Origin of the sequence: Mesorhizobium sp. WSM3862, assembly GCF_002294985.1 — a bacterium.
Classification (GTDB): Bacteria; Pseudomonadota; Alphaproteobacteria; order Rhizobiales; family Rhizobiaceae; genus Mesorhizobium.
Window position 1 is genome coordinate 1 of record NZ_NSGE01000010.1, and the last position, 57,671, is coordinate 57,671.

The 57,671-nt window shown below is 60.0% G+C and carries 49 protein-coding genes, 5 pseudogenes and 1 riboswitch (1 of these 55 running past the window's edge); of the genes and pseudogenes, 26 read left to right on the plus strand and 28 right to left on the minus strand.

Annotation, left to right across the window (positions count from 1 at the left end):
* Nucleotides 1–284: 284 nt before the first annotated feature.
* Both CK224_RS32040 and CK224_RS25100 read right to left on the minus strand, forming a co-directional pair.
* Nucleotides 285–865: pseudogene (locus tag CK224_RS32040) on the minus strand (ISKra4 family transposase); the annotation flags it as partial.
* 27 nt (nucleotides 866–892) lie between these two features.
* Complete coding sequence (locus CK224_RS25100) at nucleotides 893–1,612, minus strand: response regulator (RefSeq protein WP_095783612.1); 720 nt, start codon at nucleotides 1,610–1,612, stop codon at nucleotides 893–895.
* A gap of 1,094 nt (nucleotides 1,613–2,706) precedes the next feature.
* Here CK224_RS25100 and CK224_RS25105 point away from each other — a divergent pair.
* From CK224_RS25105 to virB11, 11 genes are all read left to right on the plus strand, one after another.
* Nucleotides 2,707–3,489, plus strand: a complete 783-nt coding sequence (locus CK224_RS25105) for a type IV secretion system lytic transglycosylase VirB1 (protein ID WP_095783613.1) — start codon at nucleotides 2,707–2,709, stop codon at nucleotides 3,487–3,489.
* 74 nt (nucleotides 3,490–3,563) lie between these two features.
* Complete coding sequence (gene virB2, locus CK224_RS25110) at nucleotides 3,564–3,869, plus strand: pilin major subunit VirB2 (protein ID WP_245330194.1); 306 nt, start codon at nucleotides 3,564–3,566, stop codon at nucleotides 3,867–3,869.
* The gene (locus tag CK224_RS25115) at nucleotides 3,869–4,195 is read left to right on the plus strand and encodes a type IV secretion system protein VirB3 (RefSeq protein WP_095783615.1); all 327 of its coding nucleotides are present in this window, start codon (nucleotides 3,869–3,871) and stop codon (nucleotides 4,193–4,195) included. The genes virB2 and CK224_RS25115 overlap by 1 nt, the downstream gene beginning before the upstream one ends.
* Nucleotides 4,195–6,564 carry a VirB4 family type IV secretion/conjugal transfer ATPase gene (locus tag CK224_RS25120; RefSeq protein WP_095783616.1) on the plus strand — a complete coding sequence of 790 codons (2,370 nt, stop codon included), beginning with the start codon at nucleotides 4,195–4,197 and terminating at the stop codon, nucleotides 6,562–6,564. The genes CK224_RS25115 and CK224_RS25120 overlap by 1 nt, the downstream gene beginning before the upstream one ends.
* Before the next feature lie 13 nt (nucleotides 6,565–6,577).
* Complete coding sequence (locus CK224_RS25125) at nucleotides 6,578–7,261, plus strand: type IV secretion system protein VirB5 (RefSeq protein ID WP_095783617.1); 684 nt, start codon at nucleotides 6,578–6,580, stop codon at nucleotides 7,259–7,261.
* Between the two features lie 58 nt (nucleotides 7,262–7,319).
* Entirely contained in the window at nucleotides 7,320–8,207 is an 888-nt protein-coding gene (locus CK224_RS25130; RefSeq protein WP_095783618.1) for a type IV secretion system protein, read from the plus strand.
* Between the two features lie 27 nt (nucleotides 8,208–8,234).
* Complete coding sequence (locus CK224_RS25135) at nucleotides 8,235–8,393, plus strand: type IV secretion system lipoprotein VirB7 (protein ID WP_095783619.1); 159 nt, start codon at nucleotides 8,235–8,237, stop codon at nucleotides 8,391–8,393.
* Nucleotides 8,390–9,103: a type IV secretion system protein VirB8 gene (locus CK224_RS25140; RefSeq protein WP_095783620.1), complete on the plus strand. Its 714-nt coding sequence runs from the start codon at nucleotides 8,390–8,392 to the stop codon at nucleotides 9,101–9,103. The genes CK224_RS25135 and CK224_RS25140 overlap by 4 nt, the downstream gene beginning before the upstream one ends.
* The gene (locus CK224_RS25145) at nucleotides 9,100–9,972 is read left to right on the plus strand and encodes a TrbG/VirB9 family P-type conjugative transfer protein (RefSeq protein WP_095783621.1); all 873 of its coding nucleotides are present in this window, start codon (nucleotides 9,100–9,102) and stop codon (nucleotides 9,970–9,972) included. Before CK224_RS25140 ends, CK224_RS25145 begins: the two co-directional genes overlap by 4 nt.
* On the plus strand, nucleotides 9,969–11,129 hold the full coding sequence (gene virB10 / locus CK224_RS25150) for a type IV secretion system protein VirB10 (protein ID WP_095783622.1): 1,161 nt from the start codon (nucleotides 9,969–9,971) through the stop codon (nucleotides 11,127–11,129). Before CK224_RS25145 ends, virB10 begins: the two co-directional genes overlap by 4 nt.
* Nucleotides 11,113–12,153 (plus strand): P-type DNA transfer ATPase VirB11, encoded by a 1,041-nt coding sequence (gene virB11, locus CK224_RS25155; protein ID WP_095783623.1) that lies wholly within the window; start codon nucleotides 11,113–11,115, stop codon nucleotides 12,151–12,153. Before virB10 ends, virB11 begins: the two co-directional genes overlap by 17 nt.
* Nucleotides 12,154–12,280: 127 nt before the next feature.
* Here the strand turns inward: virB11 and CK224_RS25160 are convergent, their stop codons facing one another.
* Both CK224_RS25160 and CK224_RS25165 read right to left on the minus strand, forming a co-directional pair.
* Nucleotides 12,281–14,797 (minus strand): two-component system VirA-like sensor kinase, encoded by a 2,517-nt coding sequence (locus tag CK224_RS25160; RefSeq protein WP_095783624.1) that lies wholly within the window; start codon nucleotides 14,795–14,797, stop codon nucleotides 12,281–12,283.
* 164 nt (nucleotides 14,798–14,961) lie between these two features.
* The gene (locus CK224_RS25165) at nucleotides 14,962–15,714 is read right to left on the minus strand and encodes a carbonic anhydrase (RefSeq protein WP_095783625.1); all 753 of its coding nucleotides are present in this window, start codon (nucleotides 15,712–15,714) and stop codon (nucleotides 14,962–14,964) included.
* Between the two features lie 1,647 nt (nucleotides 15,715–17,361).
* Here CK224_RS25165 and CK224_RS25180 point away from each other — a divergent pair.
* Both CK224_RS25180 and CK224_RS25185 read left to right on the plus strand, forming a co-directional pair.
* Nucleotides 17,362–17,684 (plus strand): annotated as a pseudogene (locus tag CK224_RS25180) (recombinase family protein); the annotation flags it as partial.
* Nucleotides 17,685–17,931: 247 nt separating this feature from the next.
* Nucleotides 17,932–19,812, plus strand: a complete 1,881-nt coding sequence (locus tag CK224_RS25185) for an acyltransferase family protein (protein ID WP_348628410.1) — start codon at nucleotides 17,932–17,934, stop codon at nucleotides 19,810–19,812.
* Here CK224_RS25185 and CK224_RS25190 read toward each other — a convergent pair.
* The 17 genes and pseudogenes from CK224_RS25190 to CK224_RS25275 form a co-directional block, all read right to left on the minus strand.
* A complete protein-coding gene (locus CK224_RS25190; RefSeq protein WP_348628411.1) occupies nucleotides 19,796–20,596 on the minus strand; it encodes a hydroxymethylpyrimidine/phosphomethylpyrimidine kinase in 801 nt (266 codons plus the stop codon). The genes CK224_RS25185 and CK224_RS25190 overlap by 17 nt on opposite strands.
* Nucleotides 20,566–21,171, minus strand: coding sequence for a thiamine phosphate synthase (locus CK224_RS25195; RefSeq protein ID WP_095783626.1), 606 nt, complete (start codon nucleotides 21,169–21,171; stop codon nucleotides 20,566–20,568). Before CK224_RS25195 ends, CK224_RS25190 begins: the two co-directional genes overlap by 31 nt.
* Entirely contained in the window at nucleotides 21,168–21,941 is a 774-nt protein-coding gene (locus CK224_RS25200) for a thiazole synthase (RefSeq protein ID WP_095783627.1), read from the minus strand. The genes CK224_RS25195 and CK224_RS25200 overlap by 4 nt, the downstream gene beginning before the upstream one ends.
* Nucleotides 21,942–21,943: 2 nt before the next feature.
* Nucleotides 21,944–22,141 carry a sulfur carrier protein ThiS gene (thiS, locus tag CK224_RS25205; protein WP_095783628.1) on the minus strand — a complete coding sequence of 66 codons (198 nt, stop codon included), beginning with the start codon at nucleotides 22,139–22,141 and terminating at the stop codon, nucleotides 21,944–21,946.
* Nucleotides 22,062–23,110, minus strand: a pseudogene (locus CK224_RS25210) (FAD-dependent oxidoreductase). Before CK224_RS25210 ends, thiS begins: the two are co-directional and overlap by 80 nt.
* On the minus strand, nucleotides 23,107–24,942 hold the full coding sequence (gene thiC / locus CK224_RS25215; protein WP_095783629.1) for a phosphomethylpyrimidine synthase ThiC: 1,836 nt from the start codon (nucleotides 24,940–24,942) through the stop codon (nucleotides 23,107–23,109). The pseudogene CK224_RS25210 and the gene thiC overlap by 4 nt, the downstream one beginning before the upstream one ends.
* Nucleotides 24,943–25,045: 103 nt before the next feature.
* A riboswitch (TPP riboswitch) is annotated at nucleotides 25,046–25,162 on the minus strand.
* A gap of 141 nt (nucleotides 25,163–25,303) precedes the next feature.
* Complete coding sequence (locus tag CK224_RS25220) at nucleotides 25,304–26,572, minus strand: FAD-binding oxidoreductase (protein WP_095783753.1); 1,269 nt, start codon at nucleotides 26,570–26,572, stop codon at nucleotides 25,304–25,306.
* A gap of 108 nt (nucleotides 26,573–26,680) precedes the next feature.
* Complete coding sequence (locus CK224_RS25225; protein ID WP_095783630.1) at nucleotides 26,681–27,841, minus strand: porin; 1,161 nt, start codon at nucleotides 27,839–27,841, stop codon at nucleotides 26,681–26,683.
* 910 nt (nucleotides 27,842–28,751) lie between these two features.
* A complete protein-coding gene (locus CK224_RS25230) occupies nucleotides 28,752–30,398 on the minus strand; it encodes an MFS transporter (protein WP_095783631.1) in 1,647 nt (548 codons plus the stop codon).
* Between the two features lie 349 nt (nucleotides 30,399–30,747).
* Complete coding sequence (locus CK224_RS25235; protein ID WP_095783632.1) at nucleotides 30,748–31,731, minus strand: beta-ketoacyl-ACP synthase III; 984 nt, start codon at nucleotides 31,729–31,731, stop codon at nucleotides 30,748–30,750.
* On the minus strand, nucleotides 31,728–32,993 hold the full coding sequence (locus tag CK224_RS25240) for an adenosylmethionine--8-amino-7-oxononanoate transaminase (protein ID WP_095783633.1): 1,266 nt from the start codon (nucleotides 32,991–32,993) through the stop codon (nucleotides 31,728–31,730). Before CK224_RS25240 ends, CK224_RS25235 begins: the two co-directional genes overlap by 4 nt.
* Nucleotides 32,993–33,628, minus strand: a complete 636-nt coding sequence (gene bioD / locus CK224_RS25245; protein ID WP_095783634.1) for a dethiobiotin synthase — start codon at nucleotides 33,626–33,628, stop codon at nucleotides 32,993–32,995. Before bioD ends, CK224_RS25240 begins: the two co-directional genes overlap by 1 nt.
* The gene (locus CK224_RS25250) at nucleotides 33,625–34,764 is read right to left on the minus strand and encodes an 8-amino-7-oxononanoate synthase (RefSeq protein WP_095783635.1); all 1,140 of its coding nucleotides are present in this window, start codon (nucleotides 34,762–34,764) and stop codon (nucleotides 33,625–33,627) included. Before CK224_RS25250 ends, bioD begins: the two co-directional genes overlap by 4 nt.
* Nucleotides 34,761–35,741: a biotin synthase BioB gene (gene bioB / locus CK224_RS25255; RefSeq protein WP_095783636.1), complete on the minus strand. Its 981-nt coding sequence runs from the start codon at nucleotides 35,739–35,741 to the stop codon at nucleotides 34,761–34,763. Before bioB ends, CK224_RS25250 begins: the two co-directional genes overlap by 4 nt.
* Before the next feature lie 205 nt (nucleotides 35,742–35,946).
* Nucleotides 35,947–36,825: a carboxylating nicotinate-nucleotide diphosphorylase gene (gene nadC / locus CK224_RS25260; protein ID WP_095783637.1), complete on the minus strand. Its 879-nt coding sequence runs from the start codon at nucleotides 36,823–36,825 to the stop codon at nucleotides 35,947–35,949.
* A 1-nt stretch (nucleotide 36,826) separates the two neighbouring features.
* The gene (locus CK224_RS25265) at nucleotides 36,827–38,368 is read right to left on the minus strand and encodes an L-aspartate oxidase (RefSeq protein ID WP_095783638.1); all 1,542 of its coding nucleotides are present in this window, start codon (nucleotides 38,366–38,368) and stop codon (nucleotides 36,827–36,829) included.
* A 168-nt stretch (nucleotides 38,369–38,536) separates the two neighbouring features.
* Nucleotides 38,537–39,505, minus strand: coding sequence for a hypothetical protein (locus CK224_RS25275; RefSeq protein WP_095783639.1), 969 nt, complete (start codon nucleotides 39,503–39,505; stop codon nucleotides 38,537–38,539).
* Nucleotides 39,506–39,684: 179 nt separating this feature from the next.
* On the opposite strand from CK224_RS25275, the pseudogene CK224_RS25280 reads away from it, so the two are divergent.
* The 13 genes and pseudogenes from CK224_RS25280 to CK224_RS25330 form a co-directional block, all read left to right on the plus strand.
* Nucleotides 39,685–40,075, plus strand: a pseudogene (locus tag CK224_RS25280) (3-methyl-2-oxobutanoate hydroxymethyltransferase); the annotation flags it as partial.
* Between the two features lie 158 nt (nucleotides 40,076–40,233).
* The gene (locus tag CK224_RS25285) at nucleotides 40,234–40,788 is read left to right on the plus strand and encodes an autoinducer binding domain-containing protein (RefSeq protein WP_245426195.1); all 555 of its coding nucleotides are present in this window, start codon (nucleotides 40,234–40,236) and stop codon (nucleotides 40,786–40,788) included.
* Nucleotides 40,754–40,924, plus strand: coding sequence for a LuxR C-terminal-related transcriptional regulator (locus tag CK224_RS32045; protein WP_245426196.1), 171 nt, complete (start codon nucleotides 40,754–40,756; stop codon nucleotides 40,922–40,924). The genes CK224_RS25285 and CK224_RS32045 overlap by 35 nt, the downstream gene beginning before the upstream one ends.
* A 118-nt stretch (nucleotides 40,925–41,042) precedes the next feature.
* Nucleotides 41,043–41,672 (plus strand): acyl-homoserine-lactone synthase, encoded by a 630-nt coding sequence (locus tag CK224_RS25290; RefSeq protein WP_095783640.1) that lies wholly within the window; start codon nucleotides 41,043–41,045, stop codon nucleotides 41,670–41,672.
* A gap of 457 nt (nucleotides 41,673–42,129) precedes the next feature.
* Entirely contained in the window at nucleotides 42,130–42,378 is a 249-nt protein-coding gene (locus tag CK224_RS25295; protein ID WP_095783641.1) for a helix-turn-helix transcriptional regulator, read from the plus strand.
* Nucleotides 42,379–42,908: 530 nt separating this feature from the next.
* Nucleotides 42,909–43,607, plus strand: a complete 699-nt coding sequence (gene queC, locus CK224_RS25300; RefSeq protein WP_095783642.1) for a 7-cyano-7-deazaguanine synthase QueC — start codon at nucleotides 42,909–42,911, stop codon at nucleotides 43,605–43,607.
* Nucleotides 43,607–43,963 (plus strand): 6-carboxytetrahydropterin synthase QueD, encoded by a 357-nt coding sequence (gene queD / locus CK224_RS25305; RefSeq protein WP_095783643.1) that lies wholly within the window; start codon nucleotides 43,607–43,609, stop codon nucleotides 43,961–43,963. Before queC ends, queD begins: the two co-directional genes overlap by 1 nt.
* Nucleotides 43,960–44,694 (plus strand): 7-carboxy-7-deazaguanine synthase QueE, encoded by a 735-nt coding sequence (gene queE / locus CK224_RS25310; protein ID WP_095783644.1) that lies wholly within the window; start codon nucleotides 43,960–43,962, stop codon nucleotides 44,692–44,694. The genes queD and queE overlap by 4 nt, the downstream gene beginning before the upstream one ends.
* A gap of 619 nt (nucleotides 44,695–45,313) precedes the next feature.
* Nucleotides 45,314–45,499, plus strand: coding sequence for a hypothetical protein (locus CK224_RS30930; protein ID WP_141245871.1), 186 nt, complete (start codon nucleotides 45,314–45,316; stop codon nucleotides 45,497–45,499).
* Nucleotides 45,500–46,118: 619 nt separating this feature from the next.
* Nucleotides 46,119–46,397 (plus strand): acyl carrier protein, encoded by a 279-nt coding sequence (locus CK224_RS25315; RefSeq protein ID WP_095783645.1) that lies wholly within the window; start codon nucleotides 46,119–46,121, stop codon nucleotides 46,395–46,397.
* On the plus strand, nucleotides 46,398–47,606 hold the full coding sequence (locus CK224_RS25320) for a beta-ketoacyl-[acyl-carrier-protein] synthase family protein (protein WP_095783646.1): 1,209 nt from the start codon (nucleotides 46,398–46,400) through the stop codon (nucleotides 47,604–47,606).
* A 317-nt stretch (nucleotides 47,607–47,923) separates the two neighbouring features.
* A complete protein-coding gene (gene fabG, locus CK224_RS25325) occupies nucleotides 47,924–48,661 on the plus strand; it encodes a 3-oxoacyl-[acyl-carrier-protein] reductase (protein WP_095783647.1) in 738 nt (245 codons plus the stop codon).
* A 478-nt stretch (nucleotides 48,662–49,139) separates the two neighbouring features.
* Nucleotides 49,140–49,730: a NodA family N-acyltransferase gene (locus tag CK224_RS25330; RefSeq protein ID WP_095783648.1), complete on the plus strand. Its 591-nt coding sequence runs from the start codon at nucleotides 49,140–49,142 to the stop codon at nucleotides 49,728–49,730.
* Nucleotides 49,731–50,090: 360 nt separating this feature from the next.
* On the opposite strand, the gene panD is transcribed toward CK224_RS25330, so the two are convergent.
* The 7 genes and pseudogenes from panD to CK224_RS25365 form a co-directional block, all read right to left on the minus strand.
* Complete coding sequence (gene panD / locus CK224_RS25335) at nucleotides 50,091–50,543, minus strand: aspartate 1-decarboxylase (protein WP_095783649.1); 453 nt, start codon at nucleotides 50,541–50,543, stop codon at nucleotides 50,091–50,093.
* Between the two features lie 44 nt (nucleotides 50,544–50,587).
* Nucleotides 50,588–50,828 (minus strand): annotated as a pseudogene (locus tag CK224_RS32050) (3-oxoacyl-[acyl-carrier-protein] synthase III C-terminal domain-containing protein); the annotation flags it as partial.
* Nucleotides 50,829–50,852: 24 nt separating this feature from the next.
* Nucleotides 50,853–52,394, minus strand: a complete 1,542-nt coding sequence (locus CK224_RS25345) for an L-aspartate oxidase (protein ID WP_095783650.1) — start codon at nucleotides 52,392–52,394, stop codon at nucleotides 50,853–50,855.
* Nucleotides 52,391–53,365: a quinolinate synthase NadA gene (nadA, locus tag CK224_RS25350; RefSeq protein WP_095783651.1), complete on the minus strand. Its 975-nt coding sequence runs from the start codon at nucleotides 53,363–53,365 to the stop codon at nucleotides 52,391–52,393. The genes CK224_RS25345 and nadA overlap by 4 nt, the downstream gene beginning before the upstream one ends.
* 63 nt (nucleotides 53,366–53,428) lie before the next feature.
* A complete protein-coding gene (locus CK224_RS25355; RefSeq protein ID WP_095783652.1) occupies nucleotides 53,429–54,385 on the minus strand; it encodes a hypothetical protein in 957 nt (318 codons plus the stop codon).
* Between the two features lie 387 nt (nucleotides 54,386–54,772).
* Nucleotides 54,773–56,587, minus strand: coding sequence for a nif-specific transcriptional activator NifA (gene nifA, locus CK224_RS25360; protein WP_245426197.1), 1,815 nt, complete (start codon nucleotides 56,585–56,587; stop codon nucleotides 54,773–54,775).
* Nucleotides 56,588–57,146: 559 nt separating this feature from the next.
* Nucleotides 57,147–57,671: the 3' portion of a LacI family DNA-binding transcriptional regulator gene (locus CK224_RS25365; protein ID WP_095783654.1), read on the minus strand. Its footprint extends 507 nt past the window's final position; the window shows 525 of its 1,032 coding nt (coding positions 508–1,032); its start codon lies beyond the right edge, outside the window; its stop codon occupies nucleotides 57,147–57,149.

Consider the following 57,671-nt stretch of genomic DNA (forward strand, 5'->3'; position numbering starts at 1 on the left):
CAAGGACGAGCTGACGAGTACACTTGACAGGAGCAACCGCGTGAACAGCGGGGGCGTCATCATCAACACTGAACATTACACAGCGCTGTTGAGACCGGCGAAGAGGCAGAGGACTGACAGTCCGCAAACCCTCGCCACGAGGCGGCAAGCGAGCGAAGCAAATACATCGTCCATCAGGCAAGACTCCGATCAAGCCCGAGCGGACCTGATGGCTTCCTCCAGAAGCAGAGAGCGCTCCGACGCGGGACGTTGAGCTCCATGGCTGGGCCAAGCAGAACAGCTCTTTTGACGACAGAGGCGCTGATGCGATCTCCAGACCGGTAGCTCTCGCCGTAATTGATCAGGCTGGCACTGTTGGAAGGCGATGTAGGCTTGGAACCCGCCGACGGCGGCCATGAACTTGCGCATGTTCGGCTAGCCTGTTTCGAGACCTTCCGCGTCGAACTGCAGGTCGGCGATTTCGTCACGGTCACGATAGACGTTACGATGTCAGAGATGCCATTTGATTCTGCGCAAGGTTTCAAGCAGGTCCTGTCCGGCCTGCTGGTCGTGGTTTTCGAGCCCTTGCACGCACTGGCGAAGGACCGTGATGCGCATGGCGATATGGAACCAGTCGAGGACATGCTCTCGCCGCCGGCGCTATCGTTTCCGCGAGCGAGGGCGGACTTATTTCCCCACCGTCGTTGATGAAGGTAAATCCTGATTGGCCTGGACGCCCTGCTTCTTGAGATGGTCGAGAATGCGCCGTTGCAGTTCGCGATCATCGCCGGTGTACGAACCGATGTAGCGCGGAGCGCCGTCTTCAGGCCGCGAGCGGCCTGCGATCAGCTCGATTTTTCTTCCGGTCGGCACGGTGGCGGATGTACTCGGGAAACTCCAGAATAGCGTGCGGTCAAGCGGCCGAGGTGCCTCCGTAGCTGACATCTACGTCAGCGTTGAAGAAGTACCCTGCACCACGGGATGTTTTGACTAGCCGAGGATTGGCCGCATCAACCTCCAGCTTTCGGCGCAGGCGCATGATCAGGACATCCACACTTCGATCATAGACCTCTTCTCCACGCACACGGCTCGCGAGCAAAAGCCGTTCTCTGGATAACACGTTGCGTGGGTTCTCCAGGAACGCGATCAAGAGATTGAACTCACATGCGGTAAGCTTGACCTCGCCACGCACCTCACAGATCAGTCGCCGCTGCTTGACGCTAAGCTTCCAGGCCCCAAAGCGAAATGAGCGCTGATCTCTGGTTCGCGGAATGCGCTCGCGTAACGCCACCCGAATGCGGGCCAAGAATTCGCGCATCCCGAAAGGCTTGGCAATGAAATCGGTTGCGCCAAGTTCCAGTGCAACCACTTTTTCCGCCTCCTCGAGCCGGTCGCCGCTGATCACTATGATCGGAACGTCCGACTTTGTCGCCAGATTGCGGACGATCGCAAGTCCATCCTCCCGGCCTAGATTAAGGTCAACAATCACGAGATCGACTGGCTCGTGTGAAAGAACATAGTCAAACTGCTTGGTATCGTGGACTACGGTTACCTTCAAGGCATGCATCGTGAGGTACTCGGCGATGAGGCGCCGCATTGCGGCATCATCATCGATGACAAGAACATGTTTCAACGGCTCACCTTCAATTTCGAATCGCCTTGTCTAAGCTGTTGCCGAGCAATTCTAGGGCACCGATATAGAACAGCTGCCCCTTGGTCCCACCCGCCGCTGCAGGCGGCCAGTAACGAGGGCTTGGGTCGTCCAGAATCGGTAGAAAGCTGGACCTTGTCGATCGCGAATTGGCGGCATGCATCTAGCCGTGAGACCAGACAGGTTCAAGCGCTAACATGACCTGCCGTGAGGTCTTTCGCTTTTCCGGATCATGATTCCCGTTTTGTCAGTTTTGACGCGGGCCTGCTCACACATTCGGATTCTTTCGGCATGGATGCCGAGTCGCCTCCAATGTGGTTGCCCTCGTGACGTTATCTGGCGCTTGCGGCCTGGATCATCTCGACATCGTCAGACTCGTGGGAGCCCGACGTGGTTGAGCAGCGCCGCGTTTGAGTCCCTGAAAGGTGTCGGCGAAAGGACAAACGTGATTCGCTACAGCGGTTTTGTGCCAAATAGCATGTCGCCTGCCAAGCCGGGTCCTTCCGAGATGGCGGGCGGCATCGCATCTTGTTTTGGCAGAGGACGGTTACCCTCCGACCTAACATTTCTCAGCTTACGCGAGACCTCCACATTGAGCCTGTCACGTCACGGGCAGCACCTCAAAAAACTCGACAGCGCCAGAATCGAATCTCGTGATTGTGCCCGGCGATAGCCGTCGGATTCCGTCAAGGGCCTGCGGTTTTCTCCCGATGGAACTGTATGATCAACTCATCCAGTGCGCGGCCGAACAGCTGAACCAGGTTCGCCGGCGTCATTCTCCGACCTTGGGCATGGACGGCCTTCATGTCCACCTCGGCTCCGATTTTTCCGCCGCGCCGAAATGCGTTCGCGGCTCCTTACAGAATCGGCTTTCTCCAATCCGTGATCTAGTGCGCATGCACATCAGACTCCTGCGCCAGCTCGGACCGCGTCTTTTCTCCCTGAAGAAATGTCTTTTGTTTCAATTGAAACCGAAAAGCTCAACTTGAACATCACACAGTAACAAACCTCCCCGATAAGCGCGTGCCGGACAGGGCCAGAACCCGTCCGGCGGCTTGAAAGGTGGGTGATAGGGAATGTTTATTGCAGTTTGGCCACTGGCTATTGTCCTGTTGACATCCATGTCACTCCCAGCCGAGCCCGCGCCACTTTCGCCCCGTGAGTTCCACCGCCTATCGCGCAAATGCGCTCCCTGGGTTGCGCCGTCTACCCTGGCCGCGATTGCCAAGATTGAAAGTGGCTTTGAGACGCTGGTGGCTCATGACAACACCACAGGCGAGCAGCTTCGCTGGATGGACCACCTGGAAGCCACGCGGGGCATCAAGGACCGGCTCGAAGCACAACATTCTGTCGATGTTGGATTGATGCAAATAAACAGCAAGAACTTTCCCATGCTCAGTCTCACGCCGGAAAAGGCTTTCGAGCCCTGCGCCTCCCTTTCGGCTGCCGCCCACTTGCTTGAAAGCCGGTATGCCGGCGGCACGACTGCTCCGGCGCAGCAACTGGCGCTTCGCCGTGCCATCTCGGCCTATAACACGGGCGACCTCACGCGTGGTTTCGCCAACGGTTATGTACGCAAGGTCGAGTCGGCCGCAAGGGACATCTCAAGTCACCTTGAGCGAACGATGGAGCCGACCCCTCGAGATGCACTACATGTTGAAGCACCCGGTCGAAAAGCTGTGCCGCCTCTGCTCCAACAGAGCCAACAGGCCAATAGAAAGCAGCCCAACCAAAATTCCTGGGATATCTGGGGCTCCTATCAGCCAGACCGCTCCGGGGCCGATCCATCCGGTCCGACCGGCAGCCAGGCTGCGGAAGAGCGGGAACCCTCGACCCCGAACAAACTCGTATTCGATTGAATCATGGAGATACAATGATGAAGCCACTCAAGATACTTCGTGCGCTTAAAACGCGTGTTCCTTCGCCTTTTTCCATGCTGCGCATGACGGCTGAATATGTACCGGCCGCTGCTGCAGGCGTGGCGTGGGCGGTCTTCTCCAGCGGGCCAGCCGCGGCCCAGGTGACCGGAGGGACGGATCCTGCCAAGATGGTCCAGAATATCTGCACCTTCATACTTGGTCCCTTCGGACAATCACTGGCCGTGCTCGGACTGGTGGCCATCGGTATCTCCTGGATGTTCGGTCGTGCCTCACTTGGCCTGGTTGCGGGTGTCGTTGGAGGGATCGTCATCATGTTTGGCGCCAGTTTCCTGGGCAAGGCGCTCATAGGCGGTGGCTGATGAGCGACCGATTGGAAGTGAGCACCCTCTATGTGGCGGCGACACGCCCCGCACTGTTTTTGGGGGTGCCGCTGACGCTGGCCGGATTGCTCATGATGTTGGCGGGGCTCGTCATCATTATCCTAAAGAACCCACTTTATGAAGTCGTGCTCGTGCCACTCTGGTTCGGAGCACGGCTGATTGTTGAGCGTGACTATAACGCCGCAAGCGTCGCGTTCCTCTATTTGCAGACGGCCGGCAGAAGCGTGGACGGGCCGGTCTGGGGCGGCGCGAGCGTAAGCGCCAATCCGATCAGGGTGCCGAAACGCGGAAGAGGAATGGTGTAATGTTTGGCGCCAGTGGCCGGACCGAGAGATCTGGCGAGATCTATCTTCCATATGTCGGTCATCTAAGCGACCAGGTTGTCCTTCTGGAAGACGGATCGATCATGGCCATGGCACACGTCAACGGGCTGCCGTTTGATTTGGAAGACGCTGAGATGCGCAACTCGCGCTGCCGCGCGTTCAACACTCTCTTGCGCAACATCGCCGATGACAATGTCACGCTATACGCTCATCTTGTGCGAAACAACGATGTGGCGGAGCCGGCATCGCGCCAGTTTCAAAGTGCATTCGCTGGCAGTCTGAGCGAGGCCTACGAGAGCCGTGTGCTGTCGGGCAAGCTCTTTCGCAACGATCACTTCCTCACTGTCGTCGTGTTCCCCCGCACCGCAATCGGCAAGATCGGCTGGCGCATTGCCAAATCCCCCAGGCGGAATGACAACGATCTGGCCACACAAATGCGAAGCCTGGAGGACCTCTGGCAGATCATTGCTGGGTCACTCGGCGGTTACGGTCTGCGCCGGTTGGGTATTCGTGAGAAAGGCGACGTGCTCTTCACGGAAATCGGTGAGGCGCTTCGGCTGATAATGACTTGCCGGTTTCTTCCGGTTCCGATGGTTACCGGCTCACTTGGCGCCTCGATCTACACTGACCAGGTCATCTGCGGAAAGCGGGCGCTTGAGATCCGAAGACCCCGCGGTAGCTCCGTGGGATCATTGTTTTCGTTCCGTGAGTATCCGGCGACGACGCGCCCAGGCATGCTAAACCCCTTGCTGTCCGCCAACTTCCCGCTTGTCCTCAGCCAGAGCTTTTCCTTCCTCACTCGGCCACAAGCTCATGCGAAGCTTAGCCTTAAGTCCAGCCAGATGACGAGCGCTGGCGACAAGGCTCTCACCCAGATCAATGAACTTGCCGAGGCAGAGGACGCACTGGCAAGCAACGAGTTCGTCATGGGTTCGCATCATCTGAGTCTGTGCGTCTATGCGGACAGCCTCCACAGCCTTGCAGATCGGGCAGCAAATGCCCGCGCAAGGCTGGCCGACGCGGGCGCCGTTATCGTCCAAGAGGGTATCGGCATGGAGGCCGCGTACTGGTCCCAACTTCCGGGGAACAACAAGTGGCGCACGCGCCCCGGCGCGATCACCTCGCACAATTTTGCCGGGCTTGTCTCTTTTGAGAACTTCCCAAGTGGTTCCATTTCCGGCCACTGGGGCAAAGCTGTTGCGCGCTTTCGCACGAACGGTGGAACTTCTTTCGACTACATCCCCCATGAGAATGACGTCGGCATGACAGCGATATTCGGGCCTGTCGGCAAAGGCAAGACGACGCTGATGACCTTTATCCTCGCGATGCTTGAGCAAAGCGTGGTCGATCGCGATGGTGCCATCGTCTTTTTCGATAAGGACCGGGGTGGTGAACTGCTGGTGCGAGCCACCGGAGGGACATATCTAGCGTTGCGCAGAGGCGCTCCGAGCGGCTTGGCCCCTCTGCGTGGACTGGACAATACCTCCGCCTCGTTGGACTTTCTGCGCGAATGGCTGGTGGCTTTAATCGAGAGCGACGGCCGTGGCCCGATCTCGCCGGAGGAAAGCCGTCGACTGGAACGTGGCATTGTTCGTCAACTTTCGTTCGAACCCGTCATGCGCTCAATTGCGGGCCTGCGCGAATTCCTGCTGCACGGCGCCTCCGAGGGCGCAGGAGCGCGGCTGCAGCGGTGGTGTAGAGGGAATGCGCTTGGATGGGCCTTTGACGGCGATGTCGACGAAGTAAGGCTGGATGCCTCCATTACGGGCTTCGACATGACACAGCTCCTGGAATTTGAGGAGGTCTGTGCGCCGGCCGCCGCATATCTTCTGCACCGCGTGGGCGCTGTTGTCGATGGCCGACGGTTCGTCATGAGCTGCGACGAATTTCGCTTCTATCTGCTCAACCCCCAATTCTCGGCTGTTATCGACAAGTTCTTGCTCACTGTTCGCAAGAACAACGGAATGTTGATACTCGCAACGCAGCAGCCTGAACACGTGCTTGAATCGCCCCTCGGAGCCAGTCTCGTTGCACAATGCATGACGAAGATTTTCTATCCATCACCGACGGCGGACCGGGCTGCGTATGTCGATGGCTTGAAGTGCACCACGCAAGAGTTCGAGGCAATCCGCCAGGGAATGGCAATTGGCAGCCGCAAGTTTTTGCTCAAGCGCGACAGCGGGAGTGTTGTTTGCGAATTCGATCTTGGCCAGATGCGCGAATATGTAGCCGTGCTCTCGGGGCGGGCCAACACCGTGCGCTTTGCCGACCAGCTTCGTGACCAGCACGGCGATGCCCCAAGTGCGTGGCTCGATAAGTTCATGGCTCGTTACCACGAAGTTCAAGACTGACGGAGGAATATTCATGAGATTTGCCAAGCTCGCAGTAACAACGCTTGCTGCTTCCTTTCTGCTGAGCACACAGGCCCGGTCACAATTTATTGTCAGCGACCCGGCAACAGAAATACAATCGGCCCTAACAGCGAGTTCCACTGCGGCGATCCTTGTAAAGTCAGTCGAGACGCTCGCTACCACGATCGAAATGGTGGAGATGCTGAAGTCGTCATTTGCTGTCACGGGACTGCTGGGCGCCCTGAACCAAGGAAATCACTACCCGTCGGGCAACAAGCTGGAGGGGCAGATGTTTGATGCTCGGGCGCCAGTTTCGACCATGGCGCGTAACATTTCGCAGGACCCAACTAGGATAGTCACCGGCACCGATGCGGAAGGGAAACTGTTAAACGGGCAAATCACTGGTGCGGCCAATGCCGCAGCTCTTGCAGCCGACACTCTGGACGTAATGGACAAGCGCCTTAAGAACAACAGCGACACGCTTGGTCAGCTTTCCCGCTCGCGAAATATTGTGCAGGCCACAGTGACCAACGGTCTGGTCCTCAAGCAGATTCACGATGCGATCATCCAAAATGTCCAGGCCACCAGTCTGCTGACGATGGCCACCGCACAAGGGAGCCTTCACGCCGCGGAGGAGGCCGCAACGCAGCGTCGCGAACGCCAGGACACCGCCAAGATGTTTAGCATCCTCCCGTGAACGACGCAGAGTTCATCGGGCTCAGTTGCGCTGATCAGGGACAAATCAGGCTCAGGCCATGAATTTCAAAATTCCCGCGCCATTCACGACGATACACACGATCTTTGATCAGGCCTTTACGTTAGGCCTGCAAAACGTCGTTGAAAACGTCCAAGCGGCGGTCAGTGCGCCTCTGGTTGCGTGTGTGACGCTTTGGATAATAATCCAAGGCTGTCTGGTCATGCGTGGTCAAGTCGACGCGCGCGGGGGTATCTCGCGCGTAATCATGGTATCGATCGTCGTTGCTCTTATCTTAGAGCAGGACAACTACCAGAAGTACATTGAATCGGTCTTTGACGACACGATTCCAAGGCTTGCTCATCAAATCAGTGGCAGCGACTTGCCTTTTACAAGTATCCCCCAGAAGCTCGACTTTATGTTTTCTGCAACTCAGTATGCAATTCAAGTCATTGCTTCCGAGATAGGCCCTATGAATGGACAGGACATACTTGCTTTCGAGGGAGCGCAATGGGTTTTCTACGGTGCGCTGTGGACAGCATTTGAGATCTATGATGCCGTCGGAATTCTGACGAAGGTGCTCTTGGCAATCGGCCCGCTGGTTCTTGTAGGCTACCTTTTTGATCATACTCGAGACATGGCTGCCAAATGGATCGGCCAACTGCTCTCGTATGGGCTGCTGCTTCTCCTCCTCAACATCGTTGCCACCATAGTTATTGCGGCCGAAGCGGTATCGCTGGGAATCATGCTCGTGGTGATCAAAGCCTCCGGTACAACAGCAGCCAAGATCATCGGGCTTTACGAACTCGACATGCTTTTCCTAGCTGGCGACGCTTTGATCGTCGCACTTCCGGCGATCGCCAGCAGCATCGCCGGCGGCTCTTTGGCCGGTGCGAACCGACCGCCTAACAGCCTCAGTCGCCACTTTGCCAAAACGGTGGGCGGTTAATCAATCGAAAAGCGCGGTGCTAAAAAAATGAAATATTGTCTAATCTTATCAATCCTAGCTTTGGCCGCCTGCAAGACGACCGATCGGCTTGCGACCTGCGCGGGTGCGCCATTCCAACTCAACGTGGGACAATGGGAAACCACGCCTAAGGATCTTCAGGTCGATTGCGCGGAAGAGCCCAAGTGAAGTTTCCTGAACATGCCCTTCTGGTGGACAGAGAAAGGCTAGCCGCCCACTACAAGGAGGTGGAAGCGTTTCAAACTTCACGAGCGAAGTCTGCGCGGCGCCTGTCAAAGGCCCTTATAGCCTTTGCGGCGGCGGCGGTCCTAGGAAACGTTGCCCAAGCATTTACCATCGCTGCCATGGTCCCGTTGGCCAAGCTCGTACCTGTGTTCCTCTGGGTACGGCCGGACGGGACCGTTGACAGCCAAGTGTCAATCTCAAAACTGCCCGCAACCCAAGACCGAGCCGTCATAAATGCTTCGCTATGGGAGTATGTACGCCTGCGCGAGGGCTACACGGCAGATACGGCCCAATACGCCTATGACCTCGTATCTAGTTTCAGCGCACCGGCCGTGCAACAGCAATATCAAGATTTCTTCAACTATCCGAATCCCACTTCGCCGCAAGTCACGGTCGGCAAGCGCGGCAAGCTCGAGGTTGGGCATATTTCCTCAAACGACATCAGTCCGGACGTTCAACAGATCCGTTACAAACGTACGCTTGTTGTCGATGGGCAGATGCCGATGGTGACCACCTGGACAGCTACCATCCGCTACGAGCGCTTGACGGGTCTGCCTGGCCAATCGAGGCTCACCAATCCGGGAGGTCTACTCGTCACGTCCTATCAAGCCTCGGAAGATACCGTATCCAACCTGGGCAATGTGCAGCCATGAAAAAAAGAGCGTTTCTCGCGGTGGCTTGTTCACTCTTCCTGACGATGGAGGCGTGCGCGGAAGACACACCACTTGCCGGCAAGCATGATGCGCGGATGCGCTACCTTGCCTACCGCGCTGACGAAGTGGTGCACCTGTCGACCGCAGTGGGGGCAACGCTGGTTGTCACATTCGCTGCCAACGAAACCGTCGCAGCCGTGGCCGTGTCCAATAGCAAAGACCTGGCTGCGCTCCCACGTGCCAACTACCTCTTTTTTAAGGCTAGCCGGATGCTCGCGCCGCAACCGGTCATCGTGCTGGCCGAGAGTGAGTCGGGTACACGGAGATACGTCTTCAGTATTTCAACGAGAGCGATGCCAAAACTGGACGATAAGCAACCTGACCTATACTACAGTGTGCAGTTCACCTATCCTGATGATGAGGCTGCTGATAAGAGAAAGGAAGCAGAAAGGCGCTCGATTCTTGGTCAGGCCCGCGCGAAAGTGCTGCAGCAACAGAGAGTTCAGGATTTGTTCAATCGGCCTGCGGCAACGGCCGAAAGCAATTTTCACTACGTCGCAAAGGGCGATCGATCGCTGGCGCCGCTGGAAGTTTTCGATAATGGCTTTACGACCGTATTTGGCTTCGCAAGCAATTCCCGCATACCCTCCCTCTACGTTATCAATCCCGACGGCAAGGAAGCCGCTGCCAATTACACGGTCAAAGGGGACTATGTTGAAGTATCCGCAGTCGCCCGGGAATGGCGTCTGAGAGATGGCAATACGGTCTTGTCCATTTTCAACAGGGCTTATGATCCTTTAGGAAGAGCGCCAGGGACCGGTACAGTGACACCCGACGTGTGGCGCGTTTTGAAAGGCTCGGGCCGATGAAGGAAACCGGCCCACAGGCGGCACATGATGTCCATGCATCGGGATCGATGGTCACCGAGCCGACCCGCCGGCATGTTTCGGGATCGCAGAAGTTGGCCGTCGCTGCTCTTGTTCTGATTTCATCTCTATCGCTCATCTGGCTCGGAGGTCGTTCCAGCACACAAGACGAGCCATCTCAGCCAAAACCGGCAATTGTCGCCAACGCCGAGCCATTCCGCCCCGTGCCAATTGAGATTGCTCCCGAACCTCCAGCACCCGCGCAGGCGGCGCAGGCGGCGCAGGCGGCGCAGGCGGCAGATCCTGCACCATCCACGCCGCCCCCAACGGCGCCAGCTGATGCGCCGCCGGAGGAAACACCAATTTTCGCCTATATTAGCAGCAGTCAAATGCCCAATGACGGTCAGCGGAGCGAAGACAACCATAAGGATGCTCCCACGACCCAGGATGAGAGTTCAATCGATGGCGATCTGTCAGGCCGATTGAAGTCCGATATACAGGAGCCGAGCCGGGCCACGCTTTTGCAGCACCCTGATCTCGTGGTAACTCAAGGAACGATCATTCCCTGCATTTTGCAGACGGCAATCGACACAAATTTACCCGGCTATGTGAAGTGCGTCTTACCTAAAGACATCCGCGGCACAACCAACAATGTCGTGCTCTTGGACCGCGGTACGACCGTGATTGGCGAAATCCAGCGTGGTCTCCAGCAGGGGGATGCGCGTGTCTTCGTGCTCTGGACGCGCATCGAAACACCAGACCATGCCCTCGTTTCGATAGCGTCGCCGGGCGCTGACGAGCTCGGCCGCTCCGGAATGCCTGGCATGGTGGACGAGCACTTTCGGGAACGCTTTGGCGGCGCGATTCTCATGAGCGTCATCCAAGGCGCGTTTCAGGCGGCCGGTCAATACGCGGCCAGCTCTGGCGGAGGAAGCGGCATCAACAGCTTCCAGAGCAATGGTGGACAAGCCGTCGAGACGACACTGAGAGCGACGGTCAACATTCCGCCTACCCTGAAGAAAAACCAGGGAGATGCTGTGTCCATCTTTGTGGCTCGGGACCTCGATTTCTCAGATGTATACGATCTTAGAGCGACTGCCGCGGCGCCAAGCCCCCGACATCGCGAACGCAGGAGAGACAACAATGCGATCGGAGGCTGATCCTCAGTTGCGTTTGCTACTCGAGCCCGTTCTAAAATGGCTTGAGGAGCCAAGAACCGAAGAGGTCGCTATCAACCGGCCGGGGGAAACCTTTGTCCGACAGGCCGGCGTTTTCACGAAACATCCGCTACCGCTATCTTATGACGATCTGGAGGACATCGCGATACTCGCTGGAGCGTTGCGCAAGCAAGATGTCGGACCGCAAAGCCCCCTGTGTGCGACTGAGTTGCCGAACGGAGAGCGGCTGCAGATCTGTTTGCCGCCCGCTGTACCCTCAGGAACAATAAGCCTGACGATACGGCGTCCCTCAAGTCGTGTGACCGAACTCAAGGAAGTTTGTTCTCGCTACGAATACTCCCGTTGGAATCAATGGCGGTCAAGAAAAGAGCGCCAGGAGCGGCAGGACGAAACGATTCTTCAGCACTACGACCGTGGTGATTTGGAGGAATTTCTGCGGGCCTGCGTTTGCGGGCGACTTACGATGCTGCTTTGCGGACCTACTGGAAGCGGCAAAACGACGATGAGCAAGACTTTGATCGACGCTATACCCCCCCAAGAGAGGTTGATCAGTATCGAGGACACGCTCGAACTTGCAATCCCGCACGAGAACCATGTTCGGTTACTCTATCCGAAGGACCGAGCAGGCGTTGGGACGGTGACAGCCGAGCAACTGCTGCAAGCCAGCTTGCGCATGCGCCCTGATCGAATATTGCTTGGCGAGATGCGCGATGATGCCGCTTGGGCCTACCTTAGCGAAGTCGTCTCCGGCCATGCGGGATCGATATCAACGATTCATGGGGCGGATCCGGTCCAAGGTTTTAAAAAGCTCTTTTCACTCGTCAAGAGCAGCGCGCAAGGAGCCGCTGTGGAAGACCGCACGCTTCTCGACATGCTGTCGGCTGCCATTGACGTCATTGTACCGTTCCGTACCCAAGGCGACGTGTATGAGGTGGGAGAGGTATGGCTCGCCGCCGATGCCCGGCGACGGGGAGAGACAGTAGCCGACCTTCTCAACAAGCACTAAGCTGGAATAACGTCTCGGGATCCATAAGTCGGTGACCAGACGCGTCATTTTGTTCTGCGTCGATGTCCTTTTGACGTTTTGACGGGCCTTCTCAGATTGCTTGGGTAGCCTGAGCGAGTCGGCGGCATCATGCCATCATCATGGTACGGACCGCATGCTCCATTGTCCGGGATGAGACCGGCTTCGATAACCAAAAGACGAAGGCCTGATTATCAAATGTGACCGGCATGGGGTCGATCTCACCGACGACTATGACAGGCACCGCCATGAGGGTGGGGCATCTGGGTTCGGCTCGTCCTCGCTCGAAGAAAGGCGCTTTACCCAAAATCAGCAGGTCGGCTGCCTTCCCACTCTCGATCCAGCCGCAAAGGCTTTCGAAGGTCGCGAAGCCGACCGGCTTATAACCCAGCGCGGCGATTTTCTTCTTGTAGGTCTCCAACTCTGCTGGGTCGGGCTCCACGACTGCAATGATTTCTCCGTTGCCAAGTGATCCGTCGTATGGGCCGACAGCGATGTCAGCGCTGACTGGCTCCTCTTCGGAGGCCGGTAAGTAGATATCGAAGCGGGTACCTCGGCCAACAGCCGAGGTGACGTCAAGGCATCCTGCGAGCGCGCTCACGTGCCTGTCAACCGCGGCAAGACCCAGCCCGGTCCCGCCGAGGCGAGAGCGGGTGGTAAAAAAGGGCTCAAAGACATGCGGAAGTATCGAACTTGCAATTCCTGGGCCATCGTCGCTGATGGAGAGGAGAACGTAATCTCCAGGTCTCAAGGTGCCCTGAGCCAGCGGCTTTGTTTGGCACACCTGGGCGCGAGAAACGCCAATCTCGACACGGCCCTGGTTCAAGACAGCCTCCGACGCGTTCTTGCACAGATTCATGAGGATCTGCTGTATCTCGGTCGGGCTGCCCTCGACCACCGTTCGCCACTCGTTGATCTTGAAGTTCAACTGAACACCCGCACGAACTGTAACCCGCAGCAATGGCGCAAGATCCATAACAATCTCGGAGACGCTGATAGGTACTGCCACGCGCTTTCGATTTCGGCTGAGTGACAAGATCTGGTCAACGATCAGCTTGGCTCGGTATCCAGCTAAGATGATTTGGTCGATGTGGTTCCGAATTTTAGACGGACGACGTACAAGACCTTGGGCAACCTCTGAATATCCGATTATTGCCCCTAAAATATTGTTGAACTCATGTGTGGCGCCGCTTGCGATCGTGCCGACGGTCCTTAACCTTTCCAAATGCTCCCATCGACTCACCAGAAGGTCGCGTTCGGCATTTACGCGTTGCATCTCAAGATGGTGGCTCAAACGCACGATAGCACTGGCAAGAACCGGGAGGTCGTCAGCTGAGGGGAGTGAGCGATCTCGTTCAAAAACAAGGATGCAAACCGCAGCCGGCTGATCGGCGGCCCTGCAAGCAACAATTTGACAAACACCGGAAGTGCCTATGGCGGTCCGAACCACTTCGGCCGCAGGAAATACGCGAAACACTGGCCGTCCGGCGCGGACAAGTGAAACGACTTCATCAATAAGGGCGACGTTCCAGACGGGTATGCACGTGTTTGCCGCAAAGCACTCAGTATGCCTGCTGAGGCTCGGATCAACCAGAACAAGCGCGCATTGATCCGCATCGAAAACGCGTTGAACGAGTCTAAGCGCTGCTTCGGTGGAAAAGCGCGCCACGTCGTTCTTTGCTCTACTGTCGTTGAAGCGAGCTTCGATCTCGCTCATCGCCTCTTCAAGCTCCAACCGCCTTTTCAGTCGGTTCGTCCGCAGATGCTGTCTGGAGGATCGAATGATCGCAAACAAGCAGATGCATATGGACAGCAAGCCAAACAAAAGTCGCGCACGTTGCGCTTGCGCGCTGGCCAGGCTGTAGCCTTTCAGATGCTCCCGCTCCAGTTCAGCGGCCTTGGAGGACGTGTCGAGGGATGCGATCTGATTGGCAGCTTGGTCCAACCTCCATAAGGAAGACACGGCAGCGCCGGCCTTGCCCAACACATCCGCGGCAGCCCGGGCCTGCCTGGCAAATCGCTCGAGAGGCTGATCCATGTGTGATGCGAGGTTGAGCCACACCACTAGCTTGGAAAGTTCAAACCTGCCCGACGGTGCCTCTCCAGGGTGAAAAATCGAGCGAGCAAGGTCTGCGACAGAGCTTTTCATGAGCTGATTTTGCTTGACCCAGGCTGAGATGGCAGCCTCAGTGTTTTTCATCGAATTTTTAAGCTGCGCGAGTAGTGCGGATTCCCTGGAGCTCTCATCGGGCGAAATCACGAGATGGTGTTGCAAGTTTTCGACGTTGCTTTGCAGCGCCTGTCCGGTAGACGCAACCGAACGGAAGTCCAATGCCATATCGGTTCGCGCACGGGCGACGTCCCGCTGGAGCAATGCATCGTTGATCTGAATGCTTCGCAGCTCGCTTAGGACGGCGTCGTTGATCTCGGGAGCCTGCCACTGCGTCCCGACCAAGAGCGCAATCGAGGCGGCTAGCGCAATTAGAATTGCCTTGTCGGAACTGAGCCATGTTTCCCAAGGAAGCGGCGTTTGATCCGTGGCGCACGCCTGGCGAAGGTCCGACGTGAATTCCAGCGCCACCTGGGTTCGGTATGCGGCCGTATGCTGCTGGAACAGGAAAGCCACGCCTACCTCTCTCCTTGGACGGCTTAAATTTGTCTCGGTCCGCTTCCAGGATCAGAATGAGCGCCCAAGAGGCGCCTCCGCGACCCGGAGCACATCCTTACGATCTTGGAAGCAGATGAATATCCCCGCAGCCGGCGCTTCGACCCCTCACGGCGGCAGGTGCCTCAGCGGAGGCCCAGGATGAAGCGCCGATTGGCTGATCGGATAGGGCGCGCATTCCGGGGATAGAGCAAGGTAAAGCGCTTGATGTCCGCTGGGTCGACCTCAACCGGTTCCGTCGCCACCATCCAGTCGACGTTTTCGGTGCACGGCGGCGTCGTCAAAGATCCTTCATATGTCCAGTAGCCAAGCGAAGCCGGCAGAAGCCCGTTCGGGTCGACCTCGTCGACGGCCGCCTCTTCGCCTGATGTTGCGGGGAATGCTGCAGCAAGCTTGGCAAAGCTGGCATTTGTGGCGCCTGACGCTAGAAACACGCCCAGCACACCCAGAGTGTCGCTGTCGGTGTCCTTATGGACAAAATGCGCTTCCATCGGGAAGCTCTTGCCCGCGACGTGGTGCTCGCTTGGCGCATGGAAATGGAACTGGAGCATCTCATAGACACGATCCCCTCGAGTGAGCGTGCTGCCTTGCGGCAGGTTGATCTGAATGGTGTGGCCGTTGTTCACCATCCTGCCGCCGCCCTTGTGCCAACCTATGGCGATGTGCGGAATATCCGCTTTGACCGCGCCCTTGATATCGACCGGCGACTGCTGTGTGCCCGCCGAGCAGACGAAATTTGTCTTATCCAGATCGCCCCAGTGTTCGGGCCCGGCTGGGCCGGCGTATCCCCAATGGGTGCCCGCCGCCGCGGCGGCCTGAGCGCAAATGGGACACGCGCCGAGTGCAACGAACCCTTTGATCAGACTACGACGATGCATATTGCTTTCGCTCCTGGACGTGAACTGAGTTTGTGATTTGCGGTTGCCATGACGGGAACTGTGGTCGCAACTGTGATGTGGTAACATCGCAACTACGCCGAACAACTCGGCATACGACCAGCGCATCACGCAGGCCTTCACGTCGGCGCATAGACGACATTCTCGTCGGGACTGCCGGTGAGCTTGTCATTGTCCTCACGGCCATTCTCACCGGGTAGATGGTCCGAGCTATCTGCGCCGAGTGGGTATCCCAGATCGCATCCTCGTCCTCGTGACGCCTTCATATTCATCATCCGTCGACTAGAGAAATCGATTGCTTCAATTAAGAACATTCACGTTTTGGATGCATTCACGCGCAATCCGCGGTACTCCGCGCCTCACTTCGGCGGGTCGCTATTGAACCGTTCGCCCTCCTCAAGCAGCTCAGGGCCGCCCCGTGTCGAAGCTGTTGCCGGCGAGTCTAATGCGGCTCCCGTGACCGCATCAAGCGAGCACCCTGCCAACCCTCGCCTCGGAGCATCTGGTCCACGCCGCACCGTGTTGGGTGAAACCGGCCGAAGGTGCGCTGCTGCCACATTTTCCACTTGTGGCGTCTTGAGCGCCTGTTGCAACACTTCGCCTATCGTCAGCCAGTAGGACGGCACGACTAGCTCAGCCAGCATCGGTGCGGCATTGATCATACCGATCTATTCGGGTGGCCGCACTTCTGCGCTCGCACGACGGAAAAAGAAATCGCTCAATGGCTTGCCGCAGACGGCCGCGCAGTCGTAGGCGCGGCTCGAAGGTCTCGACTACCGGCGGGTCCACGAGGCGCGCAGGACCCGCGTTCCGGTTCAGGCAGGCTGACCTGCGACGAAGTGAATCAGCCTTGATTCGTCTGTCGCGGGCGGACTGTCGGTGCGGCCGGATCATTCATCTCGTAGCGCCCAGGCATTTCGTTACCGCTCCGGCCTGGTGGTCGAGTCCCGTGGCTTGCGCGGCGATGGACCTTGGCTCCCCGCACGTATCGCTTGCCGCGCTGCTTGAGCTTAACAATCTCTTGATCGAACGCGGTTTCCGGCGAGGCTCTCCAGATGGTTTCACCATCACAAAGGCGCAACATGAGAACCCTGCACCCTCGACACGATCTCTCGTCGTCGTTCGCCAACTCAGCTTGCCACTCGACTCGCAGAAGCTGAACGGGCTGAGTTCAGCGCAACCGACGATAGTGACAGCCCGGCTCGCCAACGTACTGATGGTCGCCGGCGTCGCAACGGAGGAGGAGAGCTGCGATGACGAGCGGTAATCTCATTCCGATTGCCCTGCTCAGGCGCAAAGCCATCGTTTATGAGCGTCAGTCCACTCAGGCGCAGGTCCAGCTCAACCTTGAGCCACCGTCGGCTGGGCGCCTTGCGGTCTCCCTCCTCCCACACCACCGTGCGTACGGTTCCGTACACGACGGTTCATGCAGCGTGGTTTAGGCGTCTAAGCTCGTGCTGGAGCGAGATCAGCCCGAGAATGTCGAAGAAGGGCTTTCGGAAAGCATCGTTCATGTGACTGTATCAGTCGCTCGTCTGCCTCCGGTCGAGAGGTGACGCGCCTGCCGTGGTGTTTGATGCACCCGATGCCTGCCCTCGCGGCTTCCGGCCGCTGCTCTCGGCATGGGCACGATAGTATGAGCTTGTCGATGTCGCGCGGCGCTGGGGATTCCGCAAAGCAGAGGTGATCGACGAGGATCTGGGACGAACCGCAAGCGGGGCTGTGAGCGTCGCGGTTTCGAACGCCTGGTCGACGACCTGTGCACCGGCCGCCGTGCATTGCCTGGATGCGTCCGCCTGTCGCGCAACGGGCCGGACTGGCATCGGCTGTTTGAGTTGTGCGGCGAAGTCGATGCACGCGTGATCGATCTGGACGGAATCTACGATCCGGGATTGCCGAACGACCGCCTGCTGCTGGGTATGAAGGGCAGCATCAGCGAGTTCGAGCTCGGGTCACCGTAAGTTTTTGCCTCCGTCAAAGCGTCGAGCCAAAGGCGCGTGCGAGCGATCCATAGCCTGGATGTATGGCATTCAAACAATCGATTATACGAATTAGCGGGCATGCTCCATTAGAAAGACAACAACAACGGAACGCAAGTATCGCCGACACCTGCAGCCGGCAACCTTCTTAGTTATGTTATGGGCGAGTAATTTCATCAGGTCTTCTATGTCGCGAGACTCTCGAGCCGATGTCCAGGCCTTGCGGGGTCTATCTGTCCTGCTGGTTGTCCTTTTTCATACCCAAATCGCGCCGTTTGGTTATCTCGGCGTGGATATTTTCTTCGTAATTTCAGGCTTTCTGATCACCGGCCTCATCGCGACCCAGCTTGAGCAGTCACGGTTCAGCTTTTGGGAATTCTATTATCGTCGTGCGAAGCGCCTTTTGCCCACGGCTTATGTGGTCATTGCGCTCACGACGATCGCTGCACCCTTCTTCCTATCAGATGTGGGTCTGGGAGACTTCCGAAGTCAAGTCCTTGGGGCGCTCACATTCACCGGCAATATCGTTCTCTGGAATCAGGCGGCCTATTTCGGCGAATCCGCCGAAACGAAGCCTCTCCTGCATTTCTGGTCGCTCGCTGTCGAAGAACAGTATTATCTGCTACTTCCCGCTTTCTTGGCCTTGGCTCCCAAGAGATGGCGGCTCACAGCGGTTAGTTTGCTCCTAGTTGCCAGCCTCGCACTGTGTCTCTACGTGGCCATTCGTCACCCATACGCTGCATTTTATCTTATGCCGACCCGCTTTTGGGAAATAGCGATTGGTTCGTTCGGGGCATTGCTTCCCGCCAGCGCTCGCGTGGCGGCCAAGTTTGCGGCGCTGCGCCTCCCGGCGCTCGCGCTTATCCTCCTTATTCCCATTGGACTTGGTTCGCAGAACCCGATCGTGGATGCCGCTTTGGTTTGCTTGGCAACCCTGATCCTCCTGCTGTCGCCCAGCAGGGATAATGTGGCGGTTCGAAGCATGGCGAGGATCGGGGATATTTCGTACTCGCTCTATCTGGTCCATTGGCCGGTGCTTGTATATGTGCGGGCTGCTTGGCTGGCAGAGCCTCCCGCGCTTGCGATCTATGCGGCGGTTGCCTTCTCAGTTGTAGCAAGCTTAGTTCTTCACCGTTTCGTGGAAAAGCCGTTCCGGCAGGGATTCTTCGCATCTCGTGGACGGATGGCCTCAGGACTCCTTGCCGCAACGGTTCTTCTCGGCTTCGCATCGTCAGTCGGCATTGGCGCAGCCGAAAGTAGGGTTGGCTTTTCCGAGAGCCAACGGATCAATTACGGCCTGGCAAGGGCATGTGATTTCACATCTGGATCGCCTCCCCAGGCCATTCCGGAGGCCTGCCAGACGACGGACAGGCCCGAATTGCTGGTCTGGGGCGATTCATTTGCCATGGCACTGGTTCCCGGCTTGGCCAAGACGATCGGAGAGGCCGGCCTGGCTCAACTCACGATGAGCGGGTGCTTCCCCGCCATCGGCGTTGCTGCGTTCAAGCGCATAGCGTCTCCCTCCTTCGCCGAGGACTGTATTCGCTTCAATGACAGTGTTTTGGGTATCCTGAAAAATCGGCCGGAGATAAAGACCGTTGTCATTTCGAGCCCATTTGACGCCCCTGACTCCAAAGACTTCATGCTGCTTAAGAGGCGTGACCGGACATTCACGGAAGTTGACACTTCGGTAGATGGAGCCGTTGAGGGTATCAAGTCTCTCATCGAGGCCGTTCGCGCTTTGGGCAGGCGAGTGGTCGTAGTTGCTCCCCCGCCAGTCGCAGGCTTCGATATCGGCGATTGCCTTGAGCGAAAGGTGAGAGGAAATCTTATGCTCGGGCGGCACAGTGATTGCCAAATCTATGTCACCGATTATCGCCGGATGCGATCCCGCACTCTTGAGCTCTTGAACCAAGTGGCTGTGAAAGCGGACGTAGAGGTTGTCTCTTACCACGACTTTCTCTGCGACGACACAAAATGCAGAACCGAGATTGACGGCAAATCCCTCTACCGAGACAGCGGCCACCTTTCCTATGAAGGATCAGAGATCATCGCTCAAAAGACAAGACTTGCTGAGAGGCTGGTCAGGGCTGCTCGTTAGTCACGGTGGCCGCCTTCTTCTGCAGCTTCTCGAAAACAAACAGCTTGCCTTCGCGCACACTATCTTCAAGCGGCTTCGCCTTCGCCAGATGCGCCGCCACCGCGCTGGCCAGCATGCACCCTGTTCCCCTCATCGATGCGACAAGGCGCGGTGCGTCGAAACGGAGTGGTTCTTGGTTCGAGCGCAACAGAATGTCGGTCGATCGCGGTCCCGATGCATGACCGCCCTTGATCAGCAGAGCCTGCGCACCTGCGCCGAGCAATTCCTGACCCTGCCTGATCGCGCCATCCTCGTCGGTTGCGCGTTCCGCCGCGACAAGAAGCGCCAGCTCGATGAGATTGGGCGTGACCAAGCGGCAAAGCGGCATCAGGTCATGCTTCATGGCCGCGACCGCGTCAGCTTCCAGCAGCGTCCGGCCTGACGTGGAGGCCAACACCGGATCGAGTATTGCCGGCACCCGCGGATTTTCGCGCAGCACGGCCGCAACGGCCACGACGATCTCCGCAGTCGCCAGCATGCCGATCTTGATGGCGACCACCTCGTTGGCCTGCAGCGCGGCGCGCATCTGGTCGGCCACCAGGCCCGGCGATGAGCGGTGTATTTGCGCCACGCCCTCGTGCGTCTGTACTGTCAGCGCGGTGACAGCCAGGCAGGTGCGCACGCCAAGGGAAGAGATCGTCTCGATATCGCGTGCAAGTCCGGCACCGCCGCTGGAGTCGGATCCGGCAACGACAAGGACGTGCGGTTCTTGCCTCAGCGCCATCGCTCCGTCCTTGCGATCCATTCCCGCGTGCGCGCCTCGGGATCGGCATTCAATGTGATATCGGTCACAACCGCCGCGCTGTCGGCGCCCGCGTCGAAAACGCCGTCGAGCCGGTCAGGGTTGAGGCCGCCGATGGCGACCAAGGGGATGGGCGCGACCCGGCGCTGCCACTCGCCGATCCGCTCCAGCCCTTGTGGCGCCCATTTCATCTTCTTCAGGATGGTGGGATAGACAGGGCCGAGCGCAATGTAGTCGGGCTTGGCGGCGATGGCCGTTTCCAGTTCGGTATGATCATGCGTGCTGAGCCCGAGCCTCATACCGGCAGCGCGTATCGCCGAGAGGTCGGCGGCCTGCAGATCCTCCTGGCCGAGATGGATGAAGTCGCAACCTTCCTCGATTGCCAGCTGCCAATGGTCGTTGACGATGAGCTGGCAACGGTGCTCGGCGCACAAGGCTTTCGCCTTGCGGATTTCGGCGCGCAGTCCGGCCTCGTCCATACCCTTGATGCGCAACTGAACCAGCCTGACGCCGAGTGGCGCCAACCGTTCGATCCAGGCGGCGCTGTCGACGATCAGGTAGAAGGGATCGAGCTTCATGCGAAAACCGCCCTGCCGAATGTCGGCGTCGACGGCATCGCGACCTCGCGCGGTTCGAGCATTCCCGAGCGGAACGCCTCATGGCCGGCTTCCACCGCCTTGCCGAATGCGCGCGCCATGCCGACCGGGTCGGCAGCCTTGGCGACCGCCGTGTTCAGCAGCACCGCATCGAAGCCGAGTTCCATCACGGTCGCGGCATGCGATGGCCGGCCCAATCCCGCATCGACGATCAGCGGAACGTCAGGGAAATGTGCGCGCATCGATCGCAGCGCCGGGATGTTGACCGGCCCCAGCGCCGAACCGATGGGCGCGCACCACGGCATCAGCACCTTGCAGCCCGCCTCAAGCAGCCGTTCGGCGACGACGAGGTCGTCGGTGGTGTAGGGGAATACCGAAAACCCGTCCTCGCTGAGGATGCGCGCCGCCTCGACCAGGCCGAACACATCCGGCTGCAGCGTGTCGTGGTTGCCAATCACCTCCAGTTTGATCCAGTTCATGCCGAACACTTCACGCGCCATTTTTGCGGTCGTGACCGCTTCCTTGACGGAATGGCAGCCGGCGGTGTTGGGCAGGATTTTCGTGCCAAGCGCGCTGATCAGCGCCCAGAATTTCTCGCCGGCCTTGCCGCCCGCCATCTCCCGCCGCAAGGAGACGGTCACCACCGATGTGCCCGACGCCTTGACCGCATCGGCAAGGATGGCTGGCGACGGATATTGCGCCGTTCCGAGTAGCAGGCGAGAGGGAAGCGTCGTCCCGAAAAGCTCCAGCATCGCTAGCCTCCCTGCATGGGCGAGAGGATTTCGATCCGGTCGCCGTCGCTCAAATGGAATTCCGCCCGATGGGCTTTGTGCACGAGGTCGCTGTTGACGGCCGTTGCCAGCCAATCGCCCTCATAGTCGAGCGCCGCAAGCAGCGCCGCCAGGGTTGTCGCCGTGATCTCGAGCGCTTCGCCGTTGACGATCAGTTTCATGTGTAGACTCCATAGCTTCGTGCTGCCTGAAGACAATTTCGGCTGCTTGCCGTGCCATGGCGGGCGCCAGAAGAAAGCCATGACGATAGAGGCCGTTGATCCTGACGGTGTCGCCGCTCGTTTCGACGCGCGGCAGGTTGTCTGGAAAGGCCGGGCGAACGCCGACGCCGGTCTCAAGGACCTCAGCCTCGCCAAAGGCCGGATGGAGCGCGCAGGCAGCGCTGAGCAACTCGATCATCGAACGGGCCGTGATCGATCCCCCGGACTGGCTTTCGATCATCGTCGCGCCGATCATGAACGGTGGTCGGCGCGCGGCACGATGTAGAGCGGAAAGCGCGGATGGAGCAGCCGGACCGGCCGCGACAGCGAGACGTCGGGCGCACGCAGGATCAGCATCTCGCCGCGCACGCCGCGCAGCCTGTCGTCGACAGCGGCCATTCCCGTGCAGTCGATCCGGCGATCGAAACCGGAAACCTGCCTGATATCGGAGCCGAAGCGGAATGCGACGCCCATGGCCGCGAGCCTGTCATGAAGTCTCGCCATCGCCTCGCGCGGGTCGAGATGGGCCTCGCCTGGGAAGAACAGTCCGCGGCGGAAGCGGCCGGCGAGGTCGGGCTCGAGGCGCGCGACTTGGTCTTCATCGACACGCCGATGACCCGAGGTGCGGCTGGCGAACCGGTCGAGCTCGCCCGCATCACGCGGCGCGGCCACGACCAGTGTTCCGGCCCGTGTCACGTGACCCGGTAGTACCGCATCCCACCAGTCGGCGGCATCGCGTCCGAGATCCAGCACTGGCTGCTCGGCGCTTTCACGCTCGCACCATGGCGCCAGCATGCCGCCGGCGAACCACGAGGCATTGCCGCCAAGGGTATGTGTTATCTCGGCAACGGTCACGGTCGCGCCACGTGTGGCGAGCTCGAAAGCTGCGGTGATGCCGGCCACACCGGCCCCCTTGACCAGGACCCTCATGATCGCTCGCGCGCCTCTCGCACGAGCGGCGCGCCGGTCTCGTCCGCGGGCACGTAGAGATCGCCGCCTTCGCGATATTTCGCCGCCATCGCCGCCATGCCTTCCTTCTGTGCCTCGGCGCGGATGTCGTGGGAGATGCGCATGGAGCAGAATTTCGGGCCGCACATCGAGCAGAAATGTGCCACCTTGTGCGCTTCCTTGGGCAAGGTCTGGTCGTGGAAGGATCTTGCGGTTTCGGGATCGAGCGACAGGTTGAACTGGTCCTCCCAGCGGAACTCGAAGCGCGCGCGGGAAAGGGCCTCATCCCTGACTTTCGCCGCCGGATGGCCCTTGGCGAGGTCGGCGGCATGCGCCGCGATCTTGTAGGTGATCACGCCAATCTTGACATCGTTGCGATCGGGAAGGCCGAGATGTTCCTTCGGCGTGACGTAGCAGAGCATGGCGGTGCCGAACCAGCCGATCATGGCAGCGCCGATGCCGGAGGTGATGTGATCGTAGCCCGGCGCAATGTCGGTCGTCAGCGGTCCAAGCGTATAGAACGGCGCCTCGCCGCAGACAGCGAGCTGCTTGTCCATGTTCTGCTTGATCTTGTGCATCGGCACGTGGCCGGGCCCCTCGATCATCACCTGGCAATCCTTCGCCCAGGCGATCTGCGTCAGCTCGCCCAACGTTTCCAGCTCGGCGAATTGCGCCGCGTCGTTGGCATCGGCAATCGAGCCCGGACGAAGGCCGTCGCCGAGCGAGAAGGACACGTCATAGGCGCGGCAGATATCGCAGATCTCCGCGAAATGCTCATAGAGGAAGCTTTCCCGGTGATGGTGCAGGCACCATTTGGCCATGATCGACCCGCCGCGAGACACGATACCCGTGATCCGGTCGACCGTCAGCGGGATGTAGTGTAGCCGCACGCCGGCGTGGATGGTGAAATAGTCGACGCCCTGTTCGGCCTGTTCGATCAGCGTGTCGCGGTAGACCTCCCAGGTCAGGTCCTCGGCAATGCCGCCGACCTTTTCGAGCGCCTGGTACAGCGGTACTGTGCCGATCGGCACCGGCGCATTGCGGACGATCCAGTCGCGGATGTTGTGGATGTTGCGGCCGGTCGACAGGTCCATCACCGTGTCGGCGCCCCAGCGGATCGCCCACACCATTTTTTCGACCTCTTCGGCCATCGAGGAGGTGACCGCGGAGTTGCCGATATTGGCGTTGATCTTCACCAGGAAATTGCGGCCGATGATCATCGGCTCGCTCTCGGGATGATTGATGTTGGCGGGAATGATCGCCCGTCCGCGCGCCACTTCCTCGCGCACGAATTCCGGCGTCACGAAGTCGGGGATTGCCGCGCCGAAGGCTTCTCCGTCGCGCTCGAGCTTGCCCCGCAGGGCCTCGCGGCCCAGATTCTCGCGGATCGCGACGAACTCCATTTCAGGCGTGATGATGCCGGCGCGCGCATAGGCAAGCTGGGTCACCGCCTTGCCGGCTTTCGCCCGCAGCGGACGATTGCGGATCGGAAATTCCGGCGTCAGGCGCTCGCCTGTCGCGAACCCGTTGTCTTCCGGCCGCACATGGCGGCCGTCATAGGCTTCGACATCGCCGCGTGCTGTAACCCATTCGTGGCGAAGCCGGGCGAGGCCTTTTTCGATGCTGGTTTCGACCGTCGGGTCGGTATAGGCGCCGGACGGATCGTAGACGGTTACGGGCGGTTCGCCCGCTGTCGGATGGACAGAGATCTCGCGCATCGGCACCCTGACCTGCTGATGCAGGCTGCCTTGCTTGTGGATCTTGCGTGAGGCGGGCAGCGGTCCCGTCGACACGGTGGGGGTAAGGGCATTCATCTTGAGGCTCCTTTGCTCATGCATTGGAGACCCAGTTCTGTGCCGGAAGGATGAAAAGACGCTTTGGTCGCCCTGCCGAAACAGGACCTCGGGCATAGACTCCCGCGAAGCGCTTGCACCGTCCCTACGCCAGTATGAACTGGATCAGGTTCAACGGGTCACTGCGCCGCGAAAGCCAGCAGTATCTCAGCCCCTTGCCGGGACTCCCCTGGTGAATGCCTTAGGTTGGACAGGCGGGCCCTATCTTGTCAAGCGCAGTGAAGAGGAATCGGCACACTTAACCTCGTCGATCATTAACGCTTCCAATCGTCACTAAAGCCCGCTTACGCAAAATGCATCGCGACATTCCGGATCGCCTGGCTCAAAGACTAGTTGTCCGCCCGGCGGCACTGAAGCGCTCGATTGTATAGGGTTCGAGTGGTATTGGCGGGTCACGCCCGGACAGCAGATCGCCAACCAGTTTGCCCGTGGTTGGGCCTTGTGTGAGGCCGAGGTGACCGTGCCCGAACGCATACAGAATGTGAGCATGGGTCGCGGAGCGGCTGATGACCGGCAACGTATCTGGGGTCGCGGGCCGGTGGCCGCTCCACACCATGCCGCCGTGGCCATCCAGGGCCGGGAGGTAAGCCTTTGCAAGCTCAACCAAGCCTTTCGAGCGAGCAAAATTCGGGCTGGCTCGCAATCCTCCGAACTCGGCGGCACCGCCGATGCGTAAACCGATAGAGAGAGGGGTTGCCACGAAGTTGCGCTCTGCAAAGATCATCGTCCGGTTGAGTGCGATCTGGGGTGCAGCGATTGTGGTGTTGTAGCCGCGCTCGCTTTCGAGCAGGGCATTGTCGCCAAGCTGGCGAGAAAGTTCTGCCGACCATGCGCCGGCGGCTACGACAATTTTGGATGCGTTCAAAACAGAACTGTCGGCCAGGGTAACCGTGCCGCCCTCGGGACTTGAGGCTATACGAGAGACTTGGGCCGCAAGGACTCTCGCGCCATTGGCCGTCAGCCAGGAGCGCAGACAATCGACCACCCGCTTTGGGTCGGAAACGTGCGACCACTGAGGTGTTAAAATCGCCCTCTTGACCAGTGGGCCTAGCGCCGGCTCCAGTTCCCTGGCCTGGTCTCCTGATAGGTGACGAACCTCGATACCAAGCCTTTGCTTTGCTTCCCACCCGGGCGTGGCGGCATGCCAGCCTCTTTCACTTTCGTAAACCGTGAGAGCGCCCTTGCGATGGAGGTGCCCGCTCAATCCAATATCTGCCAGCAGAGGAACAAGGTCGCGGTAAACCCGATGGTTCAGCGCTGCAAGGGCTCGCGAAATCCGCTCCACCTCTGCCGGCGATCCAGCCCGCGCGAAGTTCCACAGCCATGGGAGCAGCCGCGGGATATGAGTCATCCTCAATGACAATGGGCCAAGGGGATCAAGTATCCACCTAGGCACTCTTTTCCATAAACCGGGCACAGACGCTGGAAGTACCTCGGTAACAGCGATACATCCAGCATTGCCACAAGACGCTTTATCGCCTACCGGATCGCGATCCACGATCGTGACGCTAGCTCCGCGTTTTGTGGCATCGTAGGCGACACAGAGGCCAACAACCCCTGCGCCGACCACTATAATCGGACGGTTCGCCATTTCAATCGTGACCGAGCAACCGTGAGCAAAACGGTGACAGATTGCGCTCGGCACCTCGTGATGATCGGGACTAGTCGCGCAATCGACCACCGAGAGATTTTCATTCCATTAGAATGAGCGTTGGAAACTGAGGATGCCGCCGACGCAATCTTTTTTGTCAGCCTTCGTCCAATTCACGTTCGAAGGGTCGACCATGCCGATGCCGAAATTGCCGTAGTGGCCGTAGTCGATTTCGGCCGTCGCCGTGAAACCGGCAACGAGCGTGTAGACGACGTTTGCGGCCACACCATAGTTCTTGAACTGACCGCCCGAGACCTGAAGGTTGAACGAAGTTTTCTCGTCGAGTGTGTAAGTGGAGCCGGCCCAGAAAGCCCAGTTGCCGCTCCAAGTTTTGTAGAAGCCGCGACCGTGAGCGCCGATTGCATTGGTTGGATCATCGTTGATAACGCCGATGGAGCCATAGCCGAACATTCCGAATAGCGACAGGTCATCTGTGACATTGACATCGACGCGGATCTTGCCGGCCAAAGCATCGTGGTTGCTGTCTCGAGCGATTACGCTGGTGATCGCGCCCCAGCCCTGCGTTTGTTTTACGCCGAAGACGACGTGCGGAACATGGCTGTCGATAGTACCGACTACACCCGACCCTTGTTCAAGTGAAACCAGAGCCGAAAAGCCATTATCGGCATCGAAGTAATACTGGGCCACGTTGGTATCGAAGTCGCCGTACGGAACGAGTGCGTTATTGAGGACGTTCCCGGCGTAGCCTGTAAACGTGTCGAAGGCCGAATGGCCCTTACCAACTCGGAGGCCACCAAGCTGGATCCAGGCGGAAGTCAATTTGACGCCGCTGTTGAAGCCATAGTTCTGAGGAGTGTCCGGGCCTGGATAAGCGTTGCGGTTGCCGAAATTGACGCGGTTTTCAGTGTAGGTCTTCAGTGCGCCGAGTTCGGTCTCCTGGCGCGTCCAAGTTTTGAACGTGAAACGCGTGTTGTTTCGCCAGGTGCCCTGAGCCTCGCCAGTTCTCACATCGGTGGTTCTTGCCCCGTCATACGATCGGACATCGCCGAGGCCGACGTCGTAACGGATGTAGCCCCCGATGCGCAGGCAGGTCTCGGTGTCGGGGATATGGAAGTAACCCGAACCGTAGACGTCGCAGATCTTGACGTATTCGGTCGGGTCCGACGCAGTGACTTCCTCCGCCGCGCGAGCGACGGAAACGGAGATCAGGCCTGCAACTGAGCCAAGAAGAAGGCTGCTTACCTTCATTTCGGATCTATGTTTGAAGTATAAATGCGGCATCGTAAAGGTTACTTCCTGTGCATGTCGAAATTAGAAAGCGGTCGTTTGCAACATGTCATTTAAAAGATGAATCGCGCTAACGACTAGACACTTATGAAATAAACAACCGTGCTTTATCGCCAACTGCCAATACAAGATGAGACTCGACCTATGTCAGGCGCAAAGGAAGGCAGAACGCCTGTTGCCTTGCTTTCAGCAGCTCAGCCAAACACATTCATTTAGGAGTCAGCACTTCTGAACGAAGCTATTATTTATCTCTGCTATTTGTGGGTTGCCCGCCGGGTTAGATGCAGAGCAGCAAGGGACGTGCCACACTGAAGAGGTAGCTCGCGCGACACTTAAATGCCCGGCAACTTCGTCTCTTCTTTTGCTTTTGGGGGGCAGGCAGAGCACGAAAGCTGCGGTTTCGGACACGCTTCGTATGTTCGATATGTGACACTTTCGTTCGATACCGTCAGCATTTTGTTCGCTGTGAAGCCTCGGGTCGAGATACCATGCTGCGTCCGCCGCTCGGCTGTCAGGCGGGAGCCCCGCTGCCGCATCTGGATGGTGCCAAGCACGGCCCGTTTGCAGCGGCACAGACCAATTCTCGGCGCAGGTCTCTGAGCCGCATCGCGCTGAGTGAAGGGCATGCTCGACGGTGATGCTGATCGTCTTGTGCGCAGGCGGCGCACCAGCGCGGAGACCCATGTCAAGCGCCGCCTTGAAGCTAGCCCAGCACAGACCGTTCCTGCGCCTCGAGGCCCGCCGCGGCATGGTATTCGCGAGAGAGCGACTTACGCATAGCCTCGTCTACTGGTGATGCGGCCTTCGCGCTGCTCGAAGTCGACCGGCGCGGCAGCTCCCAATTCACGATGCGGCCGTCTTGGTGATCACGTCACCTCGGAGGACGAGAAACGATTGTCGAGGCACGGGTTCGAGCTGCCTCAGTCGTTCGTTCGATCGAAAGCACTGTTTGCGGAGGACGCTCTCCATCATGCAGTGCCAGGAGACGCTGGCTGACTTCCTTATCCGCTGCCGTGAGCCGATGATTCAGGCGAAGAAAGTCCATCCAGGTTGGCGTGCGGAATGTCTCTGTCCAAATCGAAGGCGCTTGAAGATTGCGCTGGAGTGTCCAGTTTCGCGCCCCGGCACGGCTCTGAACATGGCGCCTTGCGCGCATGTAACCCAGAAAGGCCTCGATATTCTCTTCGGATATAAGATACTCGACCTTGACCACTATGGGACCACTCCTCGGCTTCAACTCGAGTGCCAGCTCCGGCGGATGAAAACCCGAACTCTCCTGATCCGTTTCTTCCCATGGACGGACCGGCAACACAATTCCCGCAGCTGCAACGAGCAACAGAGCGCCCGCGGCACCCTCCAAAGCCCAGCCTAAGGAGTAGATCTGTGCGACAGTACCCCAGATCCAGCTGCCGGCCGCCATCCCGCCTGCGCTCAAGGCGTAGTAGATCGACAGTGTGCGGCCAACCACCCACCTTGGGCTTGCCAGCTGAACCGACACGTCAATGCCCGTCCAGATGATAAGCCAACCCGCGCCACCAAGTGCCAGCGAAATGGCCGCGACAGCGACTGACGATGTGAGGGCAAGGGAAAGGCAACATGCTGAACAAGCAACAGAGGCGAACGACACCAGCCTGTCTTGAGACGTGATCCGCCTTAGAAAGCTATTGCTCATGCCGGCGATGAAAGCACCCATGCCGAAGCCTGCCAGCAAGATGCCATAGATGATTGGGCCGCTTTTCAGCTGATCCCGGACCACTAGAGGGAGCAGCGCAAGGATGGAGATGCTTGCCAACCCGAAAAGGGCTGCACGGGCAATCGCAGCCCTGATTTCCAACGACATGAGCGTGAAGCGGACTCCATCATGAATTGCCATCGTCATTCGCTCACGCGGGAGAGGTGACGTGCGAACATCCCATGTGGTGCGCCATATTGCGGTTAGCGGCGCCAGATCACTCAGCGCTGCCAACCCGAAAGCGGCCAGCGGTCCAAAGAATGCCAAGACCACGCCACCCAAAGCCGGACCAACGCTGCGCACAATGTTGTATCCGACAGACATAAGCGTCACCGCGGCCGGGATATCGCGCTTGTGAAGTATATCGCCAACAGAAGCGTGCCAGGCCGGATCATTCAAGGCAAAGCCGCAGCCTGCCAGGAAGCCTAATCCGAGAATTAGCCAGGGACCGGCAAATCCCAGGCCCACGGAAATCATCAGCGTCGTTGACGCCAATGCTATCAGGCAGTGCCCCGCAAACATCACCCATCGGCGGCTGAAGTTGTCGGCGATGGCTCCGGCCAAGATCGAGAGAAAGAACACCGGCAACGTCGATGCGGCCTGCACAAGTGCAACCATCAGATCCGAAGCGGAAATCGTGGCCATTAGCCAACTGATGGCGACCGTTTGCACGAGCCACCCGAGGCTGGATATTTGCGTGGCCGTCCAGATCGAGCGAAACACCTGGTTTCGAAATGGAGCGAGCGTTGTTGAGACAGGCAGATGAGCATTTTTTTCGGACTGCATGACAATTGACGCCTTCCAGCGGCCGCTTATTCAATTCACGTCTGCCACTACTGCCGTTACGATGTTGATCAGTGAATCAGAAGGGCCGACATATCGATTAGGATGACTTCATCGCAATGAGGAGGGTGCGCATGAGCTCGGATAACTCCGCTTTCCTGGACTGGCGCCAACCACTTCTCGCCCAGCAAGGAAGCCTCCGATCGTCGCTGCTCGACAAGAATCGTCTGCAGGGTGATCGCTCTTGTTCACCTAGCCAGCGCCCATGTAACTTGCCGGCCGGTAATTTTTCGCATTGGGCCCGTGTTGCTAGTGTCATTCGTGACCAATCCTGTTCATGGCCGTCGTACCGCTAAATTCCGACGATGAGGGCGCCTCCGGTGAGGCCGGCACCCGCTGCCGCCAAAAGCATTTTCTCGCCCTGCCGAAACGGTTCCGTTTGATGAGCCAGCGACAGGGACAGCGGGATCGTCGCGGCGGAAGAGTTGCCATATTCGGCGATCGTCTTGACGATTGCGTGGCCTGCTATGTTGAGGTTCCGTCCGACGGCATCGAAAATGCGGGTATTGGCCTGATGTGGCACGAACCGATCGATGTCCTGCGGACGCATTCGGGCAGCAGTGAGTGCGTCCTGCGAGCATGCGGTCATCATCTCTACCGCCTTCGCAAACACTTCACGGCCGTCGGTGATCGTCATCCGTGTCTGCTCAAAGTCGAGGTCCCCATGGAACGGCGTGTTGCTTCCGCCGGCGGGAATCTGGATCAGCCCGTAGCGCGAGCCGTCCGAATCCACCGATGCGCCGAGAATGCCCCGGTCGGGGTCGTCGCACGGACCAATCACCACGGCGCCGGCGGCATCGGCAAACAGCACGGCGCTGGCGCGCTCGGCGGGATTGATGCGGCGACTGAGGATGTTGGCGGCGATGACAAGGCTCGCTTTGCCGTGCAGGCGAGTGAAGCCGTCGGCAAACATCAGCGCATAGATGAAGCCGGCGCAGGCGCCGGTCAGGTCGATCGCGCCGGATCGCCCGAGCTCAAGCCGGTGTGCGACCAGCGGCGCGCTTGGTGGCAGAAGGTGATCGGGTGTCGAGGTGGCGAGCAACAGCAGGCCGATGTCTCTCCGGTCGATGCCGGCGTTCGCCAGCACCATGTCGCCGGCAGAGGCGGCAAGTCCCGACAGCGTGTCTTCGTCCGCTGCCCAGAAGCGCGACCGTATCCCGGTACGGCGCTCGATCCAGCCGGGTTCTAGTCCGAGACGGTCTTCGATTTCCGGGTTCTCCACCTTACGCGCCGGCGCATGGTGACCGAACCCGAGAATGCACGACGATCTGCTCATGACCTCGCCCCGAAACGTTGGCCGGCCTCCTCGATGGCGTCATAGAGCCCGTCCAGCTCCTTGCCGGTGACGCAATAGGGCGGCAGAAGGTAGAGGACATTGCCGAGCGGGCGCACAAGCAGGCCGAGCTCGAGGAAGAATGCACGCAGTTTTGGTCCGATCTCGGCCAGATAGCCGGCCGAGCCGGTGCGCAGATCGAGGGCCGCGATCGTGCCGGTCACCCGGCTGTCGGTGAAGTAGGGATTGTGGCGAAAGCGTTGAAGTCCGGCGGCCTGCCTCGCGCTCAAGGTCGCAATGCGCTCGGCCACCGGCTCGTCGCGCCAGATCTCGACATTGGCGAGTGCGGCCGCGCAGGCAATCGGATTGGCGGTGTAGGAGCTCGAATGAAAGAAGGTCTTCCTCCGGTCCTCGGAATAGTGAGCCTGGAAGATGGCGTCGGTGGCAAGCGTGGCCGCCAAAGGGATCACGCCGCCGGTCAAGCCCTTCGAGGTGCACAGGATATCAGGAGAGATGTTCGCCTGCTCGCAGGCAAACATGGTTCCGGTGCGTCCCCAGCCGGTCATCACCTCGTCGGCGATCAAGAGTGTGCCTGAGGCTTCGGCGATCCTCTTCAATTCGCTCAGAACCCAGGCCGGGTACATCAGCATGCCGCCAGCGCCAAGCACGAGTGGCTCGACGATCAGGGCAGCGGCGCGCTGGTCGCGCGAGACTGCTTCGAACCGATCCAGCGTCTCTTGCTCGCGCCCCGCGGCCGGGAAGGGGATGGTGTCGACCTCGAACAGCAAAGGCTCATAGGCGGCGTTGAACACGCCGCGGGCGCCGACGCTCATCGTGCCTATCGTGTCGCCATGATAGCTGTGCTCCATGACGACGATGCGCGTGCGCGGCGCGCCGAGGTTGCGGAAATAACCGAGCGCCATCTTCAACGCGACTTCGACGGAGGTCGAGCCGCTGTCGGAGTAGAACACCCGGTCGAGGCCGAGCGGAGCGAGGTCGACAAGCGCCTCGGCCAGCCGTTCGGCCGGCTCGTGGGTGAAGCCCGCGAAGATGATCTGGTCGAGGCTCGCCGCGGTCGTCTCGATGGCCTTCATGATGCGAGGATGGCGGTGGCCATGGGTGACGACCCACCAGGAGGAAATGGCGTCCAGGATGCGCGCGCCGTCGGCCTTGTGGAGATAGGCGCCTTCCGTCAGCACGATTTCAGGAATCGCGGGCTCGAGCGCGTGCTGGGTGAACGGATGCCAGACTCGAGACTGGGGCATCATTGGCCTCCGGCGATCAGGGCAAGGTCAAAGCCGGCAATCATTGCATTTCTCAACGTTTCACCCGTCAGCGGATCTAGGTGTGGCAGCCTGCCGAGCTGCGGCACGCCGCCGAACTCCACGATTGTCCTTTGGGTATCGGCCACCTCTTCGCCGATGAAGGCGATACCGAGGAGCGGGATGGAACGGGCCCGCAGCGCTTCTATCGAGAGCAAGGTGTGGTTGATCGTTCCGAGCGCGGTGCCGGCGCACAGTATGACCGGCAGCCCCCACTGCGCGAATATATCGATGAACATTGTCTGTCGATTGAGCGGCACCATCAGCCCGCCGGCGCCTTCGATTACGAGCGGTGTCGGTAAAACCGGAAAGGCAAGATCCGCCGCTTCGATGGCGACACCATCGATCTCGGCCGAGCGATGCGGCGAGAGCGGGCTTTTCAGGCGATAGGCCTCCGGCAGGACGCGCCCCGCGGGCAAGCCGGAAAGCCGGGCAATGACCTCGCTGTCCGTCTCCTCGTCGAGGCCCGATTGCACCGGCTTCCAGTAGAAGCCGTCAAGCAAGCCGGCGATTCCCGCCGAAAACACCGTCTTACCTATTCCGGTGCCTGTTCCGGTGACGACGAGGCGCTTGGTCATGCCGTCGCCAACACCTCGACGAGCGCCTCGACCATGGCGCAAATGTCGGCTTCGCCGACGTTGAGCGTCAGCGAAATGCGCAGGCGCGATGTACCCTCGGGCACGGTCGGCGGACGAATGCCGCGTATGTCGAAACCGCGGGCCTGCAGTGCCGCCGCCACCGCCATGGTGCACCTGACATCGCCGATGACAAACGGCTGGATCTGCGAGCCGCTGGGCGTCACGCCGCACTGCTCGGCCAATTGCCGACCCGCGAAGGAAATGCGCTCGCGCAACTGAGCGCGGCGCGTGGGCTCGTCTGACAGGATGGCGAGCGCTTCGCGCGCCGCGACCGCCATCAGGGGCGACGGTGCAGTGGCGTAGATGAATGGCCGGCACCGGTTGATGAGATAGTCGCACAGCGTTCGCGGTCCTGTGACGAGCGCGCCGTACGCCCCGAGTGCTTTGCCGCATGTGTGGAGCGCGACAATGTTGTCGCGGCCCTCGAACGCGGCGGCCAGCCCCCGGCCATCTGGCCCCCAGACGCCGGTGGCATGCGCCTCGTCGACAATAAGGAATGTCTCGTGCCGATCGGCAAGCTCGACGAGGCTCTCCATCGGCACACGGTCGCCATCCATGCTGTAGAGGCTTTCGACCGCGATCCAGACGCGCCCCATGCCGCCTTCGGAGCGCCAACTGGTGATCGCATCCTCGACGGCGTTGACGTCGTTGTGTGCGGCCAGCTTGACCTCGGCGCGTCCGGCCTGCGCGCCCTCATGCATGCTGGCATGGGCGAGCTCGTCGAGGATCAACAGATCGCCCTTCTGCGGCAGTGTGCTCAGCAGTGCAAAGTTGGCGATGTAGCCACTGCCGAAGAACAACGCGCGTTCGGTCCCGAAGAATGCCGCCGCGTCCGCCTCCAGTGCCTCGTGTTCGGGTGCATTGCCGCGCAATAGCCGCGATCCGGTAGCGCCGACCGGAGTACCCCGTCCGATCGCCCCCGCGACAGCATCGCCAAGTCTCCTGGAGGCGGCAAGTCCGAGATAGTCGTTCGAGGAGAAATCGACCCCGGTGCGGGGCAAAAGCGTCCGCAGCCGATCCTTGCGCGCCAACCCCTGCAAGGTCGCCTCAAAGCGATCAAGCGGCGGCTCGTTCATTTGGCCTCACATTCCATCGGCTCGATGCCGAGACGCTGAAATAAAAGCCTGTCCTTGTCCTCGCCGGGATTGTCCGCCGTCAACAGCGTGTCCCCGACGAAGATCGAGTTGGCGCCGGCAAAAAAGCACAGCGCCTGCGTCTCGTCGGTCATGCCGGTGCGACCGGCGGAGAGCCTTACATAGGACTTCGGCATCAAAATGCGGGCGAGCGCAATGGTACGGACGAACTCGATCGGATCGATGGGTTTGGACTGGCCGAGCGGCGTGCCATCGATCGGGATCAGCATGTTGATCGGCACGCTTTCGGGCGGCTCAGGCAGATTTGCGAGCGTGATCAGCATGTCGATGCGGTCGGCCTTTTCCTCTCCCATCCCGACAATGCCTCCACAGCAGACCTTCATGCCGGCCTCGCGCACGTGCTCAAGCGTTTCCAGCCGGTCGGCGAAGGTCCTGGTCGAGACGACCCCACCGTAATGGCGCTCGGAGGTGTCGATGTTGTGGTTGTAGTAGTCGAGGCCTGCCTGTTTTAGACGTGCGGCCTGCTCAAGATCGAGCATGCCGAGAGTCATGCAGGTCTCCATGCCGAGCGCCTTGACCCCCTCGACCATCGCCACGACCGCATCCATGTCGCGCGCCTTGGGGTTTCGCCAGGCAGCGCCCATGCAGTAGCGCGTGGCTCCGGCCTCACGCGCCTTGGCCGCCTCGGCGATGACACGCTCGACCTCCATCAGCTTCGACGCTCTCAGGCCAGTTCCGTGATGCGCAGACTGGCTGCAATAGCCGCAATCCTCCGGACAGCCGCCGGTCTTGATGCTCAGCAGCCGGCTGAGCTGCACACGGTTTCGATCGAAGTTCTGCCGATGGATGGTCTGGGCCAGGAAGAGCAGGTCGTTGAACGGCATGCCGTAGATAGCCTCGGCCTCTTTGCGGTTCCATCGCGCCAGCACTCCGTCCATCGGTTCCAGGGCTTTGTTCATCCCCACTTCTTCCCAATCGTCATCGTCAAAAATTCTTTGTTTCTGGTCCACGAACGCATGCCGCAGTCTGTCGGCCGGCGAGCCTGTTACCACATGAGCCATCGATCAGCGCAATGCGCGCGGGCCCAACGGGGTGCAGGCTCCTGCAGCACCTTGTCTGCGCCTTCAGCTCCGAGGCTGCTAGCTCTTCCTTTTTTTGTTTCCATCAGTTCAGGCTGCAGCCGTACCCGTGGGCCGGCATATCCAGGCCGATGTCGAGGATCGGCGCGCTGTGTGTCAGCCATCCGACGGAGATGAGATCTACTCCGGTCGCCGCGATTGCCGGGGCCGTGATCGGTGTCACCCGACCGGAAGCCTCGGTGATGACGCGGCCATCGACCGTCGCCACGGCGCGCGCAAGATCTTCAACCGACATATTGTCGAGCAGCACTGCGTCGATTCCCAGCGCGAGCGCTATATCGAGCTGCTCCAGCGTGTCGACCTCGACCTCGATCTTCACCATATGGCCCGCGGCGGCGCGCGCTCGCTCTATTGCCGTGCGAATGTCGCCGGCGATGGCGATGTGGTTGTCCTTGATCAGCACGGCGTCATCGAGCCCGAAACGGTGATTGGCGCCGCCGCCGACACGTACGGCGTATTTCTCCAGGGCGCGCAAACCGGGCGTCGTTTTTCTTGTGCATACGATCTTTGCCTTATGGCCACGCACAGCCTCGACCATCGCGGCTGTCGCGGTGGCTATGCCGCTCAGGCGGCAAAGGAAGTTAAGCGCCGTGCGCTCGGCCGTGAGCAGGCCACGCGCCGGTCCGCACAGCTTGGCGATGATCTCGCCGGCCGCGACTTCGCTGCCGTCCGGGCGCCAGATTTGCATTTGGATCGCAGGCTCGACGAGCAGCAGGGCGAACGCAACCAGATCGAGGCCGGCAACTATTCCCGTCTCACGCGACTTGAGCATCAAAGTGGCCGTGCAATCATGCGGGATCACCGCATCGCTGGTCAGGTCGCCGCATCTGCCCAGGTCTTCCAGGAGGGCACCGCGCACGATCGGTTCAATCACGGCCGAGGGAAGGGGTGCGAATGGTTTCATGTCAGGTGCTCCGTGTCCGTGCCTGCCACCCAAGTGCGAGCGCGCCCTGCATTGCGCCGCGCAGTGTCAGTCGGGCGGCGCACGCCTCTGCATCGCGCCAGGGGAAATCAGTGCGGAAGTGCGAACCACGGCTCTCTTGGCGCCTCAACGCCGCCATGGCGATCATAAGCGCGACCAACGCCGGATCGGATGCGGCCTCGTTGCCAGCGGCGATCGGCAGCAAGTTCGCTACCGCCTCGCACAGCGAGTCGCCGTCCCGAATGATGCCCAGTGCGGTGGAGACGATCGGGCGGATGCAGGAAGGATCTGGCCGCGTAGGCACAAACGTGGAACATACGCGCCTCCGTTTGGCGTGAGATGTGCCGGCAACGCTTTCAGCAACCCAGCTCGCGGTGACCACCGCTTCGGTGAGCGAATTGCTGGCGAGGCGGTTAGCGCCGTGCAGGCCGGTGCATGCGACCTCGCCGCATGCCCACAATCCCTCGACGGAGCAGCGGCCGGCCGCGTCAACAGCAACGCCGCCCATGTGATAATGGGCTGCCGGGCGTACCGGGATCGGATCGACGGAGGGATCGACGTCTGCCTCGCGGCACAAACGGGCTATGGCCGGAAAGCGACTGCCAAATCTCGGGCCGAGGCATTGCCGGGCGTCCAGGAACACGCGGTGCCCGCCAGTTATCTGTTGCCACACCGCACGCGCGACCACGTCGCGAGGTGCAAGCTCGCCCCCCGGCGTTTCAGCCAGGAAGCGTTCTCCTGTTTCGTCGATGAGCACTGCGCCTTCGCCGCGAACCGCCTCGCTCACCAGCGGCATCGGTCGGCGCGGACCCTCGAGCGCGGTCGGGTGGAACTGCACGAATTCCAAGTCGGCGAACTCCGCCCCGGCCCAGGCGGCGAGCGCCAGCCCGTGCCCGCATGAGCCAGGCGGATTCGTGGTATCGCAATACAGGCCGCCGATGCCGCCGGTTGCCAGCACCGCCCGACGTGTGGGCAAGACGACTGTGCCGGTGCGCGAAATTGCAAGCACGGCGATGATTGCCCCGTCTTCCACGACGAGCCGGCGAGCCTCCATATTTTCCAGGACGGTGATCGAGGCTGTGCACCGCACCGCGGCGATGAGCGCGCGGACCAGCTCGCGACCCGTGGCGTCGCCGTCAGCATGAACGATCCGCCGATGCGAGTGCGCCGCCTCGAGCCCTAGCCGCAACTGCCCGTCAGAGTAGCGGTCGAAGGCGAGGCCGAAGTCTTCGAGGGCCTTGATCGCTTTGGGCGCAGCTCGGACAACTCGCCGCACCGTCGCCTCGTCGCAGAGCCCATCACCGGCTCCAAGTGTGTCGCAAAGATGAAATTCAGGGCCGTCCTCGCCGCCGAGACTTGCCGCAAGACCGCCTTGGGCGAGCGCACTGCAGGCTCCGGTTCCGAGCGGCGCATTGGACAAAAGCACGACCGGCTCCGGCGCCAAGTGAAGCGCCGTCATCAGGCCTGCCACGCCAGCGCCTATGATGATCGGTGCCCCGCCGATGTCGTGAATGTCGCAGCTCATATCGAAAGCATGCGCTCGACCGCCAGAGCCGACCATTCGACTGGCGGGATCACCCGCCGGACGCGCTCATATAGGGACGCGGCCGTAGGTAACGCCCCAGTCATCAGCGCCTCCGATTATATTCGATCTGACAATAAGGGAATATTTCTACCTTGACTATAAGGTATGTCAAGCCCGAGACATTGGCAATTTTGTCCCGGCGAACGCCCTTTCATCGAGCACGGCACGGCGGAAGCGATAGAGCTTTGCAGGCCGCCCCCCCGTGTCGACTGAAGTGTCGCCAGTCTCCTCGACGAGCTCTTGCTGCTCAACAAGCCTGCGGAAGTTCGGCTTGTCGATCAGTCTGCCAGCCAATGCTTCCACGGTTCGCTGCAGCTGGAGCAGCGTGAAAGTCGGTCTCATGAGTTCGAAAACGACTGGCCGGTATTTGATCTTGGAGCGCAGCCGCGTAACGCCTGTCGCCAGGATGCGGCGATGGTCAGCAACCATCGCCTTGCCTGAGACGGCCGCAGGCGGAGGCGCAGCTTTCCCGCCGCTGGCCTCTTCGACCAATCCTGCTTCGTAGAGCAACTCATAGCGTTGGAGCGTGAGCTCCTCGTTCCAATGGCGGTCGTCTAAGCCGAAGGCGATCGCCACCCTCTGCCGGCGTTCGCGCTGCCTGGCAGGATCGCCGGCGCCGTGTACCCATTCAATCAAGCGCGCTCGCAGGATATCCAGGCCCACCGGCGGCGTGCCGGAGCGGTGGTCCTCCCATGGAAAATATTCGTACCAGCTTTGCCAGCCGCACGTGGATGAGGCCGTTGCCTGTTCCTTCCGGGTGAGTGCGAGATAGCTGATCGAGATGACGCGCTGCTGGCGCTCGGGGCCGACACGGTCCCGATCGGCGAACGTGTAGAGTTGCTCGATGTACCCAAGAGGATGGCCGGTTTGATGTTCGACCCACCCCCGCAAACCGGATTGCGGCGATCGGTGCTCGAGCGCAAATGGTCCGGAGGGCAAGGTGTCCGCCTGACCGATTGTGAGAAGACAGGGCTCGCCGTGATTTACGGCGACGACCACCGCGATCAGGTCCACTTTGGCTTCGTCGGCCCTATCGTCGGCTCTGTCTTTCCCGGTTCGTGTTCGTTGATCTTCCATATTCGCGAACGTGGTGGGCCCCGAGCTCGGCGAGCTCTTCTAATCGATTTAGTTTAAGCGTGACTGCCCGCACGTCAACACCGCACAGCTGCACGGCATTTTTTTATTTCTTCGCACCTGCACAAAAGTATGCCAAACGCGACTCCGGCGTGTGGTGACGCAACGGAAGGAGGCTTAGATTGAGCGCAGGTAATGCGAAGGCAATTACGCCACCGGATATCGGCTCGCGGAAAGGCCACTCGTCTGCCTCACTACCTATACAACCCCGGTCGCCAGGATGGCCGATCGACACTGCGACATTGTTCTCGTCGGGGACAGCGTCGGCAGATAATGCACGGGCTGTCGTCGACGCTGGGGGTCAGCCTCGAGATGATGATCATGCACGGCCAAGCCGTGCGCCGCGGCCTGCAACAGGCGCTGATGGTCGTCGACCTGCCGTTTGGTTCCTACGAAGAGGGGCCGCAGCAGGCCTTGCGGAACGCGGCCCACCTTATCGCAGAGACCGGATGTGCGGCGGTGAAGCTCGAGGGCGGCCAGACCATGGCCGATACGATTCGCTTTCTCGCCGCTGGCAAGGAGCCAGGTTCGCGGTGTTCGCTTCAACCGGAAACAGCAAAGTAATGCCGGCGATGATAGCGAAGTCGCCCCCGTCGCGTCGGTGCGGTGGTCGTTTAGAGCCAGGTCTCCGCCTGTCATCGCAACATTTGAGGAGGTTGCGCAAAGGACAGATGTATCGCGTGTTTGAAAACTTCGTCAAGCAACTCTCTGCAAGTGTCGATACTGTCGATCTCCATGATGTAATGGCGTCCGCTGCAGCCGGGTTCGATTTTCCGCTCTTCGCTTATTTCAGTTACCCGTCCGCCTCCGGCCAGAGGCCGCGATTGATTTCAAATTATCCTTCATCCTGGACATCACAGTATCTCCAACTGCGCTACCACAGCCACGATCCGGTGATCCTTCGCGGGCTGCAAGGCTGGGATACTTTTGATTGGGGCGTGGATCGACCCCGCCGGTGTCTGCCGGCCTCGCAGCAAGAAATTCTGGAAAAAGCAGCTCACTTTGGCATTCGCGGCGGATTGACCATGTCAGTGCATGACCCATCGCGGCCGGTTTGCGGCGCTGACCTTCGCTTCCGACCAGTCCCGTCCGCCTCTTTTGTGCTCACTCACACGCTACGAAAAAGCATTGCAACTTGTCGCAATCAGCTTTCATACACATGCCCGGCGCAGGCTAGCCGAAGATCGCGTGGTGGATTGCATAACGCTGACGCCGCGGGAGTTTGAATCGCTGAAATGGGCGGCGCGCGGTAAGTCGGCCTGGGATATCAGCCAGTCTCTAAACGCACCGCGACGTTCCATCTGGAAAACGCCAAGGCAAAGCTTGGCGTGCGAAACATCAACCAGGGCGTGGCGCGGCTGACTGCTTCCCGTCAGTGGAGACCCTGACTCTTTGTCGGATAGCTGTAAAGGTCTACAGGCTGCATCAATGTCGGCTTTGTTCTTCGATGGCGGGAACACATCCTGCGCGGAGGCGACAAATGATGCAGCTGGTAACACCTGAACTCTACGGCGAGTTTCCAAACGAGCTCAAAGAAATGCATGGGCTGAGGCATCGGGTCTTCAAGGAAAGGCTGGATTGGGAAGTTGAGACCGAAAGCGAGATGGAAACAGACGCATTTGACAGCCTGAACCCCGTCTATCTGCTTCTCAAGGGATCCGACTGGCGAATTTGCGGTTGCGTCCGTCTTCTGCCGACTACCGGACCGACAATGTTGCGCGACAGCTTTCCGATGCTGCTGGGTGAGAGTGCCGCGCCCGCGAGTGCCGACATTTGGGAGAGCAGTCGTTTCGCACTCGATCTCCCTCCATCGGCGCCTAAGGCTGGTGGACTGGCGCAAGCGACCTACGAGCTCTTCGCCGGCATGATCGAATTTGGCTTGGCGAACAATCTCACCCGGATTGTGACAGTGACCGATACACGCATGGAACGGATCCTTCGTCTTGCAACGTGGCCGTTGTCGCGTATCGGACAGCCAAAGCCGGTCGGTAACACGGAGGCCGTCGCCGGCTTTCTCGAGATTTCCCACGCTAGCCTCTTGCGCATCCGCTGGAAGGGACGTCTGAACGGACCGGTGTTATGGCAACCGGTTTTCGGCCTGTCGGCATAGGCCTAACGATGCTCAGCCGGACCAACGCTCCTGGCCGCGGGCGCTACGACCTGTCGATATGCTGACCAGACTGGCGTAGTTGCGAAGGTTACGACCTTCCGGTCAATTCATCGACCGGTGAATGGTGGCTCCGACATGGCCAGGGAGCTGTCACGCCGGCCTTGGATTCAGCGCTCAGCAAGCGTCGAATTCCTCCTCAAGAGGTTCGGAGATGAGCAGCCGCCGGTATCGCGCAGCGACTGGTACAGCCGATCAGGCCATCTTAGGCATGCAGGTTCTTCGGACTTGATCAGAACCAGTTGAACCGCCATATACCGGTCCGGCCGCCAGTCAGGTGGCCCGTGGACGAGACCGAACCGGTCGAATTGATGTCCATTTATTCGACTTGCTACGAGCGCCAACTCGGGTGGAACTCTCCCGAGCTGTCAGGCGCCTCTGCTCTCCTTCGAGGTGATATATGAAAGATCCGCGCATTCCCGAGCCAGTCTTGAAGGCTATGTTGGGGGGAACCCACATCATCCGTGCTTATCGTGAGCACCTTGGATATTCCGTCGACGACCTGGCGGTGGCGTGCGGCCTGGCCGCTGAGGAAATCGTGAACATTGAGTCCGGTCTGAGATACAACAAGGGTTATCGAGATCGGATCGCGAAATCGCTGTCCCTACCCGTGGGAATTCTTGAGGCGGACATACTGGACGCGGCCTAATCATTGGAAGACATGTTGCCCGTTAGGTCTGTGGGAGCAGGTCGCGTACGAACCAACTGAATTGGTGTTCCGGGGGCGGCAGGATAATAACGGAACGGAACCACCGATGCATCTTTCCCTCCCAAGCTATCACTGCTGATCTGTCAATTTTAGACGACGGGGCAGCCACGGTAATGGCGCTTTCGCCGAAGCGCCGGCCTTGCCCCGAGGAGTTGCGCGAGCGCTCAACCTCCAGGCTTGCGACGCGCCGCTCTAAAGCGGCGGCACGCGGATTGGGGTGTGTCATTTGCGCAGAGTTCGGGCGCGCGCCGATTGCGCTTTTCCGACTGAGCATACGCTTGGGCTTGGAAATCCAGGAACGAGGCTCAGCCCCGCTGTCGGAACCCTGCTGCACCACCTTCTGCACCACGGCACGTCAGCGCATCGCGCATCAGACTCACACCGGGTTCACAACATTGACTCGCTGAGGTAGGAGGAGCGCAGAGAAGTCTCCGGTCGCAGCCTTACCCGGTCAAAACAAGGATCCCACAATGAAGACTCTCGTTATCTGCTCCGGCGGATTGGACTCCGTTGCCCTTGCTTACAGCGTGGCAGCGGAGCACGAACTCGCCGGCCTCCTGTCTTTCGATTACGGCCAACGGCACAGGAAAGAATTGGGCTTTGCCGCTCTCTGCGCGGAGCGACTGAACACTTTGCACCAGATCATCAACATCCCCGAAATTGGCCGCGGCCTTTCCGGTTCAGCGCTGACCGATGATGTCGACGTGCCGGACGGACACTATGCCGAAGACACGATGAAGATCACGGTGGTGCCGAACCGGAACGCCATCATGTTGGCGATCGCCTTCGGTCTGGCCGCCGCGCACAAGGCCGAAGCGGTGGCGATGGCCGTACATGGTGGGGACCATTTCATCTATCCAGATTGCCGTCCGGCCTTCATCGAAGCTTTCCAGGTGATGCAAGACCGCGCGCTCGACGGCTACGCGGAGATTCGCCTTTATACCCCCTACGTCAACCTCACGAAGGGCGACATCGTCGGGGATGGAGCAAGACACGGAACCCCATTTGCGGAGACCTGGTCGTGTTACAAGGGCGGCGAGCTTCACTGCGGACGGTGCGGGACCTGCGTGGAGCGGCGCGAGGCGTTTCATCTGGCGAGGCACGCTGATCCAACCGACTACGAAGACGCCGACTTCTGGCTCGAGGCGCTGCGGAGGAGGAGCGCCTGATGTTCCGTATCACCAAGGAATTCCACTTCTCGGCCTCGCATCAACTAACCTCCTTGCCACCCGATCATCAGTGTGCGCGCCTGCACGGGCATAACTACATCGTCGAAGTGGAGCTATCGGCGAAGGACCTGGACGCGCACGGCTTCGTGCGTGACTATCACGATCTGGCGCCGCTCAAACGCTATATAGACATCAGCCTCGACCATCGCCACCTCAACGAAGTGCTGGGACATGAGCAAGTCACGGCGGAATACTTGGCCAGACATTTCTATGAATGGTGCAAGGCACGTCTGCCGGAAACCGCGGCCGTGCGGGTGAGCGAAACCCCGAAAACCTGGGCAGAATACCGGCCGTGACGGACACGCGTCCCGCAATTCGTGTGAGCGAGATATTTGGGCCCACGGTCCAGGGCGAGGGCGTGCTCATTGGTTTGCCTACAGTCTTCATCAGAACCGGCGGGTGTGACTACCGGTGTTCCTGGTGCGACAGCCTCCATGCAGTGGACAACCAATTCCGCCGCGAATGGGAGATGATGCCGATCGATAAGGTGTGGCAAAGCGTCGTTGGGCTTTCCGGTGGCTGGCCAGTGATGGTGTCGCTGTCGGGCGGAAATCCGGCGATTCAGCCGTTCGGTACGCTGATCAAGCTTGGTCATGGTGAAGGCTACCGTTTTGCGCTGGAAACCCAAGGTTCGGTGGCCAGGGACTGGTTTGCGGATCTTGACGTGCTGGTTCTCAGCCCAAAGCCGCCGTCAAGCGAGACGAGGACGGATTGGGCTGCATTCGAGGCGTGCATACAAGCGGCGCAGGAGAAGCCGCAGACCGTGCTCAAGCTCGTTGTTTTTGATGAGAATGACTACGCCTACGCCAAAGACGCCGCCGCGCGATTCCCGCGCCTTCCGGTCTATCTGCAACCCGGCAATCACACGCCACCGCGCCCTGGCAATGAAGACGCACCTGTGGACCTGGACGGAATAATCAAACGCATGGAGTGGCTTGTGGAAAAGGTGACACGCGACAGGTGGTTCGAAGCGCGCGTGTTGCCGCAGCTGCACGTTATGCTCTGGGGAAACAAGAGAGGCGTCTAGTCTCGCCTGTGCGGGAAATGCGCCTGCGGATCTTCGGTTCGACGGGTCGGCCCATCTGGCGGCGCTGCCGGGAACTTGAGGCCGAGACGGTGTTGGACGCTTCGAAAGTGAGCGCACACCGTAGCGGCCGGCTGCCGCTCCGGTGTATGGTGGCCGCTGCGCTTCATCGAAACAAACGATTTTATTAACTGCCCGGTATCTCGCATTGATCCTGCACCGGACCGCATTGACCATCCGCTGCCTCTGTCGCGTGAAAAAGGGACCCGGAAGGGGATAATCTTCCGCATGAGCTCAGACGTGGCTGGAAACTGTCCTACGGATGAGTCGCAGCAGGCCCAGAATGTCAGACTCAACGCCGCTCCGGGAAGGGTGTTCGCTACCATGAACGGAACAATGCTTTGAGCCGAACGATCCGCGATGCGCGCGAGCCTGATGCTTCCGACGCTATGGTTTTCGACCGTCTCGACCGCTCCACCGATCCATATCTGGTTGGCTGTGCTGCTGTCGGCCACCTCTCTCCAGCGCGTCCGCCTTGCGCCGATACGGGATCGCGGACGCGTCCACGTAGCTTTGCCCAATTCGCCCCCCGGCCAAGACGGATGAGTGGCGAAAGTAGTTCATGGCGCTGAACATCTTCCTTGGGCGATCACGATGTCCTGGCGATGCAGGCCTGAACAAGTTCGAGCGGATCGATGGTGTTCGCAAGCCCGACCCACAGGATGAACCGCCCTGCGGATCGGTGACCTTTGTGCCTTGTGCTATCCGCCCCGCTTCGTCGAAACCGGAGAGCGAGTGGGAGCGCTGAGCATGTAGCAGCGCCCGAGACGTGCCGAGCTTTTGCGTGGAGTGCCCATGCGGGATGCATCTGTAGCATTATCTCCCGCCACCAGAGGGCTTGCCGGATGGAAATGTATCCACGGCGCAGATGAGCCTCATCGAAACAAACGATTTTATAAATCCTCCGGAATCTCCCATTTTACGACAGCAACCTCACACACACTGACCACCCGCTACCAACTATCGTGTGACGACTGCGAAAAGGAGCCGGAAAGGAAAATCAATCATGAGCTCAGACGTGCGACGGAAGTTGTGCTGGGAAAATGAGTTGTAGCTCCCCGACCCTTTCGAACTCCGACTTCTTGCGGAGGACCTATGGACTGACTGGGGTCTTCACGCAAACCCATTCGAAGGCGGCCGAGCCGCTTGGCGACGGTCCACTTGCACATCCGAGATGCTCGGTGTGCCGCTGCTAATGGGGTAGCGGCAACGCTCTTCGTCATCGACCCCCACGCCGCAGACCATCTCTATCATCAATTGGTACTCGTGAGTGGCACGAGCCTAGTCAGGGACGATGGTCGCGACATGGCTGGCAGAGGCATGGCGCCGCGCCCACGTCAAAAGGCATTACTACGGAAAGGAACAGAATGGCCGATCAACTCGCAACGGAAATCATTGCCACGATCAAGAAGCGCATCGAATTGGAAAACGGCGAGGGAAGTGGGTCCGACATCGGCGAAATAACGACTGCCACGGAACTGACCTCGCTCGGAGTCGATTCCCTGGGTTTGGCGGATCTCCTGTGGGATGTGGAGCAGGCCCACGGCATCAAGATCGATATGAACTCGGCCGACGCCTGGTCGAATCTCAAGAATGTCGGCGACATGGTGGAAGTCGTCCGCGGTTTGCTCGCGAAGGAGGTCTGATTGGACAGGCGAGTCGTCATTACTGGGATGGGCGGGCTTTGCGGCCTAGGCAACAGCGCCGCTTCTATCTGGAAAGAGATGCGCGAAGGCCGCTCGGCCATCCGCCCGATGGTCACTTCCGAGCTTCATGAGATGAAGGGCACTGTCGGTACCGAGATCAAGGAGCTGCCCAAGCACGACATCGGCCGCAACCGGCTCGTCTCCATGGACCGCCTCAGCTTGCTCGCAGTGCTTGCAGCACGCGAAGCCGTGCAAAACGCCGGGCTTTCCTGCGACGAGGGAAATCCGTATCGCTTCGGCGCGACAGTGGGCGTCTGCGGCTGGGGCTGGGGAACGGTCGAAGAAGCCTACCGCGCTCTGTTTTTGGACGGCGCGAAGCGTATTGGCCTCTATACTGCACCAAAGGGATTGCCGAGCGCCGCTGCCAGCCAGGTCAGCATGAGCCTCGGCCTGCGCGGCCCGGTCTTTGCCATCGCGTCTGCATGCGCATCAGCCAATCATGCGATTGCTTCGGCAGCGGATCAGATCAGGCTCGGCCGGGCCGACGTGATGCTTGCCGGAGGCGCAGAAGCGCCACTCGTATGCGTTCAGCTGAAGGCATGGGAAGCAATGCGCGCCCTCGCTCCGGATACTTGCCGGCCCTTCTCCGCCGACAGGAAGGGAGTGGTGATCGGCGAGGGTGCGGGCATGGCCGTGCTGGAAAGCTATGAGCATGCCGCGGCGCGCGGTGCCACAATGCTTGCCGAGATCGCAGGCATCGGTCTGTCCGGCGATGCCTTCCACGTCGTCGCGCCGTCCATCGAAGGGCCGGAGGCCGCGATGCGCGCTTGCCTTGCCGACTCCGGGCTGAATGCCGAGGACGTGGACTACCTCAACGCCCACGGCACCGGCACCAAGGCCAACGATCAGACAGAGACGGCGGCGATCAAGCGCGTCTTCGGAGACTATGCCTATTCGATGTCTGTCTCGTCTACCAAATCCGTGCACGCGCATTGCCTCGGCGCGGCGAGCGCACTTGAAATGATCGCCTGCGTGATGGCGATCCAGGAGGGCGTCGTGCCGCCGACCGCCAATTATCGCGAGCCAGACCCCGATTGCGATCTCGACGTCACGCCCAATGTGGCGCGCGAGCGCAAAGTACGCGTGGCACTGAGCAACGCCTTCGCCATGGGCGGCATGAACGCAGTTCTGGCGTTCAAGCAGGTGTAGAACCCATGCGAAATGCCTCCAGTAACTCTTTCTCTGGTATTCAACTGCTTGCCAGATCACGATCGTAAAGGACATCGCCTTGGACCGCCTTGGTGAATGCGCCAAGTGGCGGCGCAACCTCGACGAACCGCGGCCCGTTTTTGCAAAATTCTCAACTGTTGAAGCGATTTGGTCGTACCGCTATCGGACGGTTAAGCGGGGCCCGCCGAGTTCGCCTCGAGGGCCTGTCCAAAGCTGTACCCGATAAAGTCTGGAGGGCGCAGGGCCGCCAGTGACCGCTTCCGTGCGAAGCCGGTCCTTAGAAAGGGAATCGATAAATGTTCGATCTGACCGGCCGCAAGGCGCTCGTCACCGGAGCAAGCGGTGGAATCGGCGAGGCAGTGGCGCGGGCGCTGCACGCGCAGGGCGCAACCGTCGGCCTGCACGGCACGCGTGTCGAAAAGCTCGAGGGGTTGGCTGCCGAACTTGGCGGGCGGACAAAACTGTTTCCGGCAAACCTCTCAAACCGCGACGAGGTCAAGGCCCTGGGCGCAAACGCGGAAGCCGAACTCGAAGGCGTCGACATACTGGTCAACAATGCCGGCATCACCAAGGACGGGCTCTTTGTCCGCATGTCGGACGCGGACTGGGACGCGGTGCTCGAGGTCAACCTGACCGCCGTGTTCCGGCTCACACGCGAACTGACCCATCCGATGATGCGCCGCCGCAACGGCCGCATCATCAACATCACCTCCGTGTCCGGCGTAACCGGCAATCCCGGCCAGGCGAACTATTGCGCCTCAAAGGCCGGCATGATCGGCATGTCGAAATCGCTGGCGCAGGAGATTGCGACACGCGGCGTGACGGTGAACTGCGTGGCGCCGGGCTTCATCGAATCGGCCATGACCGACAAGCTGAACGACAGGCAGAAAGAAGCGATTATGGCCGCCATTCCGGCCAAGCGCATGGGCACCGGCTTGGAAGTCGCCTCGGCTGTGGTCTACCTAGCCTCGAAGGAGGCCGCCTACATCACCGGCCAAACCATTCATGTCAACGGCGGCATAGCAATGATTTAGCCTAAAAGTTCAGTGCGCCCCGATGACGCGTATCAACAGTGGAGGAAGGTTCCCACCCAGATAGCAGTCGGTTGGTCTGGCAACTGACGAGCCGGTTTGGTCGGCAACTGGCGAGGTCGAGCCTCGTGATCAAGGCCTCCTTGGGCGGAGGCTTAGATCAAGCTCTTTGAAGCGCATGCTATCCTATCCATAGCGTGGATGCATTCATTCGAAACAAACGATTTGCCAATTCTGCAGAACGTCGCATAGCAAGATTTCAAAGATGCAAGCCAAAGGGCAAGTATTCATTTTTGTACTGGCTCCGAGCAGTATTTTTCCGGGGTACGCCTTCCGGTGTGCTCGCAACACAACGGAGTCGCATTGTCATTGCGGCTAGTTTCTTTGGTGACCTGCGCAAGCTACATCGAGCCGGCTTGATGCGACAAGACCCCTGCTAGGCGCTTCCCAACAAAACAGCAACAAAGACGAGGTTTTTTCCATGTGCTCTGACGTGCGGTGGAGGTTGTGCTGGGAAAGTGACTTGCAACATACCGACCATGTCGAACTCTCCGAGTTCTTCCAAAAGACCTACGGACCGACTGGCGCCTTCAACTCAAAGCCATTCGAAGGCGGCCGTAGCTGGGCCGGTGCGAGGCCGGAGCTCCGCGCCATTAGCTACGATGCGCACGGCGTAGCGGCTCATATCGGCATACTCCGCCGCTTCATCAAGGTTGACGAGGTCGAGGTCCTGGTGGCCGACCTGGGGTTGTACGGGGTGCGTCCGGATCTTGAGGGACAAGGGATCGGTCATTCGATGCGCGTTCTATATCCGGTATTGCGGCAGCTTGGGGTTCCATTCGCTTTCGGCACCGTTCGGCGCGCGATGCGGAACCATATGGAGAGGTTCTGCAGAGACGGCCTGGCGGCGATTGTGTCGGGCGTTCGTGTGCGGTCCACTCTCCCACATGTGTATCTGGACCTGCCGCCCACGCGCGTCGAGGACGTGCTCGTCGTGGTTGTGCCGATTGGACGCTCGATGAGCGAGTGGCCATCCGGCACCCTGATCGTTCGGAACGGTCCGGAGCTTTGAAACATCTTGAAGTGCCGGGTGATCGCGCTAAGGCACCGCAGCGGCGGGTTTTTCCAGAGCTGCTCGGCTGAATACGCGTTCCCATTCACGTTAGCTGTGGGTAATCAAGGCTGAATTAACTTGCAAGATCTGCGCATCAAATCGATCCGGGCGCGGGTTCCGCGCGCACAGACGTTCCGGACCTGAATGGCCGCCACCAGATGCGACATTGCCCCATCCCACGAAGGCCCGCCGTGCCGAAAGCCCTGGGGGTCGGCCTTTCGAAGCTGAGCGTCAGCAACTTCGTCGAGTCTTAGACGCTCTTCGGCACCGAGCAGGTTGCAACGGGGCGAAGAGGCTCGCATATCTGTGGAGCGCGGCTCACGCCCCGGAGACAAGGGCAGGAATGATCAAAGGCTCATTCGCCTCGTCAAGAATGGAGAAACTGTACCGGCCATCTGTGTCAAGATCGACGGAGTAGCTCAGGCGGTCGAGTATGTAGTTATCCTGGTCGAACGTGACGATCCGCGGCTTCAGCGAGGTGATATGCGCTTCGTCCAGGTAGATGGAGTTGCAGACAATAATCGGGTCATCGGACTGACAGGTACGAGCCGCCGCTCCGTTGAGGATGCAACAGCGTGAACCGCGCTCGCCGAGGATGACATAGGTCGAAATCCGCGCACCGGAATTCCTATTCCATATCTCCACGAATTCCATCGGCAGGATCCCGGCTGCCTCGCAGTGGTCGGGGTCGAGCGTTATCGAACCGTGGTAGTTGAGGTTCGCTTCGGTGACGTGGATGCCGTGCAGCTTGCCGGCCACTATTTTTCGCATTGTTGTCCTCATCAGCACACAAGGTGAATCTTGGCAACGCCCGGCTAAATTACAACGGCGAGCGCACCGCCGCTGAGACCCGCACCCGCCGCCTCCAAAAGAATTTTCTCGCCTGGCCAAAATGGCTGCGCCCGATGGGCGAGCGAGAGCGAGATCGGATCGTCGCGGCGGAAGAGTTGCCATAGTGGGCGATCGTCTTGACGATTGCGCGATCGGCTATGCCGAGGTTCCTCCCGACCGCGACGAAAATCGACCATTGGCCTAATGCTGCACGAACCAATCGAGGTAAGCGGTGCAGGTGAAGTCATATCAACAGCTCCGTTCGGATGTTTGCCAACTGATCGTGACGGCATTCTCAAAGGCTGTGCAGAGCGTCAGTCGTGAGGGGAGGGCGGCAGCATCGCGCCCGGGGAAATCGGATCGGTAATGTGAACCGCGGCTCTCCTCGCGTCGAAGGGCTGCGATCGCCATCAACAGTGCCACCAGGGCCGGATCGGCCGTTGCCGTCTCGCCGACAGAGATCGGCAGCAGTGTCGCGACCGTGTCGCGCAGCGCTTTGCCATTCCGAACAATGCCAAGCGCTTTCGACACGAGCGGGCGTATGGGTGAAGGGTCGGGCCGGAAGGGAACGGTTGCGGGAAGCCTAGGCCACTGCCAACCCGCGCAAGATCCAGCCACGCTTGCCGCGACCCAGACTGCTGTCGCAACAGCTTCCGCGAGAGAGTTGCTGGCAAGCCGGTTGGCGCCATGCAGTCCCGTGCATGCGACTTCGCCGCAGGCCCACAGGCCGCTAACGGAACTACGCCCTTCGGCATCAACGGCCACTCCGCCCATGTGATAGTGAGCAGCGGGACGCACGGGGATAGGCTCCACGGCCGGATCGATGCCGGCCTGCTTGCAAATAGCGTCGATCGCCGGAAAGCGTCTTGCGAATTTCTGTCCGAGGCAATGTCGGGCGTCGAGATAGACCCGATGCCCGACAGCGAGCTGATCCGAGATCGCCCTCGCAACCACGTCGCGCGATGCGAGTTCTGCTCCGGGTGTATCGGCCAGGAAGCGATGGCCGTCTTCATCGATCAGCACCGCGCCTTCGCCTCGTACCGCTTCGCTGACAAGCGACATTGGACGGCGCGGACCATCGAGCGCGGTCGGGTGGAACTGCACAAATTCGAGATCGGCGAGCTCCGCTCCAGCACAGGCGGCAAGCGCAAGACCATGCCCGAATGAGGAGAGCGGGTTCGTTGTGTCGCAAAACAGCCCGCCTATCCCACCGGTCGCCAGCACCACGCGGCGTGTGGGCAATGCGAACACGCCGCCGTGCAAGACTGCCAGCAAGCCCACAATGCTGCCCTCCGACACAACCAAGCGAAGCGCTGTCATGCCTTCCATGATCGTGATCGAATGGGTTCGCCGCGCCACGCCGAGCAGCGCCCGAAACAACTCGCGGCCGGTTGCGTCGCCGGCGGCGTGGACAATGCGGCGACGCGAATGCGCCGCTTCCAGCCCGAGCCGCAGCCTCCCGTCGAGTGAGCGGTCGAAGGGAACGCCGAGACGGATGAGATTCTCGATGGCTTTAGGTGCGGCCTCAATCACCCGCCTGGCCATCTGTTCGTCGCAGTGGCCGTCACCGGCAGCAAGCGTATCGGTGAGGTGGAGTTCCGGGGTATCGTCTTCGCCGAGGCTGGCTGCGAGCCCGCCCTGTGCAAGCGTGCTCGAGGCTTCGGTCCCGAGCGGGGTTCTGGAGAGAAGAACGACCGGTTGTGGCGCCAGATGAAGCGCCGTCAGCAGGCCGGCGAGACCAGCGCCGATGATGACCGGCGCCCCGCCAATGTCATGGATGTCGGGCGTCATACAAAGAGCATGCGTTCCACAGCCCAGCGGGCCCGTTCAGTGACGTGCGGATCGATGGTGACGACGTGACGGTTCTCCTCGAGCGCGCTGCGGATGTTGGCGAGCGTGATGCGTTTCATGTGCGGGCACAGATTGCATGGACGCACGAAATCCACGTCCGGATGCTCGACCGCGACATTGTCGCTCATCGAACATTCCGTCATCAGCACCACACGCGCCGGCCTATGCCGCGCGACATACTCGGACATCGCCGCCGTCGAGCCGGCGAAGTCGGCTTCGGCCACGACCGCGGGCGGACATTCGGGATGGGCAAGTACGCTGATGCCGGGATGGGCCTCACGCAGCTCGCGGATGTCGGCCGCTTCAAAGCGTTCATGCACCTCGCAATGCCCCTTCCAGACGATGATCTCAACCTTCGTCTGTGCCGCGATGTTCTTCGCCAGATATTCGTCGGGCAGCATGATCACGCGCGGCACCCGGAGCGACTTCACCACTGCGAGCGCGTTGCCTGAGGTGCAGCAGATGTCTGACTCAGCTTTCACCGCGGCGGAGGTGTTGACGTAGGTGATGACCGGAACACCGGGATAACGCTGCCGCATCAGGCGCACGTCTTCGGCCGTGATCGAGTCGGCCAGCGAGCAGCCGGCGGCGAGATCCGGGATGAGCACGGTCTTGTCCGGATTGAGGAGCTTGGCTGTTTCAGCCATGAAATGCACGCCGGCTAGTACGATCACATCGGCGTCGACTGTCATCGCCTTGCGGGCCAGCGCCAGGCTGTCGCCGACGATGTCAGCCACGCAGTGAAAAATCTCCGGCGTCTGGTAGTTATGCGCCAGGATAACCGCGTTGCGCTGTCGCTTCAGTTTCAGGATCGCGTCGATGTCGTCGACGAAGACCGGCCACTCGATCGGTGGGATAACGCGCCGAACGCGGTCGTATAGGGAGGCGCTCGAAGGCAGGACGGCGCTCATCGAGCCTCCAGTTATAGTCAATGCGATTATAAGGGCCTATAATCGTTGTGACTATAAGTGGTGTCAAGCCCGTGCGAGCGGCAATTTTGTGCCGGCCACAGGCCTCTCGTCTAGAATGGCATGGTGGAAGCGGTAGAGCTGCGCCGGCCGGCCGCCGGTCTCGGCGGTCGTCGCTCCGGTCTTCTCAACCAGCTCCTGCTGCCCTATGAGCCGGCGAAAGTTCGGCTTGTTGATGAGCCTGCCGGAGAGCGCCTCCACGGTTCGCTGGAGCTGTAAAAGCGTGAAGAGCGGCGGCATCAGTTCGAACACAACCGGCCGGTATTTGATCTTGGAGCGCAGACGCGCAATAGCCGTTGCCAGAATGCGGCGATGATCGGCGCTCATCGATCTGCCCGGCACCGGAGCGAGGATGGCAGAATCTCCGCCGCGCTTTGCTTCCTCCACCAGGGCGGCTTCGTAGAGCAGCTCGTAGCGCTGCAGCGCGAGCTCTTCGTTCCATGCCCGGTCGTCCATGGCAAAGGCGACCGCCGCTCGCCGCCGGCGATCGAAGCGCGTCGCGCCGTCGTCCGCGCCTTGCGCCCATTCGATAAGGCGCGGCCACAATTCTTCCAGCATCGGGGGCCTGCCGGAGCGATGATCCTCCCAAGGGAAATAGTCGTACCAGCTCGCCCAGCTGCGCCTGCCCGAGGCGCCCGCATCTTCTTCGCGGGTGAGTGCGAGATAGCTGATCGAGATCACGCGCTCATTGCCGCCGGTCCGATCGCGATCGGCGAAGGTGTAGAGCTGCTCGATGTAACCGAGAGGCTGGCCGGTCTGCAGTTCCACCCATGCCCTGAGGCTCGACTGGAGCGAACGATGAGCGAGCTCAAACGGGCCCGAGGGAAGTGCGGCCCCCTGTTCAATGGTCAGAACACATGGTCCAGCGTCGTTCACGGCGACGACGACTGCGATCAGGTCCGCGTTGACGTCGTTGGTCTTGCCTATAGCTCTGCCTTCCCTCGGTCCCTTTGCCTGATCCATGGTTCCTGGCCTACTTGGCAGAGCTCCGCCTGTCTAAACCGATTTAGCTCTGTTCTTTTATCATACCACTCGTCGCGCCAACACCACGCGCTCTGGAGCTTTTACCTCTTCGCACCTGGACAAAAATATGCCAAACGCGACACTCGCCGTGGGTGACGCCGGGTGAGGAGAGACGTGGATTGAGCGATCTCAGGCTGTCGGCCGGGCAGCGCGTGGCGGCGCCAAAGCTCGCCGGAAGCGGGCCGTTCTTGATAGCAGCCGGCGCCGACAGGAAGGCTGCACCGCCTCACCGAGTCCGAGCTGAACCAACCAACGCTTGATTTGTCTCAGCTATTCGCCTCGCTCGGTATGTCGCGGCCCCGACATGTCGGAAGTCCGACAGCCGCTTCAGAGACACTTGATCTCGATACCGTATTTCCTCAGCGCGTAACCAATCTGGCGCGGCGTCAGTCCAAGCAGGCGCGCTGCCTTTGCCTGTACCCAGCCGGATCTTTCCATGGCCGCGATGAGACGCTCGCGATCGGTCATCTTCGCGTCGCTTACGAGGGCCACCCGAACAGGCGCTGGCAGTGCCTGATCGCTGTAAACAGGCGGGGCCCCAAAGGCGGCCGAAGCAACAGCACCAGACGATTGCATGGCCGGGTTCAGTGGCGACGGTGCGATCGGCTCCGATTGCGGCGCAGCCTCCGTCGATGCGTGCTTCCAAAGCATCGCGGAAAGGCATCGGCCGTGGCAGCAATCAAAGTCGCTTCTGACGATTGACGCTCCCGCTGACAGGGTCGCTGTCCGCTGCACGCAATTTTCAAGCTCGCGGACATTTCCGGGAAAAGCACAGTTCATCAGCACTTCAGTCGCACTCGCATCGAAGACCAGGGTACGGCCGTTCTCGCTGTTGAAATTCTTGAGAAACTCAGCGGCAAGGAGCGGAATATCGCTGCGTCGTTCGCGCAATGGCGGCACCAGCAAGGGAACAACGCTGATGCGATAATAAAGGTCGGCGCGAAACTCGTTCCTTGCAACAGCGTGTTCCAGGTTCCTGTTCGTGGCAGCAATCACGCGAACGTCGACCTTAATCGTCTGGTTGCTGCCGACCCGTTCGAACTCCTGCTCCTGCAGCACGCGCAGCAGCTTTGCCTGGAACGAGGCCGAAATCTCGCCGATCTCGTCCAGAAACAACGTTCCCTTGTCGGCGAGCTCAAAGCGCCCCTTGCGCGAGTTGAATGCACTGGTAAAGGCACCCTTTTCGTGACCGAACAGTTCGGATTCCAGGACTGTCTCAGGGAGCGCTGCGCAATTGAGCTTGATGAACGGCCGCTTGGCGCGCCCCGACAGCTCGTGAACGGCCTTGGCGACCAGCTCCTTGCCGGTCCCGGATTCCCCGCGCAGCAAAACGGTACTGTTGGACTTGGCTACTAACGCGACCTTCTCAAGCAGCCCGCGCAGCGCCGGGCTGTCGCCAATGATCCCCTTGACATGAGCCCTTTTGCCCTCATGCCGAGGCTGCTTGAGCTCGCCGAATTGCTTTTGCATCCGGATTTTCTCGGCCATCAGTCGCTCGCGGTCGGACGCGAACAGGCGATGCAGCTTCACTGTCTGCCCAACCAGATTGGCGATCGTGGTGAGGAGGCGGAGGTCGTAATCGAGGAGGGAGGCTGATTTGTTGTCCAGGATGCGGTCGATGGTCAGCGTGCCCACGACGATCGCATCGACGCGAATGGGTACGCCGATGAACGACACTTTCATGTTGTCGGACGCCCCGAGCACGTCCTTGTCGGCGGCGTTGAAGGCCGGATCCACCGCTATGTTCTCGGCGACGAGCGCCATGCCCGTCGTTATGATCTGGTCGATCGCCGTCCGGGGCAGATGCTTCCGGTGGTGCTCATCGCTGCCTTCGCTCGAGCCGGCGCCGACGATCATGTCCGGTGTGCCGGCACCGTTGAAGAGCGAGATGATACCGTGCCGCACCTGCACCAACGATGGCAGGAGATCGACGACGTTGGCCAAAGTGGCTTCGAGCGCAGCGGGGGCGGTGAGTGCTTTCGATGTTTCGAAGATATCTGGCGCCCTCTCGTGCAGCGGCACAAGAGACACCACGTGATTCGTCTCGGACTTTGAATTAGGCGTTTTCATTTCTGGAAGCGATATGCCGCGTGACCAGATCTGCCTGGCACTTTGCACGCAGGTGCGAGCATCGTGCTGCATGTGATCATCCATCTCGCGCCGTGAAATCGACGCTCGAGGCAAGTGCGCCTATTGTCCGGCGCGCGGATTTCCTTGGCCAATCGCATTCGTGGGCGTCTTCGCTCTGCAGGCCGCTGCACAATCGACGGGTTTGCTCGCCTCGGCCTGGCACGCGGGAATTCATTGAAGCACGAAAAGGCGTTGACGGAGGTAGTCTTGCCGATTGATCCGCCAGCGAGACGGACGTCTGCAGCCGGCTTTTCGTGACCAATTAGATGGCCGCCGAGATGATCGTTAATGTCGATGCCGGTCAGGCCCGGGCCGCGGGCAAGTGCGGCCCTGGCAAGTTGGGGCGGCGTCATGCGGTCGATCGCAAAGCGGAGCGATGCTTGACGCATGGCTTTCCTTTCTCTTCCATGAAGTGCGGGTCGTCGTTCTCGGCTGACTGGCTTCCGCCGCGCAGCAATTATCCGTTGTTAAACGAGACCGGAATGACGGAGGTGAGTCAACCAAACTCCCGCTGCTTTTCTTTCATCGATGAAAGGAAATCAGGCTCTCATGATAGTATTTTATCAGTGTTTCAGATGTTTTCCGGCAGATAGATCTCAAACGGCAGAAAAGTCTGCCCAAGCGTCTCCGAAGTGCCGACCTTGATGGCCTGGGCCATCAGCGTCATTAGTTCCTGGCAAAGCAGGCGCTGGGGCGTGGCGACCGACATCGTGATTATGCCATCTGCGAGTGCTGCCCGCGACTCCGGCGTGATCTCGTTGACGATCGCGACGAGATCGCGGCTTTCGCCTTCGTCACGGAGCGCGGAGATCGCTCCCTCCATACCTCCGCCGGCCACATAGAAGCCAGTGAGTTCGGGTTCCCGTTGCATGAGATCCAGCGTGGCCTCGTAGGTGATCTGCCGTGCCTCGAGGTTCACGAGCGGATCGAGCAGCTCGAATGTCGGTGCATTCTCGCGAAAATAGGAGCGAAAGCCGACCTCCCGCAGCTCCTGCCCCTGAAAACGGTGGCTGCCGACAAAAATCGCCACCTTGCCCGGCCGTCTTGCAACCTTTGAAAGCATCCACGCTGTCGTCCGCCCGACCTTGCGGTTGTC

Bases quoted from the DNA above. Each gene is read 5' to 3' on its own strand.
- CK224_RS25125 (WP_095783617.1), top strand. From the start codon at position 6,578: ATGAGATTTGCCAAGCTCGCAGTAACAACGCTTGCTGCTTCCTTTCTG.
- CK224_RS25355 (WP_095783652.1), bottom strand. From the start codon at position 54,385: ATGGATCAGGCAAAGGGACCGAGGGAAGGCAGAGCTATAGGCAAGACC.
- CK224_RS25165 (WP_095783625.1), bottom strand. From the start codon at position 15,714: ATGCATCGTCGTAGTCTGATCAAAGGGTTCGTTGCACTCGGCGCGTGT.
- CK224_RS25105 (WP_095783613.1), top strand. From the start codon at position 2,707: ATGTTTATTGCAGTTTGGCCACTGGCTATTGTCCTGTTGACATCCATG.
- CK224_RS25190 (WP_348628411.1), bottom strand. From the start codon at position 20,596: ATGGATCGCAAGGACGGAGCGATGGCGCTGAGGCAAGAACCGCACGTC.
- queD (WP_095783643.1), top strand. From the start codon at position 43,607: ATGTTCCGTATCACCAAGGAATTCCACTTCTCGGCCTCGCATCAACTA.
- panD (WP_095783649.1), bottom strand. From the start codon at position 50,543: ATGCGAAAAATAGTGGCCGGCAAGCTGCACGGCATCCACGTCACCGAA.
- CK224_RS25230 (WP_095783631.1), bottom strand. From the start codon at position 30,398: ATGCAGTCCGAAAAAAATGCTCATCTGCCTGTCTCAACAACGCTCGCT.
- CK224_RS30930 (WP_141245871.1), top strand. From the start codon at position 45,314: ATGGCGCTGAACATCTTCCTTGGGCGATCACGATGTCCTGGCGATGCA.
- CK224_RS25145 (WP_095783621.1), top strand. From the start codon at position 9,100: ATGAAAAAAAGAGCGTTTCTCGCGGTGGCTTGTTCACTCTTCCTGACG.
- CK224_RS25240 (WP_095783633.1), bottom strand. From the start codon at position 32,993: ATGCCCCAGTCTCGAGTCTGGCATCCGTTCACCCAGCACGCGCTCGAG.
- CK224_RS25315 (WP_095783645.1), top strand. From the start codon at position 46,119: ATGGCCGATCAACTCGCAACGGAAATCATTGCCACGATCAAGAAGCGC.
- CK224_RS25275 (WP_095783639.1), bottom strand. From the start codon at position 39,505: ATGGAAGATCAACGAACACGAACCGGGAAAGACAGAGCCGACGATAGG.
- CK224_RS25285 (WP_245426195.1), top strand. From the start codon at position 40,234: ATGTATCGCGTGTTTGAAAACTTCGTCAAGCAACTCTCTGCAAGTGTC.
- nadA (WP_095783651.1), bottom strand. From the start codon at position 53,365: ATGAGCGCCGTCCTGCCTTCGAGCGCCTCCCTATACGACCGCGTTCGG.
- CK224_RS25130 (WP_095783618.1), top strand. From the start codon at position 7,320: ATGAATTTCAAAATTCCCGCGCCATTCACGACGATACACACGATCTTT.
- fabG (WP_095783647.1), top strand. From the start codon at position 47,924: ATGTTCGATCTGACCGGCCGCAAGGCGCTCGTCACCGGAGCAAGCGGT.
- virB10 (WP_095783622.1), top strand. From the start codon at position 9,969: ATGAAGGAAACCGGCCCACAGGCGGCACATGATGTCCATGCATCGGGA.
- CK224_RS25290 (WP_095783640.1), top strand. From the start codon at position 41,043: ATGATGCAGCTGGTAACACCTGAACTCTACGGCGAGTTTCCAAACGAG.
- CK224_RS25120 (WP_095783616.1), top strand. From the start codon at position 4,195: ATGTTTGGCGCCAGTGGCCGGACCGAGAGATCTGGCGAGATCTATCTT.
- queC (WP_095783642.1), top strand. From the start codon at position 42,909: ATGAAGACTCTCGTTATCTGCTCCGGCGGATTGGACTCCGTTGCCCTT.
- CK224_RS25250 (WP_095783635.1), bottom strand. From the start codon at position 34,764: ATGAACGAGCCGCCGCTTGATCGCTTTGAGGCGACCTTGCAGGGGTTG.
- CK224_RS25200 (WP_095783627.1), bottom strand. From the start codon at position 21,941: ATGCTGGAGCTTTTCGGGACGACGCTTCCCTCTCGCCTGCTACTCGGA.
- bioB (WP_095783636.1), bottom strand. From the start codon at position 35,741: ATGAACAAAGCCCTGGAACCGATGGACGGAGTGCTGGCGCGATGGAAC.
- CK224_RS25225 (WP_095783630.1), bottom strand. From the start codon at position 27,841: ATGAAGGTAAGCAGCCTTCTTCTTGGCTCAGTTGCAGGCCTGATCTCC.
- nadC (WP_095783637.1), bottom strand. From the start codon at position 36,825: ATGAAACCATTCGCACCCCTTCCCTCGGCCGTGATTGAACCGATCGTG.
- CK224_RS25220 (WP_095783753.1), bottom strand. From the start codon at position 26,572: ATGGCGAACCGTCCGATTATAGTGGTCGGCGCAGGGGTTGTTGGCCTC.
- CK224_RS25265 (WP_095783638.1), bottom strand. From the start codon at position 38,368: ATGAGCTGCGACATTCACGACATCGGCGGGGCACCGATCATCATAGGC.
- CK224_RS25330 (WP_095783648.1), top strand. From the start codon at position 49,140: ATGTGCTCTGACGTGCGGTGGAGGTTGTGCTGGGAAAGTGACTTGCAA.
- virB2 (WP_245330194.1), top strand. From the start codon at position 3,564: ATGCTGCGCATGACGGCTGAATATGTACCGGCCGCTGCTGCAGGCGTG.
- nifA (WP_245426197.1), bottom strand. From the start codon at position 56,587: ATGCAGCACGATGCTCGCACCTGCGTGCAAAGTGCCAGGCAGATCTGG.
- virB11 (WP_095783623.1), top strand. From the start codon at position 11,113: ATGCGATCGGAGGCTGATCCTCAGTTGCGTTTGCTACTCGAGCCCGTT.
- CK224_RS25135 (WP_095783619.1), top strand. From the start codon at position 8,235: ATGAAATATTGTCTAATCTTATCAATCCTAGCTTTGGCCGCCTGCAAG.
- thiS (WP_095783628.1), bottom strand. From the start codon at position 22,141: ATGAAACTGATCGTCAACGGCGAAGCGCTCGAGATCACGGCGACAACC.
- bioD (WP_095783634.1), bottom strand. From the start codon at position 33,628: ATGACCAAGCGCCTCGTCGTCACCGGAACAGGCACCGGAATAGGTAAG.
- CK224_RS25115 (WP_095783615.1), top strand. From the start codon at position 3,869: ATGAGCGACCGATTGGAAGTGAGCACCCTCTATGTGGCGGCGACACGC.
- CK224_RS25195 (WP_095783626.1), bottom strand. From the start codon at position 21,171: ATGAAGCTCGATCCCTTCTACCTGATCGTCGACAGCGCCGCCTGGATC.
- CK224_RS25235 (WP_095783632.1), bottom strand. From the start codon at position 31,731: ATGAGCAGATCGTCGTGCATTCTCGGGTTCGGTCACCATGCGCCGGCG.
- thiC (WP_095783629.1), bottom strand. From the start codon at position 24,942: ATGAATGCCCTTACCCCCACCGTGTCGACGGGACCGCTGCCCGCCTCA.
- CK224_RS25295 (WP_095783641.1), top strand. From the start codon at position 42,130: ATGAAAGATCCGCGCATTCCCGAGCCAGTCTTGAAGGCTATGTTGGGG.
- CK224_RS25345 (WP_095783650.1), bottom strand. From the start codon at position 52,394: ATGACGCCCGACATCCATGACATTGGCGGGGCGCCGGTCATCATCGGC.